Below are 57,671 nucleotides of genomic sequence, written 5' to 3'. Positions count from 1 at the left end.
GACATCGCTCCAAATGATCTGGCGCACCGTTCCGGCCTCACCGCTCGGGCTCTCGGCGGCGTACAGCGACGGCTCGAGCTTCTCGGCAGCATCCACCAGCCGCTTGGCTGCAGCCTTGAACGCCGCGGGCTCGGGGGCATGCGTCATGACCCGCGCCAGCAGGGTCCCAATCTCCGCCAGCTCGTAGACAGTGGCGTTGCGCGCACCCCAGACAGGCTCGAGCCCGCGCTTTGCAGCAAGCTGCACCATCCGATCCGTCGGCCGCTCGCAGAGCAGCGCGGCGATACCGGTCGTGCCGGAGCCGCCGAACACATCGAGGACGCGGTCGCCCGGGTTGGTGTGGCATGCGATAAAAAGAGCCACGCTCTCGGCTGAGATCTTCGTCGGGTACGAGAAGGCGTTGTAGAGCGCACCAGTCCGGTCTGCTGGTAGCGGCTCCGCGTAGAGCGCTTCGAGTCGGTCAGCGCTCATGAGGCCTTCTTCTGCTCATGGTCCGCCCGGGAGCGCCCGGTCGGACGGATGCGAATCTCTGTGCGGTCCGCGGCAAGGGCGAACTGAAGCTCGCTACCCGCGTCAAGCTCCAGCGCGCGTAGTAACTCAATGGGGATGCAGACCTGGCGCACCTTCGTCAGAATGCGCGGCCCGTACCAGACCACCTCGTCCGCAGCCATGCGGCACACCCTATCATAGCTATTAACTCCAATACTTCTATTAGCCGTCACGGCACCTGCTTGTCTCCGGTAGCAGCCCAGGGCCGGTCGCGTCGGCGATGGGCAAGCCGAGTCCGCCGCGTGGTGTCGGCACCGCTGGGGGACGCGCGCTTCGGTGGCCGCACGTTCCCACCGGCGCGCGGCCTCTTGTTCACCGTCACAAGCGCCTCGTCGGTCACGCGCGTGCAACACCACACGATCTGTAGGGCCACGAATTCGCAGGTCCAGCATGACCTGGACCGGTCCAGGCGACCGGTCTTTCTGGCGGTACGGGCCGGTCGAAGAAGCCAACTGGGGCGATCTCGCCATGAGCTGCTTGACCTGGCCCTCAAGTTGTCGCCCAGCAGATGCCGTCGCTACGGAGCGATACGGCCGGGCAGCCCGTTACAAAGGCCGGCGAATTCGTTGATCTACTCACGCGCGCTTGAGCAAACTCCAGAGACAGGCTCATCGCCCAATGGAGCCCGGAGCAGCAGCGAGTTCACCGGGGTGTCGACCTGCCTCAGAGATATTCGTCGGCTAGCGAGCAGAGGTGTAGGACACCCGGATACTTGGTGGCTTGGTCGGTGTGTGCGTGGGCTCGGCGTAGTAGCGATACCAGGGTTGCGAGGGCTGTGGGGTCGTCGTCGGGCTGCTGGTGGGCGACACAGATCTCCAGGGGCACCGGGTTCGACGCTTGGACCGAAAAGTTGGTGTGGATGTCGGGATCGAGCTTCGTGCGGCCGTGTGGAGTCTGCATCTGGTCCGACTTGGGGTTGACGGAGTAGTAGACGCGTTCGCTGGCGCGGAACAGCCCGCTGACCCTGGGGTGGTGCTTGTCGAGGTCGTGGGCGAAGCCGCGGGGGACTTCCATGGTGCTCGAGCGGTCTCGGACGCGGACGATGCGCAGGCCCGGTGTCTTGTCCGGTCCGATGGTCTCGGGGAGGTCGGTGTCGTCTTCGATGTCGACGCCGGGCAGGATCAGCTGGTCGGGGCGCAGGTGCTTGTCCTGCATCCAGTCCCAGCCCCAGTTCCGGAATCCGGCAGCTCTAACCATGACAATGCGGTCGTGGGTTGCCGAGTCGGCGGCGCCGCCGACACCCAGGACGTTGACGAGGAAGGCTGCCAGGATCTGCTTCTGCTGCCTGCCGGGGCCGATGCGTCCTTTGCCGTCGGCGAGGAGGGCGGGTAGGTCGGCGTAGGGCACCGTGTGGGAGGGACTGCCGTCTGCGCCGGGGAGGTAGGCGGTTGCGGTGCCGTCGGGTTGTTGGCGAATGACCATCGGGATGCAGGTAGGGCCGTCGTGGTGGAGCCAGACCCCGACCTGCTCGATGTCGGGCAGTCCGACGGGCATCTGGTGGGGACCGAAACGGCCGAGCTGGCGAAGGCAGTCGGTGATAGCCGACGCCACGCGCAGGATGGTGCCGGCCCCGAACCGGGTGCCGGGGTAGGGCTCGGGCTTCTTCCGTTTGGCGTTCTCGGGCCAGGTCTTCGGCTCGGTGAACAGCTGGGCTGGTCGCAGGCACTGCAGGCGCCGGTTGGTGCGGGCGAAGGCCTTCTTCAGGCCGGGTTTCGGGTCGATGAGCCTGGCTCGTTGGAAGAAGGCAGCGTCCTGCAGTTCGACGATGGCCCCCAGTCGGTCAGCGCTTCCGCCGAGGACCTCCCGTGCAAGCCGGTTAATGTGCAGCTGGAGCAAGGAGTCGTCGGTCTTCTTCTTGTCCGGGTCGGGCTGGACGCCGACGCCGACCTCGGCACCGTTGCGCAGGCGGACGGTGATGTTGAGGTCGCCGGCGAAACGGATCACGCTGTTGTCACTCGGGTCGGACGCGGGCGCGAGGCCGAAATGGTGCTCCAGGGTCGCGAGTACGGCCTCGCGAGTGATGTCGCTCTGCGTCCACAGTTCGATGGTGTACGTGGTGTTCGGGTCGAACGCGGCTTTGATCTTGCGGGTGGCGCGGGAGCCGACACGCTCGAGGTCGAGCAGCGGCCGGATCCCGCGCCGGGCGATGAGACCACGCAGCCTGTCGTGGACGTCGAAATGGTCTCCTGGGACCAGGCCGGTGTTGGCAGCGTGGACGAGCGTCTTGGCTCGTCTGGATTCCTTGCCGTCGACGTCCATGCCGGGTGCGGCGTCGGCATCCGCCGCTTGGCTCTTGGTGCCTTCGCTGTACAGGAAGTAGGCGCGGATGGCCCGTTCGTCGAGCAGGTCGGCGGCTGCCGCCGGATCGGCGAGGGTCTTCTGCGGGTCGGGGAACGAGAGTTGGGTGAGCTTCGCGAGGGCGCGGGCCAGGCCGGGGCTCCACTGCCACTGCCAGCCGCCGCCGGGGATCCGCATCTGCCGTGCCGGCGCGGACAGCAGGGTGTGGGGTTCGTCGTCGCGGCCGAGGAAGCCTTGGGGGCCGTGCAGCCAGATGGTGGCCGAGGTGGGGCCTTTGCCTCGGGATGGCACATAGGCCACGGGCATGAGGGGGAAGCGGCTGATGCTGACGTCGGCGTGGATGCGCGGTACGGGGAAGTTGGGTGCCGTCTCCACGTGAAAGTCGATCTTGGCGGTGACGAGTCCGGGGCCGGCGCGGTCGTCGTCGGTTCGCTGGGGCGGCCAGAGGACGGCGCTGCGCCGGCCGTCGCTTCTGGGTGGCCCGAGGATGAAGTCGCGCCGGGCCTTGCCGAGCAGGTCGAGTTTCTGGTCGACGACCTCTTTGGCGAGGAACGAGGGCAGCATCTGGTAGACGTGCGGGGCCACCGCGGCGGTGCCGTTGGCGCGGACGGCGTATTCGAGGAGATTGAAGCAGCGGCGGTCGAAGACGAGGTCGGCCGGCTTGAGCATCTGGTACCAGTCGACCTGGTCGGTGATCTCGGTGGTGGCCCAGCTGGCGATCGCGTCGGTGACCACGTACGTGTCGATGCCGGGGAACGCGACGATGAAGTCGTCCGACCTCAGGTCCCAGTTGACGTACATGATCGCCGGGTCGATGCCGCAGATGAGCTCTTTGAGGCTGCTGGTGGGCAGCGAGTGCCCAGGACGGCCGAACGGCCTCGCGCGCCATTGCTTGTCGAGTTCGGTGAACCAGGTGGCGGGCATCGCCGCGACGTCGCACTCCACGTCCCAGCGGGCGCCTGGCTCGATGTCGAACGCGAGCAGGCGCAGGTGGTCGCCGGTGGTCCTGCGGGGCGGCTTGGCCGTGTTCTCGCTGGTCTCGGTGTCGGTCACCGGGGGGTCCTCCTCGATCCCAGGGGCTCGTTGGTGCGGACCAGGTGGCCCATCAGGCCCCACACGGCGGTGTTGACGGCGTGCTCTCGCAGGCGGTGCTGGCTCACGCCGTCGGCGGGCGTGGCCAGCAGTTGTCCAAGGTACTGGTCCGTGGCCACGACGATGCTGGTACGCGCCGTGTCCGCGGCTTTCTCCTCGGGGTCGGCGAGTCGTTCAGCGAAGGCCGCGTCGCACAGCAGCACGGTGGTCGGCTGGTTGCCCCGGATGCTGCGTCCGATGGTCTGGCTCATGGGGACGAGGTTGTTGGCGACGAAGACGCGCCGGTCCTGCGGGTCGAGGGCGCGGAACTGGATGGGGCGGCCAATGGCGTCGAACCAGACCTTGCGAGCGGTGGAGCGGAGCTGCTTCACGAGGCTGCCGACTTCGCCAGGCTCTGCGGCCGGCGGCCGTTGAAGGTGGTCCATCGCCAGCTGGCTCACCAGTGACAGGGGGAAGGCCAGGTCGAATGGCGGCGGGTGGGAGCGGGTCAGGTAGATGACGGCGCCGAGGGCGGCGGTGTCGTTGGCGTTGAGGATGTTGTAGCCGCGCTGGATCGACATCTCGGCGGCGACGAGGATGTCCTCCTCGCCCGTGCCGAAGCGCGCGACGAGACGGCGTTGGATGCCGCCGACGCCGGGGTCGGCGGCGTCGGGTACGACGATCCGCGCGCTGAGCTGGGGCACCCGGGCGTTGATATGGTCGCCGACGGTGCGTGCCTCGTCGCCGGAGAGGACCACGAACAGAATCTTGCGCCGGTCTTCGGGAAGCTTCGCCCGCAGCTCGTCGACGAGGCTGCGCGGCCGGCCGTCGACGGGCTGGCACAGCGCGGTGACCAGCAGCCGCAGGGCATCGTGGCGCTGGCTGCCGGTCTTTCCCGACACAAAGATCGGGTCGGCGCCGTTCCGCTGGGCTTTGACCGCCATGTGGGATTGGCGCAGGGCGGTCTCGTCCTCGGGGGGTGGGCGCAGCACGGCCGTGGGCTCGATGGGGATGTGGTAGAACGACGAGCCGGGCGCCCAGCTGGTGGCAGAGGTCAGCACCACGTGGGGGCCCTGCACGCCCTCGCACGCGAGGAGGTCGTGCGCGTGGTGCAGCAGCCACCGGCCGACACCGTGGACCCATAGCAGCTGCAGCGACGCGCCGCCGTTGCGACTGTCGGCCCACCGCAGGGCGAGGATGTTGCCCATCGGAGCCTCGGGCACGAGCGGCCGGTAGTCGCGTGGAGGCTGGTCGGCCCAGAAGGTTTCCTCGTCGGGCAGTTGCAGGTGCTCCCGCACCGATGGGTACATCGTCGTCATCGAGAAGAACGTCGTGGTGATGCGGCCGGCGCAGATCGCCGCCTCGACGACCAGGCGCAGCGGGCCGCGACGCTGGTTGAACCATTCGCGGCGCACGTGCCCTGCCTCGATGTTCGGTTCCAGCCACCGGTCGAGCCAGCCGTCGATGGCCAGCGCCACCGCAGCGTCCGTCCGCGGCTGACGGGTCACCTGGGCGACGACCTCGTCGAGGCTGTGCGGCTGCTCGCTCAGCGGGCTCTCCGCGAACTCCTGCAGCTCCTGGCGGTAGAAGTCGTCGGCGAGGTCCTCGACGCGCTTGTCCCCCTCGCCGCGCGAGGGCAGCCCGAACAGGGTCCGGGCGACGCGGCGCAACAGCGAGTGCGCCGTGAACGGCGCGTCGCCGAGCAACTCCTTCAGCCGCTGTCCGGAAGGCGACAGGGCCAGCCGGTTCAGGACGAAGACCGCGTTCTGGTGGATCTGCAGCTGCGTGTGCCAGCGGTCGACCTCGTCATCGGCCGCCGGCGCCATGCTCTGGTTGTCCAGGGCGGCGTTGGTGTACTGGACCATCCGGTGCGTCCAGCCCTTGCCCGCGGCCACCAAGGGCTCGGTCTGCACGAACCGGGAGTCCAGCACCTGCTGGACCGCGTCCGCCTCGTCGATGACGAGCAGGTCGGTGTGCGGCTGGAAGGCCTCGAACCAGCGCATGGACGCGTCAGCCGGTTCCGCGCGGCTGGCGATGAGGCACTGCGCGGTGGTGACCCAGACCTGCGCGTTGGCGATCTCGCGGTGAGCCTTCTGCGCCGGACAGATCGACAGCAGCGGGCAGTCGTAGGTGGCCGGCTCGTCTGCCTCGGCGTCGCGGAGCTTGCCGTGGCACGGGAACTCGTTCGGCTCCAGCGGCTTCCAGTCGGGGTTGGCCGAGCGCCGGAAGGGTTCGAGCAGGCAGGAGGCGTTGGCGTAGGCGGCAGCCGGGTCGGCAGGGTTGTCGTCGTCGGGCACGAGGACGGGAGATTCCTCGATCGCGGAGCGCCAGTACCGTGCGGCGTGCTCGGCTCGATTACTTCGCCCGATCAAGGGCACGGCGTCGATGCCGATCGACCGGAGAAACGACACCTTGGCGTAGACGTCACCGACCGAGCCCAGGACCATCCCGACCCGGTTGCCGTGCTTCAGCACCCGGTTGACCGCCAACACGTCGGTGAGGGTGGTCTTGCCCGAGTTCATGAGCCCGACGATGTGGGAGACGCCGTCGAGGACGAACGTCTCGGGTCTGTCGACCAGGCCGGGGCCGTTGCGGTCGACGGAGCTGAAGCGCATGTTCTCCGTCAGGCGCTTGTGCCAGTTCCGGTTCGTGATGTGGGGCTTGCCGACGAGCCTGCGGTCGATCTCCTTCGCCGTCTCCAGCAGTTCCTTCTCGAACGACACCGTCCAGGGTTCCCGAGAGCGGCGGGGCACGAGGGGAAGCCGCGCGACGAGCGGGGCCGGCGGCAGCATCGACGGCAGGTGGATCACCTCGACGCCGTCTCCGACGCGGAACTCGTACCGCCGCCCGGCCGGTGCCGGCGGCCGTGGCGGGGTCAGCCTGTACTGCAGCGGGTCAGCCAGCGCCGCTTCGTACGTCGCCACGCGGTCCTGGCACAGCGCCGAGCCCGCGACGGTGAACACCGTGTTGTCGTTGACCTGCCCGTCCGCCACATCCGTGCGGGCGAAGCGCCGCCATTCCTGCGGCACCCGCAGGTAGTGGTTGAGCAGCCTGCGCCAGTAGCCGCGCCGTGCCACGTCACCCATGCGGTGCCGCATCCGCCGGCACGCCGCCACGAGCTCGGGCGGCAGGTCGACGTACCCGGACAGCAGCGGCTGCAGCGCCCCCACCGGCTCGCCCGGGAAGTGCTTCGTCAGGAAGTGCAACCCCAGCTCAACCCGGCAGAACGCGTCCCGAGCCATCACCGCCTCCGGGAACTGCTCCCGGCGCATCTGCTTCATCAAGCTGTCGCGCCACGACGAGGTCTCTCTCACGCGGCCAACTCCTTCACCCGCTCCTTGACCCGAGCCACCAGCTGGTTCTCGTCGATCACGCGCACGCCCGCGATCCGCCCGTCGAGTTCGGCCTCCAGGTCGCTGATGTAGCCCGGCTGCACCGCCCGGTGAGCGGGAAGCGCCAGGTACCGCCGGTCGCACGCCGGTGCCTGCGGCCAGGTGAAGCCCCGGCCCAACAGCCGCGCGCTGACCTGGTCCTTAGCGTCCACGCCCCAGGTCTCGGCAACCTCCGGCACGCCACTCGCGCCTGGGCGCAGGAACTCGATCAGCACGTCCAGCGCGTCTACTCCCGGGTACGGCGTAACCCTGACCGTCTGCGCCAGCGAGTCGGCCGACAGCGCGTCGATGATCCGCGCCTCCACCAGGCCCGGGTCGTGGATGTACTTGCGCGTCGCCCGGTGCTGCTCGTAGACCACTGCCATCGGCACGGCCGTCCACGTCTCCGGTGAACCCCCGGGACAACCTGCGGTCGCGCAGCACGCCGATGGATCGGCCAGCACGTTGCGGCACGAAGGGCACAGGATGTACGCCTGCGGCTCCCGGGCGGGCCTCGAGTGGTAGGCGAGGTTGATCAGCCGGTGGACGTGCGTCTGTCCGCTGTTATCCGTCGCCGGGAAGCGCCGCTCAAGGCCGCGGACCTCCCGGTCGGCGACGACCGCGTGGTCGATGAGGTAGCGCCGCAGCACCGCGTACGCCTCCCCGATCTCATCGTCCGAGGAGCCGTTCGCAGCCGCGGCATCCCGCAGTGCCAGGTGCACCTGGTTCTCAATCCACTCGGCCTCCACGTCGTGCCGCGCGAGCCGAGAACCCTGCACCGCGAACTCGGACAGGTCACCGTCGGCCAACAGACTGTTCTGCAGGTCAGTGATCGACAGGTCAAGCTGCACAGGCCAAGTCGCTAGCGGCTGCGCACAGAGCTCCAACAGGGCGAGGTCGCTGTCGAGCGGCTGCAGACCCTGGTCGGCGAAACGCCACCACAGACGCGAGAAGCCCACCCGCCACGGAGCCGGCAACAACCCCGCCTCCTTCGCCGCCCCGCCCGCCGCCTGTCTCCTCCGCTGAACGATGCCGGCCAGTCCAGCGGACAACATCATCACCGTCAGGTAGTCGTCATCCGGGGTCCGAACCCGTCCGAGATGCCCGCCAACGATTGGTGCCTGAGCATGAACGTTCATTGAAGCCGTTCCTCACAGCTAAAGTCCGACCCGGTTCTCCCCGTGCAAGGGGCGGCTCCAGTAGACACCCCACCCCTGACACTCTCGGGGCCTACACGCCCGCGGCTTCCCGTTCGGCCGCCCGAGACGGCACCGGGGAACCTCAGGCCGTTCGGCGGCTGGCTCCATGTCGGACCCTGCTGATTCACTTGGTCGCGACTAACTGACGAAAGAGACGTGGAGTGACCGATCAGCCGGACGAACCGTGGCGGCAGCACCCGAGCCTGCTGCGGGTTGCCGCGTGGATCCCGGCCGCCGACGAGAATCTGCAGCGGTGGGAGGAACTCGAGCAGATTGCGGTGCAGTGGATCGAGGAGCAGGCTGCCGCCGACGGGGTTACCCCGGTGGTGTTCTACAACGCGGCGAAGGCGCACGGGGGCCCTGGCCCGGTCCCCCGGCTGGCGAACCGCTACCGGTTCAGCCACCCGCTCGACCGAAACCGGCCACGTGGTGCTGTGGTGGCGTTCCACCCAGACGCCCGGTCGCTGCGCCAAGCGGCTGACCTGGCACGCGAATCGGCGCTGGTGGTCCTGGAGAGCGCGATGACGCCGCTGGCCGGATGGGCTGCCGGGACCCGGGCAGAGGACCTGTCTGGGTTGTATCCGCAGGTGCCGGTGCTGGACCCGGAGGCGCAAAAGGCCCTCGACCGGGCCGTGCTCTTCGGCGGGCACAACAACTGGACCGGAAGTCACGAGCGTGAGCACGCCCGCAAGGTTTTGGACGCCGTGCTGCGCGGCGGGCTGATCGACGTCGACACCGCCGTGGGGTATGCGCTGGCACACGCCGGGGTCTCGGAGGTGGGCGCGAAGAAACTCCGCAGCAGCCTGGAACGCAAGAGGCGGTAGTTCCACCCCGGGGAGACAGAGCAGATGAAAGGTACCGAGCCGGCTTCACGCGCCGAGGCCGACGCGCAGCTGCGTGACGGAGCCGAGCGCCTCGTCCGGGCCCAGCTGATGACCCGGGAGGATCAGGACTTCGCGCGCAGCCAGAAGAGCATGATCGGCCAGACGATGCGGGAGTACGGCGGCCGCTTCCTGTTCGAGCTGATCCAGAACGGGTACGACGCGCAGCCGCCGGACGCCGGCAGCGGGCGCATCGCGGTGGTGCTGGCGCGCGGCGAGGGTACACACGGCACTCTCTACGTCGCCAACACCGGGCGCGGGTTCACCGCCAGCAACGCCCGGCGGATCCGCTCACTCGGGCTGAGCGACAAGCCGATCGGCGAGGGTATCGGCAACAAGGGTGTCGGCTTCAAGAGCGTGCTCCAGATATGCGCGACTCCGGAGATTTACAGCACGCTGGACAGCGGAGATCCGGGGTTTTGCTTCCGGTTTGCTACCGAGGACGACGTGCCAGGGCTGGTCGGCGCAGATCCGGTGCTCACTCAGCAGATCATCGACGAGGTTTCGCTCTACAGCATCACGTTGCCAGCCGAGGGAACGCCCGCTCGGGTGGCTACGCTCTGGGCCGACGGCTATGCCACCGTGGTGCGGCTGCCGCTCGACGAGGGCGCCGTCGATGCGGTGGCCGAGCGCCTCGACGAGCTCGAAGCGTCAGAGGTGCCGCTCACGCTGTTCCTGAAGCGGCTGGAAAGTGTCACTGTCCGGAGAGAGGACGGTTCTGCCAGCGAAGAGCGGGTGCTGACCCGGGTACGCGGCAGCGCGCCGGTGGCGGCCGATGACTTCACCTGCGACCTTGTGACGATGGACGAGGACGGCACATATCTGGTGCTGTCTCGGCGGGTCGATCCGGCCGCCTACCGGCGTGCGGTACAGGAAGCGATCGACCGGCGTCAGCTCGACCCCAGGTATGCCGAGTCGACGGCGGCGGTCGAAGTCTCGGTCGCGGTGCCGTACGGGGCTGCGGACGCGCACGTCGGCCGGTGTTACACCTTCCTGCCGATGGGCCGTAAGGCGCCGTCGCCGTTCGCGGGGCACCTCAACGCGCCGTTCTTCACCGACCTGTCCCGCACGGACATCGACGAGACGAACCCGCTGAACCGGCTGCTGCTCACCTCGGCGGCGGAACTCTGCCTCGACGCGGCCGAGGCACTCACCGGCTGGCCGGACGACGCCGCCCCTGCGGCTGTACTCGATCTTTTGTGCTGGGACGACGAACGTCTGGGCCTGCTCACCTCTCGCGCCGAGGAGCAGGGCCGGCCGCTGGGCGAGCGTCCGCTATTGCCCGCGCAGGCAGCCGGCCGCTGGCTCACACCAGCTGCGGCATGGCGCTGGCCCGTACCCGACACAGGGATGCTGACCGCAGCGTTTGCGACAGCAGCCAGCGGCGCCGAGTTCCTGCGGGAAATGCCGATGCGCCGGCAGGCGCGGCTGAGGAGCCTGCTGTCGCGGCTCGGACTTGACGTGACGCCGGAGCCGGAGCGTCTGGCCGGCTGGGTCGAGCAGATGATGGCGGTGATGCAGCGCCACCGCCGGCCGATCAGCGACTGGGACCAGGCCTACGCGGACATCGCGCGCCTCTTCGAGAAGGCGCCCGAGGTGTTGCGGGCGCGGCGCATTCTGCTGACCGACTCGGAAGAGCTCGCGCCGTGCGCCGGCCGGCGGGCCGGCGAGACATCCGCGAGCCGGGAGGCCGCGCCGTTCTTCCCGCCGACGACCCAGCGGATCGCCGACGAGGACGACGTCGACCCCGGCGCCGACCTGTCGCTGCCAGCGAGTCTGTCCAGCCGGCTGTTCTATTTGCACGGCGATCTGACCTGGCACGTCAACCGGCAACAGACCCCGGCGCGCAAGTTCCTGCAGGAGAATCGGCTCGTGCGCGGCTTCGAGACGCGGGGCATCCTCGAACACATCCGTGCCGTGCTCGCCGACAGCCGCGCGCAGCGGGTCGCCCGGGACGCGCTGACGTTCGTCTTTAACCTGAGCCGCAGCGGTGCCCGCATCAAGACCGACCTGGCCGCCTTGGGCCTGCGACTGCCGACTGCGAACGGCGTTTGGATGGCCGCCGGGGACTGTCTGTTCTCGTCCGACTGGCCGGGTACCACCGGCAAGGAGCTGTCCGCGATCGCGGCCATTCCAGAGGACCGATCGGCCGAGCTGTACTCGCTCGCGGGCCGGTTGCTGGCACCTCCGGCGCAGGTCATGCGAGCTGGCGACCCTGTTGCCGACTGGGTTGCCTTCCTGCGGCGCATCGGCGTTGGCGAGGTGGTGCCGCTCAGGTCTGTATCCGACGGGCGCGGGATCTACGGCAGCAACCTGACCCGCGATCGGCTTTCGGCCGTGCCCGGGCTGCCCGATCCGGTCCGCAACCAGTGGGCGAAGGTCCTGCCGACGACGTCCGCTGCATGGTATCCGTCCACCCCCTACGTGGTGAAAAGCCCGCTCTGGTGGATGCCGGGACAGGCCGACTGGGAACGGCTGACCGACCGGGTGCGCTCGCACCTGGCACGGCAGATCCTGCGCGGACTCAAGGGCGCCTGGTCGGCCGACGCCCTGACAACCGTCTGGGAACGCGACCGGCCCGGCGACAAGAACCCGCAACGGCGGTGCACGCCGCTCGGCGCGTTCCTGCGTACGGTGGCCTGGTTGCCGACGCAACGACCCGGCCAGAGCGGCGGGGCTTTCGCGACGCCGGCCGAGTGCTGGACGTTTCCGGTTCGCAGTGACGACGTGCCGCCGCGGTTCGCGACGCTGCTCGCAAAGCCGATGCGGGATCTGCTCGACGACGACCCGGTGGCGCTGCGGCGGCTGACCGAGCTGGGTCTGGGCGTGTGGGGCCGGGACGCCGATGCCCCGCGCCTGGTGCGCCACCTGGGCGCGCTCTTTCACGCCGGCGCGGTTACCGAGATGCACGCGGCGCAGTTCCACAACACGTACCGGGCGGCGTGGGCGGCCTGTGCCGCCCATGGCGCCGAGGTGGAGCCGTTCCCGCCGGACACCCGGGGCTACCTCGTTGTCGACGTCGGCGGCTCGTCGACAGCCCTGCCGCTCGAGCCGGCCAGTGGCGACCAGGAGCCGCCCGACGTGGTAGTCGCGTCGCGGGACGACGAGCAGAGCCTGCTCCGGCTGATGGCCGACTTCGGGTGGCGGGTCCTCGAGGTAGACGCGCATCCGGAGACGGTCACCGCCATCTTGCGCCGCCGCCTCGTCGACCGGGTTTCACGTGCCAGCGGCGTCACGCCGGTCGTGCTGCTGGACGGACACGAGTTCGGCCCGCCGGCCGTCGCCGGCGCCCGACCGATCGTCGGCATCCTGCCGTGGCTGCCGCTGTTCGTGGCGACGCTGCTCGAACACCAGCGCAGCCAGTTCAGCCGCCTCGGTCAGCGGGCGTTCGACGACACACTCGACGCGTTGCGGCGGGTGCGGGTCGCCTTCGCTGGCACGGTCGAGGTGCGCCTCGGCGAGGAAACCCGGCGGCTCCCGGACCGGCTGCACGGGGTGCTGCCGATGCCGCACGCCGCGCATCCCAACCTGATCGTCGAGGGTACCGAGACGGAGCTAGGCTGGGACATGCTGGAGGCGATGGCGGAGCCGCTGGCATACCTCATCGGCCGGCGGGACTACGCCCGCACCTTCCGGTGGGCCGCAGAGCGGACCCGGCGGGTCGGCGTTCCCGTCGCCCAGCTCGCCGACGACGACGTGGCCGAGATATGCGACGTCACGGCCGAGAACGTCCAGACGATGGCGCGCCGTATCCAGTCCTCTTTGCGGCCCCTACTACGTAGGCTCTATCCCGTCGTCGCGCATTACCTGGACGCCGAGTCAGCCGCGCCGTTCGCCCCCGACTCACCGTCGATGGAAAGCGAACAGGAGGCACGAGACCGGCTTACTGCGCTGGCCGACCGACTCGACCACGAGCCGGACGAGCTGTTTGCCGCCGCGCTCGACGCTCCGACGCTCGCGGCGCTCCAGCAGCAGCTGAAGATACCCGTACGCGAACTCAACGCCACCCTGTCCGGCATGGGCGGGCGCTATCCGCTCATCGACTACGGCGCGCAGCACTCCGAGGACTTCGCCGACTACGTACGCCACCATCGCGACTCCCTGCTTGACCGGCTGCGCTGGCATCGGTGGGACCGCTTCGCGGCCGGCGACCCCCAGCCGGACTGGCCCCAGCTCCGGCGGGTTGAGTTGCTCGCCCCGGACCCGGAGTGGGGCACCACCGTCGACGTCCTCGCGACCGATCTCATGGCGGCGCGCGTCGAGGAGGAACTCACGGCGCGGCTGGGCGAACAGCCGCCAGAAAGCGGCCCCCCTCTGCCGCGCCGCAGCGACTGCGCCAAGGCCAACGCCGAGCTGGTCGACACCGCCGCCGGCAGGCTGGCCAAGCTCGTGCGCGCCTGGCTCGAACGGCACAGCCGCCCGGTCCCCGCGCCGTGGACAGACGAGGCGTCGGCAGGCCCGGCGCTGCGCGCAACGCTCGACTCGGCCGGCGCGCTCGACTTCGCCATGCTGACGCTTCCGGACGTGCTCCGCTGGCTGCAAACGCTCGGCGTCTGGCCGACGGACATGCCCGCGACCGACGACGTTGACGCGCTTGGTCTCACCCCCGACGACCTCGACCGCCAGAAAGCCGAGGAGCGGCAGCAACGCGCCGAACGGGAACGGCAGCGGCGGACCGTGAACATCGACGACAAGCCATTCGACCTGGACGACGGCTTCACCCCGCTACGCGCGGCTCTCGACAATTCGCTGGACCGAACACCCGCGTTCCTGGCCACTCCACGCAGGTTCACAGGCCTCAAGGAAACCGACGCCCGGTCCGGCCCCGGCGGCCGGATCGCGGGTGGCGGCTTCGGCGGCGGTGGGTTCGCGTCCGAGCTGTCGAGCCTGCAAAAGCTGGGGGTGGGTTTCGCTGGCGAGTGGTTCGCTTATCGATGGCTGGAGCGGCAGTACGGTGCCGACTTCAGCCCGGAATGCTGGGTGTCGGGATACCGTGAGCGGATCTACCCCGGCACCGGTGACGACAGCCTGGGCTGGGATTTTCAAGTCCCCGGCCGGCGCGGCACCTGGTACTACGAGGTCAAGACCACCCTCGCCGAGGGCGGTCGAATCGAGCTGGGCGAGACTCAGGTCATTGCGGCGCAGGAGAACGCCCGGAACCGGCGGTGGCGGCTCCTAGTGATCACCAACGTCATGAATGAGAACCGCCAAATCCGTATGCTCCCGAACCCGTTCGACCCGGCAAGCCGCGGCCGGTATCGCTTCGTCGGCCAGGGTCTGCGTCTGGAGTACCGCTGGTCGTGACCGCCGGCACGGCAGCGGTGGTCGCCAAGCTGGAGTGGCGAAAGAGACGTTACAGGGTTCGTAGGTCGGCTTGCGGGCCACGCCAACGCCCGCTTATCCAGATCGGAGGGCGACCACCGTCGCTGCCCGCTCAACGCGAGGACAACATCGCGGTCCATGCCGCGCGGGGGTGTTCACCACCAGCGGCGCCTGACCTTGATCTCGCGTACGGGTATCTCAGAGGGGTGCAGGGGGCGTTCGACGACGGGACGGATCGTGTGGGGTGTGACGCGGTCACGCTCGTGCTCCTCGGCGAACCGGGCGGCCTGTTCGTGTTCGCCGAGGTTGTCCAGGGCCTTGAGGAGGTCAGTTATCAGGATGTCGAGGCGGTGGGTTTCGGCTTCGGCGGCGAGGAACCGTTCGTGGTGGGTGACTGCGCGGTGACCGCACCACTGGCGTAGTAGTTCGTGACGGGGTCGGTCGTGGCGGCGGTACCAGTCGTACTCCCATTCCGGTGTCGTCGACCGGCTGTCGCGGCCGACGCGATGCTCATCGCCGAACTTGCATTTGTGGCGGGACTGGGCTTCCTGCTCGATGACGAGGTCGAGGACCTGGATCGGACGGGCACGGCACGCGGCCTCGACCAGTTGGAGGGTGCCGGCCGGCGACAGGATGGTCCGGCCGTCGTGGTCGAACCATTCAGCCGAGGCGAGGATGTCGTCGATCGGGCCGCCGATGATCTCGCTCAGCCGGGCCCTGTCGTGGATGTCGGTGGCGCATGACACCGGGGACCAGAGCAGCTCGGCTACGCCATCGCTGATCAAGAGGCCGAAGACCTCCTCGACGCAGGCCTCCTCTGTACGGTCGAGGCTCAGATCGTCGATGCGTTGCCAGTTCGCCATCAGCGCGTCGAAGGTCCCGACCTCGTTCCACGGCACCCGCAGCCGCGACCCGGGGACCTTCTCCACCCGTTCGTCGGGGTCGTCGAGGAATCTGATCTCGAGCCGGGCGCTGGTCTTCTTCGGCTCGACGGCCAGGATGCGGACACGTTCGGACGATGCGTCATCCGACTGCCGGTACGCCCATTCGTCACCGACGGTGAAGCGGGAGGGGTCGATTCTCATCCAGCCGTCCTTCGGGTAAGCGTCGCTTGTTGGCGTAGTACCGGGTCGTGCTGGCGGTTCGCGCCGCGATGGCGGCAGGTCCCGGCGCAGGCTCGTGCGCATCCGGCCGGTGTGTGGTGGCGGTTGAGGTGCGGACGCACTTCAGGCGCCGCGGTCGAGCAGCCCGTGGTGCCAGGATTCCGCCTGTCGGCGGATGCCGGCGTGGGCCTGCCGGTCGTGATGAGGGCGGTGCTCCTTGCGTGGCCCGTGAGGGCTCCAGTCACCTAGGAACGGGCGCAGGTCGTCGGGTCCGGGTCCGGGTTCGGGTTCGGGGTCGTAGTCGATGTCAGCCAGCACACGGGGACTGCGGATGGGGTCGATCCGGTCGGCGGCGGCCCTGCCCCACGCGACCCAGCTGGCGAGGTACCCGCCGGCGCCGGTCCGCTCCTCGGCCGCTTGTTCAAGGGCGGTGCAGAACGCGCGGATGTCAGCTGCGGTGGTCCACGCCTGGTAGGCGTTGCGGAAGGTTTCCGCGCGGATGTTGTCCGCGGCCCGGACGCGGGCGTCGGCCATCGCGGCGTGCCATTGCGCGAGGGTGGCCTCCTCCTGCCGTCTGCGCTCGGCCGCGGCTTCCTCCTGCCGCCGCCGGTGCTCGGCCGCGGCCTTCTCCCTCGCGACTTCGGCTGCCCGCCGTTGCTGTTCGTCGGCGGTGACGCCAGCCTCGAACCCTTGGACGATCTGTGCGACGCGTTGTTCCAGACGTCCGCGTGCGGTGTCGGTCCAGGTGTCCCGGTTGTCGTGGCCGGCCCGGGCGATCTCCAAGCGGAGCCTGCCGGAGTCGACGACGTCGAACTCCGCGGGTTTCATCCACGGCCGCAGGCGCAGCACCTTCAGCTCCTCGGCGGTGGGTTCGTGCGGGACCTGGTCGCGTTCCTCGGTCAGGGTGACCGTGCGTCGGACCTGCCCGGCCTGGAGGAACACCCGCGGGTGTTTCGCCTTGGTGTTGACCCCGAGCCGGTGCCCACGCCGGGCCGCCTCGCCGGCGAGCTGCCGGATCAGCAGCAACGCCCGGGGCAGTAGGTCCGGGCTGACGGCGAGGCTGGTCGGATCGGCTTCGAGGGCGCTGAACGCCAGATGCGGGTCGGTGGTGACACGTCGGGTGTTGAGCCGGATCCGGTTCCAGTCGGTCTCGTCCGGACCGGCATCGGTGTACAGGCGGATGACGATGTCGCCGGCGTCGCGGCCAGTGTGGCGCAGATGGTGACCCGATGGCACAAGTCCCTGCTGCTTGAACGCGTGAATGGTTCGGCGGTACCGGGCCCGCGTTCCACTGTCAGGACTCTCGATACGGACCATGCCGCCCTCGTGCTGTAAACGGTCGAGCAGTTCGCGAGCCGATCGCAGCAGTTCCGCCGACGAAGCGCCGCCGGCGATGCCGCCGGGTGCCGGCGTCTCGGACCGCGGGAGGAGAGCACGGTGGTCGGGATGATCGGGATGGTGGCCATACTCAAGGTAGAAGCGACCGGCGTCGGTCGAGGACGCCCTCCACACCCCTGCCTTGCGTGTCACCGTCACCAGGTTCCGGTCTTGGAGCGCACGCGCCGACCGGCGGCGCTCGACGCCGTCCGGGCCGCTGAGGTCATCGCCGCCGTGGATACGGCGAAGCAGGTCGAGCTGCCGCTCATTGAGCGAATCCCATCGCTGCATCAGCCGACAGTAAGGGGCACGGCGTACTCGATGGAGCTGGACACGGCCGTATATAGCAGCGCGGTCCAAAGAACGAACCGAACTGTCGGCTCCGCCTGAAACTGACCCTTGGTTTCGGAACCGCCCGAACAGAGGGGCCAAGGTTGAACCCGCATTGACACCGAACAGGATCCGGCTGTCTGCGAACTACGAGCCTGTAGGCGGGTGGCCCCTCGACTCTTTGGCCGGGAGAAGCGGCCGGGCTCGTCGTGCGCGATCAGGCTGTGCGGTGTGATGAGCGGTGCAACGCTGGTTGCGAGTGCAGCGCCGACTTCTGCGGTGGAGGTGGTCCGAAGTGGAGCACGAGCGCCTTGGTGCCGCGGCATCTGGACACCCCGGACAGCCGGTCGAGTTGGGCTGCTGCGTCGCTGCACGACGCCTGCTGCCGCCGGGACCTGGCGACGGAGCCCGCCCGGCCGGCCGGAGCTGCTGTCAATCGTCGGGTCCGAGGAACCCGAACCCGGACGCCAGGTACCGCAGTGTGTGCTCGACGAGGTCGTCGACCTCGGCGACGGTGAGGTCCAACGGCGTGGTCACCGTCGCCGACATCCACGGACTGAGCTGCTCGGGTGGGCTGCCCCAGTCGGCGAGATCAAGCATGTCGAGCAGCCCGACGACCCGTCCGCCAGGCGGCGACGCCCACGGCCGTTCAGTGCCCAGGTGCACTTCGACACGGCTCGGTCCGGCGGGTGTGGCGGCGTCGGGGTGCGGGGTGGCAGCGAGCGGCAGAGACTGGGACGCGGCCAGCCACGCAGCGGTCAGGTAGCGGTGCAGGTCGGCCGGGTTTAGCCGGTGAGGCAGGTCGACCGGCGGGGCGTCCGGGCCGGTGACGTGCTCGGGTAGGGCGGTGAAGTCGATCCGCAGGTCGACGATGCTCACGACGGTGTCACGCAGCCCGTCGGGCAGCTGAAACCGCGCCCACACTCCGAGCGCTGGACGGCCCTCGGTACCAGGGACGAGCCGGCGGTAGCTGGCGAAGCGCCGGTTGTTGTAGCCCTCGGCCTCGGGCGTCCGGTCCCAGTCACCGCCGGCGTCGAGCCCGAACCGGGCGGCGAGCGCGGCGATGACCTCGTTGAGCGGTCCTTCGCGCAGCGCGGCGCGCAGCCGCCGCCGTCCGTCGCCGTCAATCGCGAACGCTGCGTTGTCGGCCCAGCGCATTGTGGCGGCGCACCGGAGCCGCAGGTCCATCATGTCGCCGCCGGCGGTGTGCCAATCGCGGGTCATGCCGACGTCGAAACTGGACGCCGTTTGCGGCTTCCACCGCCAGCCGCCGCCGGGGTCACGGACCAGGCGGCCAGCCTTCCAGTCGCCGCCGTCGAGGAGCACCTCGTCAGCGTCGGTGGATAACAGCGGCGGAGTGTCCGCGGTGACGACCGGGTAGCCGACCGAGGACAGCTGCCCGGCACCGGCAGCGGCGCGGATGGTGTCCCACAGTGCGGCGGTGACCGCGACCGCCGGTCGGCCGCGCCCGGCGCAGATCACCGCCTCGCCGCCGACCGGTACGTCAGATGTCTTGCTGGATGGGGCGGTGAAGTGCTGTACCCAGCCGGGTCCGTCGTCGTACACCTCGCTGCTCGGCTCGCCCAGCACAGCCGCACCACCGGCGGCCCGGTACGCCGCCTCGAACGCCCGACGACAGCCGGGCTCGCCTTGGCCGATCGTGAACCGGCCGCCGGCCAGGGCGGCGTGGACATCATCGAGCGTGTCGATCGCCTTGACCAGCACCTGACCCGGCGAAATGAACTCGGCGAAGCGTGCCGCGACATCGGGATAGGCGTCGAGGAACGCGGAGAGCTTGTTGGCGTCCCACAGGTCCCAGCCCTTCAGGCCGAGCCGGTCGGCGTAGCCGGCCAGCAGGGTCCGGACCCGGTCGATGCCGCCGCGCCGCGCGACGCTGGTCAGCCGCACGTTCGTCGTGACGATCAGGTACTGCGGGACGCGGCCGTCGCTGACCCGTTTGCGGGCGGGATCGGCCCACAGGTCCAGCTCGCGGATGATCGTGCGGCTCAGCCAGTCCGCGTCGTTGCGCCCGACGTCGTGCTGGCGGCACTTGGCCTGCAGTATGCCGTAGCCGTCCCAGCCGCTGCTGCTGGTCGGGTACGGCACCGGGCCGTCGAACGCGGCTTCCCGGCCGCCGTCCGGTCCAGGACCGAAGACCTGCAGGCCAGGCCCAAGCACGTGCACTGCCAACGCCCGGCACAGGTCCTCGAACCGCCGTTCGTCGATCCGGGTCAGGTCGTATGTCACCGCACCATCATCCGGCACAGATGCGGCAGCTCCTGAGGGCGACGCGGGTAGGACCGCGCCGCAGACAAGCGCGCCATTGACAGCCGCCGCACCGGATCGGGTGAACACCGGCCCGGGCCGACGGCGTCCGCACGTTGCTGCCGATGGCCCGAGCGGCGGCGCTCATTCCGGTGCGCTGCGGGAATACCGGTGGCGCCGGCGATGGGTTGGATGCGTCCGAGCCAGAAAGTCAGCGGCGGCACCCGCGGTGAGTGCGGCATGATAGAGCGGCTCCAGGCGGTCCATGGACACGTCCTGTCGAGCGAGGCAATAATCCGGCGAGCTGCGATCGGAACGGCTCTACCGACCCGACAGAGAGCATCAGTTTCGAAAGGTGGACGGCGTCGTGCGCGCACTCAGGGTTCGCTTGCAGCGCTTCCGCGGCTTCGTCGACCTAGAGCTGTTCCCGGCCGAGCACGCCGTGGTGGTAGGGGAACCGAGGGCAGGTCGCACCGATTTGATCACTGCGTTGCGGCGGGTGCTCGACCCACGTAGCACCAACGCCCGTCCCAACCTGCTCGACGTGCACCGACCGGTCCCGACGCCGGACGCGGAGGATGAGCTGACCGAAGTCGAGGTCACGCTGGTCGAGCTCGACGATGCGGTCGCCCAGGAGCTCGACGACCGGCTGGAGCTGATCGATCCGGACACCGGTCTGCCGGCGGAGGAGGCCCGTGCCGACGAGGCGGTCATGGGGCTGCGGTTGTGCTACCGGCTGCGCGTCGACCAGGCCAGCGAGACCGCCGAGCATTGGGTGGAGTATCCGAAGAGCGGCCTGCGGGCGCCTCGCGCCGAGCGTGACCTCGTCGCGGCGATCGTGCTGGACCGGCGTGCTCCGCTGCAGCTGCGCCCGGACGGGATGTTCCGGCGCCTGGTCTCCGACGCCGACGAGCCAGACCTGCTCGCGGCGCTGGCGGCGTTGAACACGAATGTCGCCGATGCGATCGACCGGCTGACCGGCAGCACCAGCATCCGGAAGACGATCGAGGAGGTCCTCGGCGCTGGCGCGGGGCAGTTGCTGCAGATGACCGGCACCGCCCCGGCCGATGACCTCGGCTTCGCCGCCGATGACGGCTCTGTGTCGGCGATTCTGCGGACTCTGCAGCCAACGCTGGCCCTCGACGCCGCCGGCGCGCTGCCGCTCACGGCGCACGGCTCGACCACGGCTGGGGTGTTGGCTGCTGCTGAAGCGGTGGTGTCGGCGTCGGAGCCTGGCGCGATTGTGCTCGCTGACGACTTCGGCGATGACCTCGACGCGGCGTCTGCGGAGTATTTGGCCTGCTTGCTACGGCGCAAGGCCGGGCAGGTGTGGCTGTCTACACGCCGCCCGGACGTCGTTCGGGCGTTTACCCCTGAGGAGATGATCCGGCTCACGCGCAGCCACGGTCACCGTCAGGTCCATCAATTGGCGCCCACCACTGACCGCAAGGAACGTTCAGCCCGTCGCCAACTGCACCTGCTGTTGCTGCCGGCGATGACCTCCCGGACCGTAGCGGTGCTGGAAGGCGCGCACGACTTAGACGGCTACACCGCCGTCGCGGACCGGCGGCTGCGCCGCAGCAGCGTGGCACCGCCGGCTGCGGCCGGTGTGCGGATGGTCGCCCCGGCCAACGGCGACGGCGGCAAGGATGAACTGCCCAAGCTGGCCCGCCTCGCGAGCGACCTCGGCTTCCACGTGCGGGTGGTGCTCGACAACGACAAACCTGGCGCCGATGCCGCTCTTATAGCCGAACTCACCGAGGTGGCCGAGCAGGTGATCCAGCTGCCCGAGCGCACTTCGGTTGAGCGGGCATTGACCCACGGCATCGAACCCGAGCGGCTGCGGGCTGCGCTGCGCCAGCTCGTTGACGACTACGACTTGACTGGCATCGACGTCGACGTGATCGACGACAAGGACCTCGAAGCCAAGATCATCAAGCAGTTGAAGGCGAAGGGTGGGCTGCACCAGCCGTTCGTCGAGGCATTGCCGACAGGGGGTCAGGCACCGCCGCTGGCCAGGAAGGTCCTCAGCACTCTCTGCAAGCCGGTCGGGGCGGTCAACTTGGTGGAGTTGAAGCTGCCGTGACCTATCAGCCTGACCCCGAGCAGCAGCAGGTCGTCGACGCCGACGATCCCGTCCTGCTGGTGTGCGGCGGTGCCGGCACCGGCAAGACCACAACGGCCGCGGCAGCTGTCCGAGCGCACCTGCAACGCGTCGACGAGCACTGCGCCGCCACGGCCGTCCGACGTCGGCGCACCAGCCCACCGGCGGCTCGGGCGCTGTTCCTGTCGTTCTCCCGCTCGTCGGTGGCGCAGATCCTCGACCGCACCGCCGAGGTGCTCGGCCCGTACCAGTCGCGGGTGGAGATCACCACCTTCCACGCCTTCGCCTGGCGGCTGCTCACTCGCTGGGGTGGGGCGATCGGGCTGGCCGAACCCAGGATGTTCAGCGAGACCGAAGCCAAGTTGTTCCGCGTCCGCGACACGGTCCGCTACCGGGACATGCTGCCCCGCGCGCTCGAGCTGTGCGCCGTGCCGGCCGTCCGCGAGCACCTCCAGGCCCGCTGGTCGATTATCGTCTGCGACGAGTTCCAGGACACCGACGACCGGCAGTTCGACCTGCTGAACACCATCCGCGGCGACGCCCGGCTGCTGCTGCTGGGCGACCCCAACCAGTGCATCTACAGCGAACTGCCCGACGCCGTCGGTGTCGGGCCGGAACGGCTTGAAACTACCCTCGCGCTGCCCGGTGCCCGACGCATCGACCTGCCCGATGCGTCCCACCGTGACCCCAGCAACATCCTGCCGGCCGCGGCAGCCGCGATCCGCCGCCGCGAGTTCGACCACGACGCCGTCACCGCCGCCCTGGACACCGTACGACTACAGATCCGCGCGGGCCTGCCGATCGACCAGGAGGCGAAGGTCGTCGCCGACGTCGTCCAGCAGCTGCGGGCCGTAGGACACACCGTTGGGGTATTCAGCCATCACATCGACGCCACCACCGGCCTGTCCGACCAGCTCACCGGACTCGACATCGCCCACGAGGCTATCGGCCTGCCGGAATGCCTGAGCTCGGCCCTCGACGCGCAGCACGCCATGGTCCAGTTCGCAGGCGGTGTCGCCTCCTGGACGCGGGTGCTGCAACGTCTCGCGGTCTTCGTGACCAGCTCGGTACGTGGCAAACAGGTACCGGGCCTGGCTCGGATGCTTCTCGGCCAGCTCACCGTGCCCACCACCCTTGAGCTGCGTCTGAACGATCTCCGCCAACACCTGCACGATGCGGAGCCGTCCGCCGCGGTCACCCTGGCCGCCGAGGCACACGACAGCCTCGGCCTGTCCCGCGGCGGCCGTCACTGGCAACGCGCCGCTCAGCTGCTGCAGCCGCAAGTCGTACGTCACCTACGTCGGCACAGCGACCCAGCCGAGGCGTTGGAAGCCCTCGACACCGCCATCGCCGCATACCGCACCGACCTGCTCACTCACGCCACCGGTGAGCCGGCCGCACCCGTGCAGCTTATGGGGCTGTACCAGACGAAGGGACGCGAAGCCGACGCCACCGTCGTCGTCCTGCGCAGCAACGACTATTACGGACCGGAACGCCACGAGCCCTTCGAAACCGGCTCCCGCCTGCTGTACGTGGTGCTAACCCGCGCCCGCCTCAAGACCATCGTGCTGCTCTTCGGTGACGCCCCAAAGCCGCTCGTGGCACCACTGGTCAAGCTGGCCCGCTGAGCCGCGTCCACGCCCAACCGATCGAGTGATGCCGGTCCGGCTGCCTTGCCGGACCAGACCGGCCCGACGAGTGGGCTGGCCTCGCTCGTAGCGCCCACCCGGACTGCGCCGGATCAGCTAGCCGGCTATGGGGCGTGCCTAGGTATCGACTCGACCTGTCTGGCCGGTTCTTTGTCCCCCGGGCGCCCTGGTATCCCTTGTCCGCGAAGGTCATCACGTCCGCGTTGGTCAGCGCGTCGATGATGCCGTGGATGCGGGCGGCCGTGAGGTCGTGTGCCGAGCCGGGCAGCGCTGCTGAGGCCCACACGAGCCGCCGGCGGCGTCGGTGATGACCTGCACGTAAGACAGCACAGGCGAGGCTCCCGGTCGAGGCATCGGATCTTGGTCGACTGCTGTCTTACCTGGCGCCTCGCCCTCATCGATCTCCGGGCTCGCCGCACCCGCCCTGAGCTGCAAAATCAGCTTGGAAGGCTCCAGCGTTGATCATTCCGGCCTGGTGTTAGTCGGTGGGTGTGCGGTAGCCGCCGATCGGTGGTCGGCTTGCTCCCGTTGCGGCGACGGGGACGCTACGGATCAGATGGTTAGGGGTTCCAGTCCCTTTGGGCCGCGCCACACGATCAAGGCCGTGACGAGCGGAGACGCGGGTGGGTCACTGTCTGCACGTGGGCGATGCCACCCTGGTTCAAGCAGTCAAGCGCCAGGTCGTACACCTGCTGGCAAAAGTCTGTCGACTCCGCGTCTGCTCGTACGGTCACCTCGATGGGCGTGTACTGGGCCAGGGGAATGGTGCTGCCCGAGTACGAGAAGTTCATCCCGTCGGTGGTCCAGATCTGGAGCCGCTCGGTCTTGTTCCACTCGAACCGGACCCTGACCTCGTACTCACCGAGTCCCAGACGGTCGCTGGCCTCACGGATCAGGCCCATAAAGTCTGCGATCGCCACCTCGACGTCTCGCGACTCGACGACATGGTCATCGTTGTACTCGGTGCTCGAACGCCGGTGACCGCCCACCGCTGCCGCGAGGCTCACTGAGCCGTTGTCGTGGATGCTGATCCAGGCTTCCTTCCAGCGTTGGCTGTCGCCGTCGATCATGGGTCTAGCCGTCCATCGGCGGAGCCCGGGACGGGGGTTGTTCCGGTCGACGTTCTCAATCGGGTGCAGGCTGCCTCGTCCGACGTAGACGAGTGCGTTCTTGCTCGCCTCCTCGAACGCCATCCTGGCTGCCGTCTGATCTGGCCGGTTCGTGAGCGCCGACGGCAGTCGCGGGTGCGCTACGGCCACGATCCAGGCGGGGCTGTCGGGTGAGCGCATGGCGGCCGACTCGGCGTAGAGCTTGTCGAGCAACTCGGTGGATCGCCGGCGCTCATCGAAGCGCGCTCGGTACATCGCCTCGATCTGACGCTCTTTCATCCATACGGTGTCTGCGTCGTTGCGGATGGGCGCACCGAAGTACTCTTTCTTGTAGATCAGGTGCGGGCCGTCGACACTCGGTGGGATCGTGACGACTACGCACTGGTCGCCCGGTTCGCCGAGTTGGAGTACCTCGAGCCCGAAGACCGGCGGGCTGATCGCTGTCACGGCGGCGCTGCGCAGGCCGCGCTCGTAGCCCTCAGTCAGCTCGCCGGTGTCCTTGCGTCCGGTGGCTGCCTTCTGTGCTTCGGTGACGCCGAAGACCAACGTGCCGCCACCGCTGTTGGCCATGGCAGCAACGTCCTTGGGGAAGTCGGAGTTCGGGATCGCGCCGAGCGGCGGCAGCTCGGATTTCCAGTCCAGGTCGTCCGTTTCGCGGAGGCCCTGAGCGATGGCGCGGTCGATCATCTCGCCTGTGAGCGGACCGGATGGATCGCCGAGGTAGCGATGGAGCGATGTGAAGGTCATCGAGGTGCACCTACCAATCGCGGCTGGTCAGGTGGTCCGAGCCCGGTGTGGTCACCAGCGACCTCTGCGACGTCTCGAACTTGTCGAGGATCTTCTTCAGCCTCTCGATGGCGTGCTCGGACTTGGACTGTCGGGCGTACGCGAGCACCAGCTCGCGGTCGTAGGCGCCACCTGCTGCGAGATCCTTGAGGAAGCTGAGGGTCACGAGCTCATCGGTGCCCTTGGTCCAGCCGTTGTATCCCTCGGACACGATGCCCTCCAACACCTTGGAGATCTCGGCGCTCAGACCCGCGTCCATGACCTCGCCAGTGACGACGTTGTACGCGCCATGAAGCCTCGCCCAAGCGTCGAACTCGCTAGGGACCCACTCGACGAGCACCACCACGCTCCGATCCAGGCGCTGAATCTTCTCCATAACCTTGTAGGTCGGGCACCAGGCAAGGACCACGCCGCCATCTTGTGGGTGGCCGCTCCGCTCGGTCACGATGTCGAGCTTGGCGAGTTCGGGATGGTGGGTCGCCGATTCCTTGTCGGGCGCTACGACCGTCAGGTGGGCGCTGCGCTCGCGCGCTACAGCAAGGCCGAGCCGCTTGCCAGGCTGGATCGTGTCCGTTTCGGTGCCACGCGGCACGTAGATGTAGCGATGCCTGAGCACCTCTTCCAGCTGGCCCGACACAGCAGCTCCCTCCAGGTCGTTCTGCTCAGGGAGGCTAGACGGCACCTCCGACAGTTCCAGCACAGCCCCGAACAGGCCCGGAAACCGTCACCGACCAGCCGCCTGGCGGCTGACTCGCATCCGCACGCTGACTTCGCCGCCAGGGTTGGCGAGGCCGCCGGCGTCGACACCGCCGTCCGCGCGGTCGCCGACCTGGCACCGCTGATCGGGGCGGCCGGGATCCAGCGGGCCCACCCGATCGCCAAGGCCCGCGCCGACCTGACCGGGCTGCTGTACGTCGACGGCATCCACGACAGCCTCTACCGCTCCGGTGGCTGCACGCTTCTGACCGGACCGGTCGCCGAGGTGGCAGCGATCCGACCCGGCACCGCAGCCGCCGACCGCTACGACGAGGCAGCGAGAACAGCAAGGCAGCGCGCACCCTCATGACGAAGGGTGCGCGTCGCCGGCGCATGTCAGTGCGTGTGAAAGCCGTTCTCCAGGTCGAACATCGTGCCCTCGGCCTTGGCGCACAGCGCGGCGATCACCCGGCGGGCCAGCAGCGCCGACATCCGTTCCCGAATCTGATCCTGATCGCACCACGCCCAGCTGCGCAGCTCGTCCGGCGGCAGCTGGATATCAGCGGTGCCCAGCTCGTCGAGGGCGCCACCGTCGTAGACGAACATGACACCCTCGGTGCGTTCCGGTCGGGGCGGCACCCAGTCGGTCACCAGCAGCCGGCCGGGGACCATCGACTTGCCCAACTCATCCTTGACCTCACGGACCGCCGCCCGCCAGGGCGACTCGTCGGCGTCGACTCACCCACCGACGAGCTCCCAGTAGTCCTTGTAGATGGGCTCAACCAGCAGCGCCCGCCCGCCAGCGTCGGTGAGCAGAACCGCGGCGCCCATGGGCTCGGTGGAAGCGTCGCAGCTCTGGCAGAATCTCGTCACAACTTCGGGACAGTTCCGGCTAGGTTCCGCTGCTGCTCCGTCGGCGGCACGACGAGCGGCATCGACTTGATGATCTTCGCGTTGATGCTCGGTTTGACGCCCGGCAGCGTTCTCGCCACGATCCACTCCCGGACGCCGGGATGGGTGAGGTACCAGGCCAGATACTCTGCTCGAATTCCTTCCTTCGCGCGGACTCGGATGCACGTATTGCCGACCAGCCAGCCGCTGTGCTGGTCATCTGCGACTGCGGTTCTGCTGGTCTTGCCGACTCGTACCAGCAGCACGTCACCCGCATGGATGCGATACCGCCGGTCGAGTCCGGCGGCGGTGGCACTGCTCACGGTGAATTTCGGAGCGGTGGCGATCTCGTCGTTACGGACGTTGGTGGCGGTGACGACTGGGACACCTCCGGCGGCCTTCTTCGAAGGGGGAAGGGTTTCGCCGCTCACTCCCGGTTGCACCTCGCAAAAGTCGCCGAGGGGGCGGTTCTGCCAGTCGTCCGGCACGAGGCCGAGCAACGTGTCCATGGTGCCGTCGGTTCGCGGCAGCGGCCGGGCACGAGGCCGGCCTGCGTCGACCTGTAGGACGTAGTCGTTGTCGCGTAGTTCGGCGATGCTGACGCTGACGGCGTCGACACCCGCCCGCGCCGGCGTGAGCACTTCGCCGTTCTGCCAATTCCGGTAGACGCCGACGATCGTCTCGATACCGTCTCCAGTCAGCGCCCAGTGGGTCTTCTCGGTCCTTCGGGTGGCGGCGCTGGCGTCGATCAGCAGGACGTCACTTTGTGCGTCGTCTGGATGACCCAGCATCCAGATGCTGACTGCTGTCTTCGCCTCCCGGAACATATGCTCCCGGAGCTGGATTACGCATTTGATGACGCCCGCCTCGACCATCGCCGCTCGGACGTTCTGGTCTCTGGTGCTGCTTGCCTCGGTGGCGCTGGCCGGCATGATGACAGCGGCCCGGCCGCCAGGGGCGAGCGACAGGGCGGCGGCTTGCAGCCAGGCAAGGCCGGTGTTGTGGGGGTTCGGCTTGCCGTACGGCCATGACTGCGCGTCGTCCGCCGGCTGCCATTGCTCGCGACTGAACGGCGGATTGAGCAGGATGGTGTCGAACTGTTCGGGTTCGGCGACGACTGTCGATAGCCCGGCCGCGGTGTCGTCGGTGATGGCGGCTCGGTAGCCGTGCACGGCGAGGTTCATGGTGGCGATGTGCCGGGTTCGTTTGGTGGCGGCGCGGCCGCTGACGACCGCCAACTCGGTGCTGGCACGCGACATGTGCTCGGCGGCGGCGACGAGCAGACCGGCGGTGCCGCAGCACGGGTCGTGTACGCGGCTCCCGGGCCGGGGATCGACCAGCCGCACCATCAGCTGCGCGATCTCGGTGGGCACAAGGTACTGGTCGAGCGTCTTGTGTCGCGCTTTGGCGAACCGGTCGAGCAGGTGGTCGAAGATCAGGTGCGGCGGTTGCCGCCGCTCGGACAGTACGGCGTCGATCTCGGTTAGGGCATTCCTCCACCAGGGGTCCTTGAACGTGGTGCGGATGCGTGCCGTGAAGTATGCCGCGGCGGTCGTGGCCCGGGCGTGCTTCGCGTGGACAAGGGTGAGGACCAGCCGCTCGAACAGCCACGCATCGCTGCTGCGAAGCATTAGATTCTCGAGTGGCGCCGACCATTGCGCGTCGATCAGAATCGCCGAATTGGTCCGATGCCGCGTGTCATGGCCGTGGATCGCCTTGCGGAACCGGTCCCCGTAGGTCGTCCCGTGCTGCCGGTCGAACCACTCCGCTACGAGGGCCGTCGGATAGGTGTGCGTTCTTCCGGTGCTGCTCGGGCGGGGAAAGTCGGCGTACCGCCTAATCCAGTTGCTGACGGCCTGCTCCGTGACGCAGACCGCAGCGGCGATCTGCGACCTGGTCACCGTGTCCGGCGGGACAGGCGTCACCGGCCTTGCCCGTCCTTGCCCTGGGGGTTCCGCCAGGCGCCAATCAGCCGCGCCAGGCGACGGGTCCGCTGCTCATCGACAATCACCCAAGCGGCGAACGCCTCCACGGCCATGAAGAAAGCCATGGTCAAGTACAGAATCTCCGGCTCACTCAACACTTCGGCCAGCCTCAGGATCATGCGGTTCCTCCGGTGTGGTCGGTCACTGCATCCGACGATAGGTATCCCGCTCCCCGCGAGCAGCCGCGTACTCCGACCGTTTCTAGATCATTTTTGAGGCAGCGCTGCGATACCTCCCGACGGTCGGCTGATGGCTCCGGGATGCTCACTACATCAATGGCCAGTCGTCAACTGACCTGACCCGATATCGGAGGGATTGGCGCAAATTGTTGTGCTGGTTGAGCACGTAGCGGTCGAGCAATCGGTGGGCGCGACGATGTGGCTCGCTTCGCAGTGGGGAAGGTGGCCAGGGCCTCCACCATTTTGCGCCACCGTGGTTGACGATGGCGAACACCCGGTGGTGCTGGCGAACCGACCCGGAACGGCGACCACATCGGTCCGCAGACCCCATCCGGCAGGCTGGAGCCGATCATTCCGCCCAACGCAGACAGACTGCCCGACAGTTCGACAGCGACCCGGCGGTGGTCACGGTCGCGTCTACCGACGGATCGGGAGGCGGTCGAAGGCGGCGTGCAGCAGCGGGTTGCGATCGGCCGCGCCGCGGAACTGCTGCAACGCGGTGCCCAGCTCCCAGGTCTGGCGTTCATCGCCAGCCCGCACGATCTCCTGCAGGATCGAGGAGGCCGACTGGTGCTGCCCGATGCTGATCAACTGCTCGATGTCGCGCAGCGGCGCCACTACGGTCGGCAGCGCCGGGGTGGGCAGGAATGTCCGGCCGAGACTGTTGGCGACGTACCATGGGTCGAGCGTCGCGACCATGCCAATGAACGGCCGGTCGGTCGGAATCTCCGCGAACTCGGGCGCACCAGCCTGGATCTTGTCGAGGGTCCGGCCGAGTTGGTCGAACGCCTCACCCAAAGTCTTGACGTAGGCCTCTTGCACCGTGGCGTCGGCGGCGCGGGCTGCCAGCGGGGAGCGCGTCGCCTTGGTCTCGACCAGCAGCACCAGGTCGTTGAACACCACGAACCAATCTGTACTCGCTGCCTGCTGTCTGCGCTCCCGATACATGATCTCCGGATACACCCGAGCGTCCGGGAGGGTCGCGAACTGCCGTCCGACGTAGTCCTCATGCAGATAACCCAGCTCACGCGTGAACGACGTCCCCCATCGGGCGATTCCTACGTAGTAGAGCTCCAGTGGCGTCAGGCGCCGCGGAATGAGGTGGCGGACCGGCGCGATGAGCCGGCCGTCCGAGAGCCGCACGAACGGCCGTGAGGTCAGCGGATTGAAGGCGTAGCGGTCGAGGTGCGGCAACGGTGTTCGCTGCTCAGCCGAAGTGTTCTCCTGGCGGAACTCCTCCATGGTCTGCCCGAAGACCGAACGGATGACACCCAGGATCTCGTCCCGCGGCAGCACAGCGAGCAGCTCGGTGAACTGCGGCTGATCGAGCCAGGCCGGATCGAAGAAGCCGCTGTTGCGTTCCGCCGAGGTGGCGAGCATGACCACGATCTCCGTCGCGGTGACCGTCGGGGCACCGAGAAGCTGAGCAATCGCCTCCGGCGGGATCACCTTCAGCCGCCTGCTGCCGGCGTAGTCGTCAAAGAACACCACCGGACGCGCGAGCTCGGCCAGACCGTGCTCCTGGTACGGGAACTGTTCGTAGAGGGTGCGCGCCATGATCGCGAAGGCCGAGTTTAGGTCGGAGTGATCGAGCTCCTCCGGAACGAGGTTCTCATGCATCCAGCATGCCGTCACAATGTCCCGCTCCTGCGGCACGCTCCGCCGGTGCGAGTTGCCATGCAGGATGGACGCCTTCGCGACGGCGGCCAGCGCCCATGGCGGTGTCTCCATAAAAATCCGCGCACCGGGCTCCTCAGGGGACAGCCGCAACGGCACCCGCAGCGATCGCCGCGCGAGTGCCTGCAGCAAGGCCTCTTGATTAAAACGCCGCACGAACGAACTAAACTGCTGGTACGAGAACTCAAGGACAGGACTCTGAGTCACCAGACCAGAATCACATGCCCGACAAGCTGTTTAGCTGGAGGCGCTGTTGCGTTGGTGGATCGGTGGGCACGCCGAGCCGCGCCAGCGGGCACTGGCCAGAAGGGTTCTACCGCTTGGTCGGGGGCTACGAGGCACTGTCTACCGTGGTTCATTGCTCACTGTTGGAGCATAACGAACAACGCTTAGCTGATCTTTCGCAAGCGATCGCAGCAAGGCCTTCCTGCGACCTGTATACACCAGGTAGAAAAAGAAAAGCCGCAGGTCAGCGACCTGCGGACACCGGCGGAGCGTCGGGTTAGGAAACCGATGCTCTATCCCCTGAGCTACGGGGGCGCGAGGGCCCAGTCTAGCGACCCAGGCACTCAACTGGGGTGGCAGGGAGTGGTCCCGGTTCACCCTGCCACCCGGACCCCTATCTTCCCAGCCCAGGACCACAGCTCGGGCAAACGAACCTCGCTCTCGACTGGCGGTCTCATCGGCGACCTGCGCTGGCGCGGGACTCCACAAAGCTTCATCGCCTGCGGACACGTTCCTGCGTTCATCGGTTCGCATTCGCACTCGATGCCACCCGCCCGATTCGCCCAGAGACCACGCGCCGGGCTCCGCGCCCGGGCGAGCATCAACGGCCGCCCCTGACCGGCGCGCTGCCTGGGATCCGCTGAGAGAAGTGGTGCTCCGCGCCGCGAAGGGGGCTCGCGGCGCGGAGAGCGACTCAGGCTGCGTAGATCAGCTTGACGCCATCCAGGCCGAGTGCCGCCGCCCGGGTTCCGCGGACTCCGCTGTTGAGGTTGCGCCAACTGTTGTTGCTGGCGGCCTCGTGCACCCACCCGTCGACGACGTTGTAGATGTGCTTCACCCCGTTGACGTTGAGCGCGGCCAGCGAGGTGCCCTGTGCGCCGTGGATGCCGGTCCACAGGTTTGCCCAGCCGGCGTTGCTGGCGGCCTCGTAGACCCGGCCGCCGTTCAGTGTGTAGAGGATCTTCGTGCTGCCCACTGTGATCGCCGCTACCGCCGAGGCCGGGATGCCCGTGTTCAGGTTCCGCCAGGCGTTGGCGCTGTGCGCCTCGTGGACGTAGCCGCCGACGATGCTGTAGACGTACTTGACGCCGTTCAGCGCGATCACCGAAATCGACGACGAGCTTGCCCCACCGATGCCGGTGTTGAGGTTGCGCCAGCCGTTGTTGCTGGCTGCCTCGTGCACGTACCCGTCGACGACGTTGTAGACCAGCTTCACCCCGTCGAGGTTGATCGCGGCCAGTGCGGTGCCCTGTGCGCCGTGGATGCCCGTCCACAGGTTGGTCCAGCCGGCGTTGCTGGCGGCCTCGTGGATCCGGCCGCCGTTGAGGGTGTAGAGGATCTTCGTGGATCCGATGGTGATCGCTGTCGTCGCCGTGCCGGTCACCGCGCCCGCGCTGCCGGAGACCGGCAGGGCGCGCCAGCCGGCGTTGCTGGCGGCCTCGAACACCTGACGGGGCTGGTCGGCCGGGTTCTGCTGGATGAAGGCGAGCGGGTTGATCCGGGTGCCGGCCGGGTCGATCATGTGCCAGTGCAGGTGCGGGCCCGTCGAGCTGCCCGAGCCGGGCGCGCCGGCAGCGCCGCCGGATCGGCCCACGATCGTGCCCGCGCCCACGCTGGCACCGTTGCCGAGCAGGAACTGCGACAGGTGCAGGTACTGGCTGCGGTACCCGTCCGCGTGCTGGATCGTGACGGTGTGCCCGCCCGTGCCGTTGTTGGGGATGTTCTGGATGGTGCCGGCGCCGCAGGCCGGCAACGCCGTGCCCACCCCCATTCCGAAGTCGATGCCGCCTAGTGATCCGCGGCGGAGGTGACCTTCCCAGGTATCGGTGATCGGGTAGGCGCCGAACGGGTTGTAGATCGACGGTGCGGCCTGTGCGGCCTCGGGAACCAGCAGGCCACCGGTGCTGATGGCACCCGCACCCAGCACCGCCGCGCGCAACATCGTGCGGCGACTCACGGCAGAGGTGGTCGTGTCGTCGCCGCAGCAGTTGCCTTCGTGACCGTCAGTCATTCCCACTCCTTCTACGCCCGCCAAGATATCTACGGAGGCTAATGGGTGGGATGGTCTGGCGGTACCGTGTCCACCAGACGTTGATCAGAGCGACGGGAGCTGTTCGGCTCGGGTGACCACCTGGTCGATGAGGCCGTACTCCCGGGCCTGCTCGGCGGTGAACCAGCGGTCCCGGTCCCAGTCCCGCTGGATCTCGTCGAGGGTTCGTCCACTGTGCTGGGCGATCAGCTCCTGCATCGTCCGCTTCACGTGCAGCATGTTCTCCGCCTGGATGGTGATGTCGGCTGCGGTTCCGCCCATCCCGCCGGACGGCTGGTGCATCATGATCCGCGAGTGCGGCAGCGCGTACCGCTTGCCGGCCGCGCCCGCGCAGAGCAGGAACTGCCCCATCGAGCCGGCGAACCCGAGCGCCAGCGTCGCCACGTCGTTGCGGACGTAACGCATCGTGTCGTAGACAGCCATTCCCGCGCTCACCGAACCGCCCGGCGAGTTGATGTAGAGGTAGATGTCCCGGCCGTCGTCCTCGGCGGCGAGCAGCAGGATCTGCGCGCAGATCTGGTTGGCCGACTCCTCAGTCACCTCGGTGCCGAGGAAGACGATCCGCTCGCGCAGCAGCCGCTCGAACACATGGTCACCGAAGGACGGCTGCCCGCCCTCCACCATTCGCACGTCGTACCCGATCATGTGCCGTCGCCTTCCACCGCGCCGGCGGGCGGTGGGGACCGCCCGGTGGACCGGCCCCTCCAGCGTGCGGGCGACGGCGGTGGCTGGCCCGATGATTCTGCCGCCGGCAGATCCGCCGACAGCAGAACCACGCGGCCTACGCGGCGGTCAGCCGCCGCAGGCCCAGCCGGGTCTGCGTGCGGTCAGCCAGGGCGGCGGTACGCGGGCCGGGGCGCGAGCCACCAGCGGAGGCCATCGCGCCGACGCTGAGGGTCGGCTCGCTCGCCGCCGGTCCTCGGTGCAGGACGAACCCGCCGACACGTGGACCCACCAGCAAAGTGGCGTTGCCGATCTCCCGCCGAGTCGCATCGACCCGCTCCAAATGGGTGAGCGCGGCGCGTGGCGCGGCCGGGAGGCGGGGCTCGACCCGGCGCATGTCGTCGCGGGCCTCGCCGAGCAGGTCGGCGAGGCTGATGCCGAGCGCCCGGCAGATCGCCGCCAGCACCTCCGACGAGGCCTCCTTGCGGCCCCGCTCGACCTCCGAGAGGTAGGGCACGGAAACGTCGGCCGACGCGGCCACCTCGCGCAGCGTGCGGCCCTGACGCTGGCGGTGGCGGCGCAGCACCCCGCCGATCACTCGTCGCAGCAACGACATGCCGGCCTCACTTTCGCGGTCGTCGTCGGGGGAACATCCCCATCATGCCCGCTGCCGGACCTGCCGGCTGCCCGTGCGGGCCCGCGCCGCGCCAGGCGCGGGCCCGACCCCGTCACCGAGCCAGGTGGGTGTGCCAGTTGGCCGGATCGGCCACCAGCGTGACCGCCGGGAACAGCGCCCGGGTGCCGCCGGTGGGAAGCAGAGCGCTGTCGTCGATCGACACATTCACTCCGTGGACGTCGTAGACGGTCAACGACTCGTTGCCGTTCTCTCCGGTGAACCGCGCCGGGTGTCCGTCAAGTGTGGTGTTCGGGTCGACGTACCCCCTGGCCGTGGGATCGGTGATGTTGCGGTAGCGGGAGACGCCGAGGGACAGCGTCCGGGCCCGTTGCCGACCGGGCTCGGTACCCGGCTCCGCTGTCCAGGTCATCCCGAGGTACCAGGTCAGGGGCTCATCCAGGGACTCGGACACGTCGACCGTGATCAGCCCCAGGTTGGCCGGTAAACCTGTCACCGTCGCCGGCATCGGGACGAGGCTCGTGTCGAACCGTAGCGAACGGGCCACCTGCACCGCGGCGTCCCGCGCATCCGGTTGCACTCCGAACACCCGGACCTGCGCCCAGCCCTTCGGGGCGTACTCCCAGCGCAGGATCGCCTCCGGCTTCTCGGCACCGGAATAGCTGGTGAAGACGCTGGGCCCGCCGTTCAGCTCGGGACCGGCCTCGGTGGCACGGGCCAGGGCCAACTCCCCGCTGTCACGCTGCGGTGCCGACGGTTGTACGTCCTTCGGAAGAAGCGAGACGGCCACGAACTGTCGCTGGTCGTCGGTGCGGCCGTTCGACGCACTGAGGTGCACACCCGGGCCGGAGAGGAGCAGTCCGGCCTGGTACTGGAGATCCCGCAGCCCGTCCGGCAGCCAGCCGAACCGAACGTAAACCCGCTGTGGGTCGACAGTGGTGAGCGCGACCGGCAGACCGGTCTCGCCATCGGCGGGCGTCGTGCCGAACGGGGCGGGGGCCGGCGGTCGGTCCGGGGTGAGCAGGTCGGGGACGGTGAGCCCGCCGACGGTCAGTGCCACCGCCAGCAGCGCGGCGCCGGCACCCTGGGCGAGGCGGCGTTGCCGCCGTGCCGTGCTCATCGCCCGTTCCACGTCCAGCACGACGGAGGGCCGCTCAGCCGACTCGATCTCGGTCAGCATCAGGTCGCCGATGTGGCGTTCGTTAAGCATCTTCGCTCCTCTCAGTTCGCGGTCAGGGTGGGGGTGAGCAGGGTGCGCAGGGTGGCCAGGCCCTTGGCGGTCTGGCTCTTCACAGTCCCCGTCGAGCAGCCCATGGCCCGGGCTGTCTCCTCGACGCTGAGGTCCTCGAAGTACCGCAGCACCAGCACCGCTCGTTGGCGCGGCGGCACCTGCCGCAGCGCGCCCACCACTGTGATCCGGTCGGTCGGGTCGGCAAAGGCCCTGGACACGTCGGGCAGCGCGGCGCCGAGGCGGACCCGCGCCCACCGCAACCGCCGCTCGTCGATCAGTCGCCGCACCAACATGGTGCGGACCAGCGCGTCCAGGTGATCGGCCTGTCGGGCCCGCGCCCACGAGCGGTACAGCTCGGTGAGCACCCGTTGCAGGATGTCGTCGCCCCGGTCCCAGTCCCCGCACATCAGGTAGGCGGTGCGCCGCCACTGCACCATCCGGGATCTGACGTACTCGGTGTATTCGTCGTCGGCCTCGGCTCGCCGTCTGCCGCTCGTCGTCACGAGGGTCGCGCCCCCTCCGTCTGCCGGCCTGCACCGGTTCGTCGTTGTCGTCCGGTAGTCGGGTGCGGGCGCGCAGCCGGTTGTCCTCCGTAACCCGGGCGTGCGGTTGGCGGCGTACCCGCTATGTTGTGGGCGTGCAGGCGACGGCGGGCGAGCAGGTTCGACGGTGATCCATTTTCCCGCACAGCGCCGGGGCCCACTGAGCGCGCTGAGCCTTCGGCTCGCCGCCGCCCTGGGCCTGGTCTTCGCCGTGGTCGCCGCTGTCTACCTGGGCAGGGACGGCTACCGCGATGTCAACGAGGACGGCCTCACCCTCCTCGACTGCTTCTACTACGCTGTCGTGTCACTCTCGACCACCGGCTACGGGGACATCACCCCGGCCGCGCCGTCGGCCCGGCTGGTCAACGTCCTCTTCATCACCCCGGCCCGAGTGATCTTCCTTATCATCCTGGTCGGCACCACACTGGAAGTTCTGACCGAGCAGTACCGGACCGGCCGTCGCCTGTCGCGGTGGAGGAGAGCCGTGAAGGACCACGTCATCATCTGCGGCTACGGCACCAAGGGGCGCAGCGCTGTCTCCGCCCTGATGGAGAACGGTCTGGACCGCTCCCGGATCGTGGTGGTGGAGCGCAGTGCCGCCGCCCTGCGGCAGGCCACCTCCGCCGGGCTGGTGGCGATCGAGGGCTCGGCGACCCGTTCGTCGGTGCTGAACGAGGCGCACGTCAAGAACGCGAAGGCCGTGATCATCGCGACCGACAGTGACGACGCGTCGGTGCTGGTCGCGCTGACGGTACGGCAGCTCACCGCTGGACAGGTCCGCATCATCGCGGCGGCGCGGGAGGCGGAGAACGCCCCGCTGCTCAAGCAGAGTGGCGCGCACCACGTGATCGTCTCCTCGGCCACTGCGGGCCGGCTGCTCGGCCTGTCCACCTCGGCGCCGCCGCTGATCGACGTGGTGGAGGACCTGCTCACTCCCGGCCAGGGCATGGCGCTGGCGATGCGTTCCGCCGAGCGGGACGAGGTGGGTCGCTCGCCGCGCGAGCTGGAGTCGTTGGTGATCGCCCTGGTGCGGCGGGGCAAGGTGGTCACCCTGGCCGACCGGGCCGGCGCGGTGATCGAGACCGGCGACATGCTGGTGCACGTACGCGACGACCGCCCCCAGTCGGCCACCACCGCCTGATCGCCCTACCGCTGCCGACCGGTGTGACCGCTGGCATGACGCCACCGCTGTGGTGAGGCGGCGTCAGCAGGTGTCGTCGGCGGCGCAGATCGCCTGGGTGCAGCTGACCGCCGTGCCGGTGGAGGCCCGGCTGAGCAGTTTGTAGAGCGTCTCCCGCTCGGCGGGGTCCAGTGCGCCCAGCACCTCGTCCTCGGCGCCGGCCAGGGCACATTCGGCCTCGCTGAGGCGTTTTGCCCCATCTTCGGTGAGTTCGACGACGTGTCTGCGGCGGTCCTCGGGTGAGCGCCGACGCTCGATCAGGTGCTTCGCCTCCAGGTCGTTGAGCAGCCCGACGATGTTGGTGCTGTCCATTTCCAGGATGGTGGCGAGCGCCTGTTGCCCGGTGCCGCCGCCGGCGCGCAGCACTGTGAGCGCGACCAGATGCCGGGGGCGTAGCCCCAACGGCGCCAGCACCGACTCCGACCGCAGCCGCATCCGCCGGGCCAGGTGGTCCAGGAGTGCGCCCGAGCGGTGCTCGGTGGAGTCGAGCGGCTGCGCGGACATGTGACCCAGTCTACCGACTCAGCGGAACATCGGCCTGCTATAAATAGTTGGTTCTTCACAGACGATTCCTGAAGGAGGAATAATGCATCTGCTGCATATTGACTCGAGCATCCGCGGTGACTGGTCGGTCAGCCGGCGACTCACCTCCCGCGCGGTCGACGCATGGCGTGCGGCCCACCCGGACGGCACCGTGGCCTACCGGGACCTGGGCGCCGAGCCGCTGCCGCACCTGGACGCGGACGGCGGGCTGGCGCGAATGACCCCTCCGGATCAGCACACGCCGGCCCAGCGCGAGTCCTGGCAGCTCAGCGAGCGGCTCGTCGACGAGGTGAAGCAGGCCGACGTGGTGCTGCTCGGCCTGCCGCTCTACAACTTCGGCGCGCCCAGCAGCGTCAAGTCCTGGGTCGACCACCTGATCGTTCCCGGGCTGGCGTACGACCCGACGACCCAGGAGGGCCTGCTCGGCGGGCGCGAGTTCGTGGTGCTGGCCACCCGGGGCGGCGGCTACGGCGAGGGCACTCCTCGCAACGGCTGGGACCACGCCGAGCCGTGGCTCCCGCACGGTCTGTCGATGACCGGCATGCAGCCGCGCTTCATCAGCGCCGAGCTGACCCTGGCGCCGTCGGTGCCGGCGATGGCCGAGCTGATCCCGCTGCACGAGGCGAGTCTCGCGGCGGCCGAGAAGGAGATCGACAACCTCTGGATGCCGGCCACCGCCCAGCGCTGAGAAAGCGCCGGTACGACGAGAGCGGCCGCCCCCGGATCGGGGACGGCCGCTCTCGTCGGTGCGGACGGGTTACATGATCGTCCAGGTGTCGCCGCTGCCCAGCAGGCCGGCGAGCTGCTGCTCGGGGGTCTCGGTGACAGTCGCCTTGGCGGCCGCGAGCTGAGCCTGCACCACGCTGTCGTAGGACGGTCGGTCCACTGAGCGGAACACCCCGATCGGAGTGTTGCGCAGGTCCAGCCCGGGCAGCCGGGACAGCGCGAAGGCGTAAGCAGGGTCGGTGACCGTCGCGTCGTGCACGACGATCTCCTCCGGGCGGACCGAGTTGGTGTCCCGGACCTCCAGGCCGAAGCCGCCCGGCGGGTGCACCACGCAGAACTGCCCGTCGGCCCCGAAGGTGATCGGCTGGCCGTGCTCCAGGCGGATCAGGTAGTCGTCCCGCGTGGACGGGTCCTTGAGCTGCTCGAACGCCCCATCGTTGAAGATGTTGCAGTTCTGGTAGATCTCCACGAAGGCCGAGCCCTCGTGCTCCGCGGCCGCCCGCAGCACCGACTGGAGGTGCTTGCGGTCGGAGTCGATGGTGCGGCCCACGAAGCTGGCCTCCGCGCCGAGGGCGAGCGAGAGCGGGTTGAACGGGGCGTCCGCCGAGCCGGACGGTGTCGACTTGGTGACCTTGCCGACCTCGGACGTCGGCGAATACTGGCCCTTGGTCAGACCGTAGATCCGGTTGTTGAACAGCAGGATCTTGAGGTTGACGTTGCGCCGCAGCGCGTGGATCAGGTGGTTGCCACCGATGGAGAGCGCGTCGCCGTCTCCGGTGACCACCCAGACCGACAGGTCCGGCCGGGACACCGACAGGCCGGTCGCGATCGCTGGGGCCCGACCGTGGATCGAGTGCATCCCGTACGTGTTCATGTAGTACGGGAAGCGGGACGAGCAGCCGATCCCGGAGACGAAGACGGTGCGCTCCCGGGGGATGTTCAGCTCCGGCATGAACTGCTGGATGGCTGCCAGGATCGCGTAGTCACCGCAGCCGGGGCACCAGCGCACCTCCTGGTCGGACTTGAAGTCCTTCGCGGTGAGCTTGACGGCGACGGGCTCAGACATTCTTCAGCACCTCTTCCAGCGTCGTCTCCAGCTCGGAGGCCGTGAACGGAAGGCCGCGGACCTGGTTGTAGCTGATCGCGTCGACCAGGTAGCGGGCCCGGATGACGTGGGCGAGCTGGCCCAGGTTCATCTCCGGGATGACCACCTTGTCGTACGAGCGGAGCACCTCACCGAGGTTGGCCGGCATCGGTGCCAGGTGCCGCAGGTGCGCCTGGGCGATGGAGAGGCCACGCTGGCGGACCCCGCGGCACGCCGCGCCGATCGGCCCGTACGTCGAGCCCCAGCCGAGGACCAGCACCCGGGCGTCGCCGTCCGGGTCCTCCACCTCGATGTCCGGCACCGGGATGGTCTCGATCCGGGCGGCCCGGGTACGAACCATGAAGTCGTGGTTGGCCGGATCGTAGGAGATGTCCCCGGTCTTGTCGGCCTTCTCCAGACCGCCGATCCGGTGCTCCAGGCCCGCGGTGCCGGGGATCGCCCACGGCCGGGCCAGAGTCTCCGGGTCACGCAGGTAGGGCAGGAAGGTGGTGCCGTCCTCGCCGTTGGGCTTGGTGGCGAACTCGACCCGCAGGTCGGGCAGCGACTCCACGTCGGGCAGCAGCCACGGCTCGGAACCGTTGGCGACGTAGTTGTCGGACAGCAGGATCACCGGGGTGCGGTAGGTGAGCGCGATCCGGGCCGCCTCCAGTGCCGCGAAGAAGCAGTCCGACGGTGACCGGGGCGCGATCACCGCGACCGGCGCCTCACCGTGCCGACCGTAGAGCGCCATGTTGAGGTCGGCCTGCTCGGTCTTGGTCGGCATGCCTGTCGACGGGCCGGCGCGCTGCACGTCCACGATCACCAGCGGCAGCTCCAGCGCCACCGCCAGCGAGATGGTCTCGCTCTTGAGCGCCACGCCGGGGCCGCTGGTGGTGGTCACGCCGAGCGACCCGCCGTAGGAGGCGCCCAGCGCGGCGCCGACGGCGGCGATCTCGTCCTCGGCCTGCACGGTCAGAACGCCGAAGCGCTTGTGCTTGCTCAGCTCGTGCAGGATGTCCGACGCGGGCGTGATCGGGTACGCGCCGAGGAAGACCGGAAGCCCGGAGCGGACCCCGGCGGCTACCAACCCCAGCGAGAGCGCCGCGTTGCCGGTGATGTTGCGGTACGTGCCCGGCTTCATCTTGGCCGGCTTGACCTCGTAGCGGACCGCGAAGTCCTCGGTGGTCTCGCCGAAGTTCCAGCCGGCCTTGAAGGCGGCGACGTTCGCGGCGACCAACTCCGGCCGGGCCGCGAACTTGCGCTCCAGGAAGCGCAGCGTCGACTCGTAGGGCCGGGAGTACATCCAGGAGAGCAGGCCGAGCGCGAACATGTTCTTCGAACGCTCGGCGTCCTTCTTGGACACCTGATGGGCGGCGAGCGCGCCGACAGTCATCGAGGTCAGCGCCACCGGGTGCACCACGTAACCGGCCAGCGAGTCGTCGTCCAGCGGGCTGGCCTGGTAACCGACCTTGGCGAGGTTGCGCTTGGTGAACTCGTCGGTGTTGACGATGATGTCCGCGCCACGCGGCAGATCGGCCAGGTTGGCCTTGAGCGCCGCCGGGTTCATCGCCACCAGCACGTTGGGCGCGTCGCCCGGCGTGAGGATGTCGTAGTCGGCGAAGTGCACCTGGAAGCTCGACACGCCGGGCAGGGTGCCGGCGGGAGCCCGGATCTCGGCGGGGAAGTTTGGCAGCGTGGAGATGTCGTTGCCGAGCTGCGCCGTCTCCGAGGTGAACCGGTCGCCGGTCAGCTGCATGCCGTCGCCCGAGTCACCGGCGAACCGGATGACCACGCGGTCGAGTTGACGGATCTGCTTGGTCACTGTGCCACCTTCGTTCGCGACTGCGGGGCTTGCCCGGCCACGGAACCTCCCTGACGCAACGCTTCACCGCACCGCCCCAGGCTGGTCCGGCCGCTGTCGTTCCTCACCTGAGAGCCTACGTCTAAGGGAGCCCTAACCATCCCCGGAGGTCCGCCGACTGGGACCGGATCGGGTTGCAAAATGCCCGCCTTTGCGGGGTTACGCACCGCCCGCCGTAATTCAGATCACCACCGGGTACCGCCGACGACCCCGGCCGCGCACTGCCGGGTCGTCAGTCGATCAGTCGGCGGGGTTGGGCGCGGGCTCGGGCGGCGGGCCGCCGAGCCGGCGGCGCAGCGAGGTGGTGGCCAGCGTGAGGGCCAGCACCACCAGCAGCGTGGAGACCGCGATCAGGATGACCGCGGTGCGCTGCACCGAGGTCAACCCGCCGTCTCCGGTCGCGGCGCCGGCGGGCAGTACGCCCTGCGAGCCGGTCGGCGCGGGCGGGGAGACCACCGGCGTGGCCAGTGCGGCCGCCGCGGTGATCCGGAAGCTCATCTGCACCCGACGGGTCGGGCCGCTGCGCGGATCGAGTTGACCGATCACGGCCCCGGACAGCGGCGCTTCCCGCTGCGCCTGCGGCGTCGCCTCCACCGGCAGCTGCACCTCTGCGGTCGTGCCGGCAAGCACCAGGCCGGCGTCGCAGCGGGTACGCGTCGGGTCGACCGCCACGCAGCCGAGCGGTGGGGTCGGCACTGTCACCCCGGCCGGCAGGACGACCTCGACCTGGCCCGCGGCGTCCACAGCGCCGGTGTTGCCCAGCCGAAGCGTGAGGGTGCTGGGGCCGCCGCTGATGTCGAAGGCCACCTCGTCGGCGGCGAGCGCGATGCCCGGCACCGGCGGGCCCGCTGGGAAGAGCACAGCGAAGCCCTGGTCGTCGGTCGCCTCCCCGGCCGTTCCCGGCGCGTCCGCGATGACCTGGACGGAGCCGCTCAGCGGCATCTGCTTCCACGCCGTGCCAGCGACCCGCAGCCGTAGCACGGTGCTGAACCGGACGCCCGCCCCGGCGGTCCAGGCACCGCAGCGGTACGTCCCACCACCGGCGGCGGCGCAGCCCTTCGTGCCGGCGTCGGTCAGCCCGGCGGGCAGCGTGTACGAGAGTCGGATCTGTTCCGTGGTGGTGCCGGTGTTGTGCACCGTGACCTGGAGGGTGGCGGCCGTGCTCGGTGTGTTCCAGTACGCCTCGGCGAGGGTGACGTCGCCGGTGGTGACCTGCACTCCCAGCGGGCTCTGCGGCGGCGGCGCCGAACCCGGCGCGGGCGGGCGAACCGTCGGCGCTGGCGGTGTCGGCGGGGCGGGAGGCGCCGTCGGTGGCACCGGGGGAGCCGGGCTGGGCGGTCGGGTGGTGCTGCCCGGCGCGGGGGCGCTGATGGTCGGCGCTGGCGGGACCTCCGGGGCGGTGGTCACCGGCGCCGGTGGCGTCGTCTCCGGTGGTGGCGCGGCGGTCTCCGGTGCCGGGTCGGTCGGCTCCGGTTCACCGCCCGGGTCTTCGGTCGGGGCGGGCTCCTCCGCCGGTGTGGTCGGGGGCTCCTCGCCTCCCGGCTCGTTGACCGGCTCGGCCGAGGTGGCGACCGGGTCCGCGTCTGGTGCGGCCGCGCTTGCCCAGGCCGGCCCCACGGCGAGCGCCGTGAGCAGGCCGAGCGCGAGCGCGGTCGCCAGCAGGGGCGTGGAACGCCGCCCCTCCGCCCGGTTACCGGGCGATGCCTTCACGCGGGCCATCTGTCCTCCGGTGACATGGGTGGGTGTCCAATATTCGGTAACAGTTGCCCCGGTGCACTAGTCCCATCTGGAAACAAATCCGTAACGTGTTTGGGACGGGCCGTCCGGGCGGGCGGTAGGCTGCCGACTGTGAACGGATACCTGGGCTCGTACGCGACGCTCGGTCTCCTGCTGCTCGCCAGCGTTCTCTTCTTCGTTACGGCGTTCTCGGCCAACCGGGTGTTACGCCCGGCGCGCCCGGCCGACCCGCCGGGCAAGCGGGCCAGCTACGAGTGCGGGCTCGACCCGGTCGGCGCCGACTGGGCGCAGATGCAGATCCGCTACTACGTGTACGCCTACCTCTACGTGCTGTTCGCGGTCGAGGCGGTGTTCCTCTTCCCCTGGGCGGTGGTCTTCGACCGGCCGGGCTTCGGCCTGGTGACCGTGGTGGAGATGGCGGTGTTCGTGGCCGTGCTGGCGCTCGGCATCCTCTACGCCTGGCGTAGGAACATCCTCCGCTGGACCTGAGCGCCACTGCCTCCGGCGATCGTGTCGCTCCGTCCGACCGTTCGCTGTCGGTTACGGCGACGACCGGTCAGGCGAGTCCTCGGCGGGTGGCAGTTGGCGGGCGGTCGCCTCGGATCGAGGCCACCATGTCCAGCACCCGGCGGGTCGGGCCGACCTGGTGGGCCCGGAAGACCCGGGCACCCAACCAGGCCGAGACGGCCGTCGCGGCGAGCGTCCCCTCCAGCCGTTCGGCCACCGGCAGGCCCAACGTCTCACCGATGAAGTCCTTGTTGGAGAGCGCCACCAGCACCGGCCAGCCGGTCGCGGTCAACTCGTCCAGTCGGCGGGTGATCTCCAGCGAGTGCCGGGTGTTCTTGCCGAAGTCGTGCGCCGGGTCGATGAGGATGCCGTCGGGGCGTACCCCTGCCGCCACCGCGCGCTCGGCGAGCCCGGTCACCGTCGCGACCACGTCGGCGACCACGTCGGTGAAGGCGGCCCGGTGCGGCCTGGTCCGCGGCGTCAGCCCGCCGGCGTGCGAACACACCAGACCGGCGCCCGTCCGCGCGGCCACGCGGACCAACGCCGGGTCCACGCCCGACCAGGTGTCGTTGAGGAGGTCGGCCCCGGCCGCCACGGCCTCCGTCGCCACCTCGGCCCGCCAGGTGTCGATGGAGATCACCACATCCGGAAACGCGGCTCGGACGGCGGCGATGGTGTCCACCGTCCGCCGGATCTCCTCGGCGACGTCCACGTCCGCGCCGGGACCGGCCTTGACGCCGCCGATGTCGATGATGGCCGCGCCCTCGTCCACGGCCCGCTCCACAGCGCGAAGAGCGCTGTCGGCGGCGTAGGTGGCCCCGCGGTCGAAGAACGAGTCCGGCGTGCGGTTGATGATCGCCATCACCACCAACTCGCCGGGGGCGAACGTGTGCCCACCCAGCCGAAGCGCCCCGGCCATGCCCGCCTCCTGGAAGTTCACGCCGTCGCCGCCGCGTCGGCCGGTCCCGACGCTAGTCGGTCGCCCGTCCACGATTCCGGGCGGGCGTCGGCACCGATCGTGATCGAGGCGGGTGGCGGGGTCGCTCCCGGCCGGCTGCCATGCCACGATCAGTACATGGGTCAGCTTCTGCTCCTCCTGGTCGTGGCGTTGACCGTCGCGGCGGTGATATTCGGCGTGACGGTGCTGGTCAGCGGGCGTGATCCCGGTCTGGTTCCGGCCGAGCCGGATTCGCAGGCCGTGGCGTTGCCGGGCACCCGCCCGTTGCGCGAATCCGACGTGGGGGCGGTCCGTTTCGACACCGGGTTGCGCGGGTACCGGATGGACCAGGTCGATAAGGCGCTACGCCGTGCCGCCTACGACATCGGTTACAAGTCCGAGCTCATCGGCGTACTGGAGTCGGAGGTCATCGCCTTGCGTGAGGGGCGCACCGACGATGCGGACGTGCTGCGGCAGGCCCGCGAGCAGTCCGCCAGCAAGGTGACTCCAGTGGACGCGGCCGAGGTCGGCGAGGCGGCCGAGCCGGGCGAGGCAGTGGAGCCGGGTAAAGACGTGCCGCTGACCGGCGAGGCGGCTTCGGCCCCGGTCGGCTCGACGACTCCCGGTCCGTTGCCCGCCGCCAGCTCGTCCCCGGCGGATTCCGACGGGGTGGCGCCTGCCGCCGCGCCAGCCGACGACGAGTCGGCCGATCGTGAGCAGACCGCCGGCACCGAGCAGCGCGACGCGGTGGTTCGGTCGGAGTCGGCGTGACGGAGCCGGAGGGCGCCGACGATCTTCGCGAGGCGGCCCGACCCGGCGCCGGAGAGGTGACCGCCACGGTGATCGTGGAGGCCCCGGCGGAGCGGGTGTTCGCCGCTCTGCTCGCCTGGGAACGTCAGTCCGACTGGATCCCGTTCACCCGCGTGCGGGTGGTCGAGGGCGACGGGCGCGAGGGCAGCCGGATCGAGGCGGTGACCGCGCTCGGCCGGGCGACGCTGCGCGACGAGATGTTGGTGGTCCGGGTCGACGAGCCGTACGAGATCGGCGTCGTGCACCACGGCCAGTTGCTGCGCGGCCCAGGGGTGCTGCGCTGCACCCAGCTGGGCCGGGATCGCACCCAGGTCGTCTGGCACGAGTGGTTCCATCTGCCGGGCGGTCGGGCCGGTCGACTGGCGTGGCCGGTGCTCTGGCCCGGGTCCAAGCTCGGCCTCACCCAGGCGCTGAAGAGGTTCGCCCGTCTGGTCGAGCAGGGCCGGCTGCCCTGACCGGGGAGCCCGGCGCCGGCTGCCAGCCCGGTGCGCGGAAGAGATGCCCGACCCGGTGCCGCCAGGTCACCGCGGCGCGCAGGTCCCGGGCGATCGAGGCGTACTCGTGGAAGGCCACCCGGACCGGGTTGTAGCTGCCGACGTTCTTCGTCAGGCCGTACACGCAACGCTCCCGTTCCGGCGCGAACGACCTGAAGAGCCGGTCCCAGACGATCAGGATGCCGCCGAAGTTGCGGTCCAGGTAGCTGCCCTGCGACGCGTGGTGCACCCGGTGGTGCGACGGGGTGTTGAACACCGCCTCGTACCAGCGCGGCATCTTCTCGATCCGCTCGGTGTGGATCCAGAACTGGTAGAGCAGGTTGACCGAGCCGCAGAACGCGACCACGGCCGGGTGGACGCCGGCCACGATCAGCGGGATGTAGAACACCCAACTGGTCAGGCCGGTCCAGGGCTGGCGCAGCGCGGTGGAGAGGTTGAACCGCTGCGACGAGTGGTGCACCACGTGCGAGGCCCAGAGGATGCGGATCACGTGGTGGCCGCGGTGCGACCAGTAGTAGCAGAAGTCCTGCGCGAGCAGGATCAGCGGCCAGGTCCACCAGAGCTCGGCGACCCGCAGCGGGGTGAGCGCGTAGAGCAGCGCGTACGCGGCGGCGATCGGCACCTTCCAGAGCAGGTCGGCGAAGATGCTGCCCAGCCCCATCGTCAGGCTTGTCGCGGTGTCGGCGCCGCCGTAGCCGACCTCGTCGTCGCCGCGGTGCAGCAGGTAGGAAATCCGCTCCAGCACGATGAGCAGCACGAAGGCCGGGATCGACCAGGCGATGACGTCCGGGAACTCCTTCACCGCGTGGCCTCCGCTCGCCGTCACCGGTCGAGGCGCACCGTCGGGTGACCTCGACCTACCGGTCGGTAACAAGCACCATAGGCAGCCGGGCGGCCGGTGGCAATGGGGTGTCGGACGGATGCCCTAGCGTGTACGGGGTGACTGACCTGGTGATCGGCGCCGATGGGCTGCCTCGCTGCGCCTGGGGGTCGAGCACCCCCGACTACGCCATCTACCACGACACCGAGTGGGGGCGGCCGCTGCGCGGCGACGACGCGCTCTACGAGCGGATGACGCTGGAGGCGTTCCAGTCCGGGTTGTCCTGGCTGACCATCCTGCGCAAGCGTCCGGCGTTCCGACTGGCCTTCGACGAGTTCCACATCCCGACCGTCGCCCGCTACGACGACGCCGACGTGACCCGGCTGCTCGCCGACGCCGGCATCGTCCGCAACCGGGCCAAGATCGAGGCGGCGATCGCCAACGCCCGCGCCGCACTGGAGCTGCCGGAGGGCCTGTCCGCGCTGCTCTGGTCCTTCGCGCCGGAGCCCCGGCCAACTCGCCCCGCCTCGTTCGCCGAGCTGGCACCGATCACCCCGGAGTCGACGGCGATGGCCAAGGCACTCAAGAAGCGCGGCTTCCGGTTCGTCGGCCCGACCACCGCGTACGCGCTGATGCAGGCGACCGGGATGGTCGACGATCACATCGTCGGCTGTCACGTCACCCTTGCATCGGCGGCGTGATGAGATGGCAGGCATGACGACCGAGACCGCGCACCGGGCCGGTGCGGCCGGCAACGCCGACGGGGTGGGCACCTGGGCGGTGCTGCTGCCCGCCGAACGGTACGAGGCCGAGCGGCTCGTGCACCACGACACGCTGGAGCTGACCGGGCTGACCGACGTCGCCCGGCCAGGGCTGGGCGACCAGGTGGCCGTGCTGGTGGACGCGCCGCCACGGCTGGTGGCCCTCGGCCGGGTCGCCGCGCCGGGTCGACGCCACCGCGAGGACCCGGACGACCCGCAGTCCCCTGTCGAGCCGGGCACGCTCGTCGTCGCGTACACCCGGCGGGCCTTCGACGAGCCGGTACCGGCCGACCTGCTGACGCTCGACGAGCCGGTCACCGCTGTGGAGCCGGCGGCCTTCCGGGCGTTGGTCGACCAGCTCGGCCCGCCCCCGGCGCGGCGCACCTGGCTGGTCAGCCTCGACCTGCCGATCGAGGCCGGCACGCCGGCTGAGGCGGTTCGGCTGTTCTGGTCCTACGTGCAGGAGCTGGGCCCGCGTGAGCTGCCCGCCTTCGTCTCGCCGGCCGGCGACGAGCTGGCCATGCAGGCGTTCGTGCTGGGCGAGCAGGCCAACCAGGACCCGGAAGAGGACGACTAGAAGAGCTTGTCCACTCGTCCCCGCCAGTCGGCGAGGACCGGGCCCGGGTCGGTGTCCAGCACCCGCTCCAGCAGCGTGGCGTAGACATCCCGGAAGTCGGTGGTGTATTTCAGGTCGCCGTCGTCGAGGTCGGTGAGGCTCGGTGGTGCGCCGTGCCAGCCGCCCCGGACGCCCGCGCCGAGCAGCAGCACGTCCGAGGCGGTGCCGTGGTCGGTGCCGTCCGAGGCGTTGGCCCGTACCCGACGGCCGAACTCGGAGTAGACAGCCACCACCACCTTCCGGCCCGCCTCGGTGCGACTCATCCGGTCGGCGAACCCGGTCAACGCCCGGTCCAGCTGACCCAGCAGCACTGCCTGCAACTGCTTCTCGTCGGCATGCGTGTCGAAGCCGCCCAACGACACCGAGAAGACCCGGGTGGACACTCCGGCCTCGACGCACTGCGCGACAAGGTCGAGCTGCGCGTCCAGTGGGGTGCGGGCCCCGCCGGTGGCCGTCGCGGGGGCCTGCTCGCCGTCCGGGTCCGCCGTGTCCGGGTCGGCGGAGTCGCGTACCTGGCGGATCATCTCGTCCACCGACCGCAGGTCGGCGAAGCAGGCGGCGGCCCGACCCCGGGCCGCCGACTCGCCCGCCTCGGCGGCGGCGAACGCGGTAAGTGTCGCAGCGGGCAGCCCCTTTGCGGCCTTCCGGTCGGTCACCGGCACTGCCGCACCGGCGCTCTGGGCTCCGGCCAGCAGCGGCGGCAGCGCCGGCTCGAAGGAGACCGCCAGCCGCGGGTCGCCACCGGCGCGGTCCAGCCACCGCCCGAGCCAGCCGGTGTTGCCGGGCCGGTCCGGTTGCGCGGTGTGCCAGATGTCCATCGAACGGAAGTGGCTGCGGTCCGGCTTCGGGTAGCCGACTCCGCGCACGATCGCCAACCCACCGCCGGACCAGCGCTGGTGCAGGCCGGCCAGCGCCGGGTTGAGGCCGAAGTCGTCGTCCAACCGCCGCACCTCCCCGTCCGGGTACGCCAGCTCCGGGCGGGCCGCCCGGTAGGCCGGGTCGCCGTACGGGATGACCGTGTTGAGGCCGTCATTGCCCCCGTAGAGCGTCACCAGCACCAGCGTTCGGGACTGCGGGTCCCGGTCCCCGCTGGTGTCCAGCAGGTCTCGCAGGCTGTACGCGCCGGCCCCGGCGGCCAACGCGCCCGCGCCGACCACCCCGCTGGTCAGCAGGAACCTGCGTCGGGTCACTGTGTCCATGTCGACTCCTCCGCTCAGCTGACTGTGTATTCGGGGCTGACCAGGCCGGCGGCCAGCAGCTTGCGGGGCTCACCGGCCAGCGGGGTGAGAGCGGCGCGGGTGCGCGCACCCCAGCCGTCGACGACCAGCAGTCGGGCCAGCGCGTCCGGTCGGCCGGCGGTGGGCGCGGCGGTCAGGCGGGCCAGCACCGCTGGTGCCGTGGCGGCGGCGAGCACCCCGGCCGTGCGCAGCCGGGCCTGCAACGACGAGGTGGTCAGCCAGGCGGACCCGGCCGGCCAACCGCCCACGCTCGGTGGGCGCAACGGCACCTGGTCGAGCGCGTTCAGCCCGGCGAGCAGTTGTCTGCGTTGCTGCTCGGGCAGCGCGGACGGTCGGATGCCGAGCTGCCGCAGCGCACCGACCAACCACTCCACCGGCTGCTTCACCAGCGTGCCCCGGGTCTGCGCGAAGGTCGGCGCGGAGAAGAGCGCGCGCAGTGTCGCGATGGTGTCCGCGCCGGCCAGGCCATCCGGCGCCGGGGTCTCGGTGCCGGCGTAGCGGAACCAGAGCCGACCGGCCACGAAGGTCGCCGCCGCCGGTTGGGCCGCCAGCAGGCCGGCGTACGCCTCGGCGTCGAACCGGCCGCTCTGCCCGAGGATGCTCTTCTCGCCAGGGTCGTGCCGGCGGGCCTCGAAGCGGGTCGCACCGGTACGCCGGTCGACCACCCAGCCGGTCAGGGCCCGCGCGCCGGCCTTCACGTCGGCCTCGCTGTAGGCGCCGATGCCGAGGGTGAACAGCTCCATCAGCTCACGGGCCAGGTTCTCGTTCGGCGCCTTGCGGGTGTTCTTCTGCCCGTCCAACCACATGATCAGGGCGGGGTCGCGCACCATCGCGGCGACCAGCGGGCCGAACGGCCCCCGTCCGTGCCGGCGCAGCGTCTCCAACTGGCCCACCATCAGCCGCGCCGACTTGACCTTCTGCGCGCTGGTGGCCCAGTGCCCGTGCCAGAAGAACAGCAGCTTCTCGGTCAGCCCGTCCTCGGCGGCCACCATCCGGCCCAGCCACCACTCGGTGACCTGCTGGAGTTGCTTGCGGCGCTCCGCGTTGGCCTGCTGCCGTTGCTCGCGGGTGGAGTCCTTTGTCAGCCCGGCGTACGGGTCCGGGGGCAGCGTCGGGACCGGTGTGGCCGCCGCACCCCGGTCCGTCGTGGGCGGGGTGAGCAGCCGGTCCAGTGTCGCCGCCGGCCCGGCCCGCTCGGCCGCGTCCACCTCGTCGGCGGTCGGCCCGAAGGTGGCCCGGCGCAACAGGTGCGCCACCGATTCACGATCGCTCATACCGGCCGACGCTAGGCGTCCCGTGTTCGAGGACGGTAAGGGTGGCGTCCGGATCGCGTTCAGCGTCCCTCGAAGACCGGTTTCTGCTTGCCGACGAAGGCGAGGGTGGCCGCCCGGTGGTCGGCGGTGGCGCCGCAGATCGACTGGGCCTGCGCCTCGGCGGCGAGGGCGTCGGCGAGGGTGCCGGCGTCGGCGATGGAGAGCTGGCGCTTGATCGCCCCGTACGCGACGGTCGGGCCGGCGGCGAGGCGGGCGGCCAACTCCTGGGCGACGGGCAACACCTGCTCGTCGTCGTCCGTCAGCCGATTGAGCAGGCCCAATCGGCAGGCCTCCTCGGCGCGGACCGGCTCGGCCAGCAGCAGCAGCTCCACCGCCTTGGCGTGGCCGACCAGTCGGGGCAACGTCCAGGAGGCGCCGGTGTCGGCGGCGAGACCGACCTTGGCGAAGGCCATCAGGAAACTGGTGGTCGGACCGCCGATGCGGATGTCGGCCAGGAACGCCAGCGACGCGCCCGCCCCGGCAGCCATCCCACGGACCGCGGCGATCACCGGCTTGGGCAGGTTGGCGAGCCGGGCGGCGATCGGGTTGTAGTGCGCCCGTACGGTGCCCAGCGGGTCACTGGCGGAGTTTTCCAGGGTGGCCACGTGCTCGCGCAGGTCCTGACCGGCGCTGAACGCCCCGCCGGCCCCGGCCAGGACGACAGCGCGGCAGGACCGGTCGGTCTCCAGCTCCGCGAGGGCGTCCCGCAGCGCCTCCTTGAGCGCCACGTCGAGCGCGTTCATCGCGTTCGGCCGGTTCAGCGTGAGGGTGACGACGGCATCGGTCCGGTCGACCAGCAGCGGCTCGGTCACGTGTCTAACGACCCTTCTGTCGGACGATGCGGTTGCCGGCGTCGAGGCACTGTTCGACGTACCGGTCGGCGGCCGGACGCAGGCGTGCTGCGTGCCGGTCGAAGAAACTGGCCGCGGCGGTGCCGGGCCACCGCTCGGGCAGCAGCGCCGGGGGTAGCTGCGGGTCCTGGAAGAGGAACGTACGCCACGCGTGCACGAGGCGGAACCGCGTCGCGTACGCCTCCTCGTCGCTGCTGCGCACTGTGACCGCGGCAAGCAGCGGGCGCTGGTCCGCGACGAATCGCTCGTAGGCGCGGCCGATCTCGGCCAGGTTCCAGGCGCGCCGGACCACGCCCATCGCGCCGGGGGTGCCGGAGAAGTGCGAGGCGGTGAACCGCTCGAACCGGATGCCGGTTTCGGCGAGCAGCAGGTCGACATCCTCGGCGGGTCGGGTGGCGACCCAGGTCTGCTCGTCGAGCGTCCCGTAGCCGAGGAAGCTCAGGTTGGCGGCGAGCCGCTGACGGTCCCGCCGGGAGCCCGGGGCCTCCAACACCAGCAGATCGAACCGGCCGTCCCAGGTGACCCGGCCGGTCCGGTAGATCCGGGCCGCCGCCTCGTCGAGTCGGCGGGCAGCTTTCGGTGTGATCGAATATCCCGGTCCGGAGACCAACCGGAGGGGCTCGAGCCAGCCTTGACGCACCATCCGGGAGACGGCGGTGCGAACTGCTGGCGGTGCGATTCCCAGCGGCGCCAGTAGCTTGACCAGGGCAGCAACCGGTGCCCGGCCACCCCTCGGACGGAGGTGGTCGCCGTACAGGTCGAAGAGTGCCGACCGTGCCTGCATGACCGCACATTGTGACAGGCCTTCTCAAGATAAGCTAGATGCTGTTACATCAATGCTGCTCCGGTTTGGGTCCGGCGGTGTTCATCAGGGAAAATCGTTTGTCGACACCCCCGTGACCGTTGCGGGTGGTCGTGACGAAGTGGCTGTGGGGCAACCCACCGACCCTGGTGTAGGTCTGAGGGGAGACAACATGGCGGCGATGAAGCCGCGGACGGGCGACGGTCCGCTGGAAGTCACCAAGGAGGGGCGGGGCATCGTCATGCGGGTCCCGCTGGAGGGCGGTGGCCGGCTCGTCGTCGAGATGACTCCCGACGAGGCCAACGCGCTCGGTGACGCACTGAAGGCAGCGGCCGGCTGAGTAAGGAGTGCTCCGGGCGGCTCACGCCGCCCGGAACGTTCTTCAGGCCCTGAGCCACCGGAACCACCGGTGGCTCAGGGTCTTCAACGCTGCGGGCAGGTGGGTTCGCCGCCGGCGCGCGACTCTTTCCTGGAGGTACGGTTCCGCGTGCTCGCCATCCGTCTGATCGCCGAGCCCGAGCGGCTCGACGTCCTCGTCCTGCCCGTCCGCTCCGCCGATTCGACGGCGGAAGGTGACACCTCGGCCGAGCCAGTGTCGACCGCCGTGGCGGGCCCGGACGGCACTGCCGACGAGGCGGCCGCGCTGGCGTCAGCGGCCCGGCTGAAGGGCCGAGCCGGCGAGATCCACACTCAGCTGCGCCCCGGGCGTACCCCCGGCCGGCTGCTGCTGCTCGGCATCGGCGACGGCGGCGAGGCGGCCTGGCGGACGGCCGGCGCGGCCCTGGCCCGCTCAGCTTCAGCTGAGACGCATATCACCATCGCGCTGCCGGTCGATGTGACAGTGGCCGCGGTTCGCGGATTGACCGAGGGGCTGCTGCTCGCCCCGTACCGGTTCCGACTCACCGAGGCCGGCGACCGACCGGCGCTCACCGGCGTCGACCTGCTGCTCGACGACCCCACCGGGTACGAGGACACCGTCGCCACGGCCCGCACCACGGCCGCGATGACCCACCTCGCCCGGGACCTGACCAACACCCCCTCGTCGGTGAAGACCCCGCAGTGGTTCGCCGACCAGGTGGCCTCCGCCGCAGCCGACCTTCCGGACCTGCGGCTGCGGGTCCGTGGCCCGGCCGAGCTGACCACCGAGGGCTTCGGCGGGATCCTCGCCGTGGGCGGTGGCTCCGCCAGCGGACCCCGGCTGGTCGAACTGGACTGGCACCCCGCCAACGCGCGCACCCACGTCGTGCTGATCGGCAAGGGCATCACCTTCGACACCGGCGGCATCTCGATCAAGCCGGTGGCGTCGATGAAGCTGATGCGCAAGGACATGGCCGGCGCGGCCGCTGTCGTCGCCGCCACCCTGGGTGCCGCCGCGCTGCGGTTGCCGGTCCGGATCACCACGTTGACCCCGCTGGCCGAGAACATGGTCAGCGGCTCGGCGTTCCGCCCCGGCGACGTCATCCGGCACTACGGCGGTACGACCAGCGAGACGACCAATTCCGACGCCGAGGGTCGGTTGGTCCTCGCCGACGCGCTGGCGTACGCGGTGCAGCAGCTCAAACCGGACCTGCTGCTCGACCTGGCGACGCTCACCGGCGCGAACTCGGTGGCGCTGGGCAAGCGCACCGCCGCCCTCTACAGCGAGAACGACGAGTTGGCCGCCAGCGTGCTGGCGGCGGCCGAGGCGGCCGGCGAGTCGGCGTGGCGGATGCCGCTGCACACCGACTACGTCGAGTACCTCGGCAGCGAGATCGCCGACCTCTACAGCGCGCCCGCCCAGGGTGCCGGGTCGGTGCTGGCCGCGCTCTACCTGCGCGAGTTCACCGGCGACCTACGAGACCGCTGGCTGCACCTGGACATGTCCGCCCCGTCCTGGGCCGACAGCGACCAGGCCGAGGTCAGCCGAGGCGCCACCGGTTGGGGCGTCCGCTCGTTGCTGCGCTGGCTCGCCGACGTCAACTAGCGCGTGGGTCAGAGCCCCGGCTCGACCGAGGCTCTGACCCGTCCTGGGCTCGGATCAGCACTTCACCGCGGCGAGCAGCCCGTGCCCGACCGGAAGCAGCGCGGGGATCCAGTGCTCCGACTCCCGGACCGCCTTGATCGTTTCGCGAACCGTCACCGTCTCCGCGTCCCGGGCGGACGGGTCGCCGATCCGGTCGCTGGCCAGCACACCGTTGAGAGCCAGCACGCCCCCCGGGCGCAACAGCCGCAGCGCCGCCTCCACACAGGCATGGAAGCCGGTCGCCTCCGCGTCCACGAAGACCAGGTCGTACGCACCGTCCGCGAGCCGGGGCAGCACGTCGAGCGCCCGGCCGGTGATGATCCGGGTACGCCCGGCCGCGAAACCCGCCTCGGCGAAGATCCGCCGGGCGATCCGCTGATGCTCCACCTCCACGTCGATGGTGGTGAGCACGCCGTCGACGCGCATGCCGCGCAGCAACCAGACGCCGCTGACTCCGGTGCCGGTGCCGATCTCCACCACCGCACGGGCGTTGCCGGCGGCGGCCAGCAGCCGCAGCGCCGCCCCCGCGCCGGGGGTGACCGCTTCGAGGCCGACCTCGCGGGCCAGGCTGCGGGCGGTACGCAGAACGAGATCCTCGGTGACGTACGACTCGGCGAAATGCTGGGCCTGTGTCGTCGAACTGCCGGAACCGGCGACCGTGGCGATGGGGCACCTCCGGGGGCGGTGCGTGGTGCGGGGGCGGGTTGGCACTGTGAGCGTAGAGGCGACCGTCGTGGGGCGCAGCCGCGCCTCCGCCGGAAGCGATCACCGGGGCAACCGCTGACTGCACCGCGTCCATCCGTGCAATCCTGGAGGCGGTATCCCGTCAACCGCGACCAGACCGGCCCGTGGCCGGGCGACGCGGCGCGGGATCCGGGGACGGACTGGGAGGCACCGACGTGACCGACGGCTGGGACTGGCGCCGGGGCGGTGAGACTCCGGCTCCGGCGCGACCGCCCGGGGCAGGAGCCCCGTCGGTGGGGCCGCCGACCATGCCGGGGGCTGACCGCACGCCCCCGGCCTCGCCGGGCAGCGGACCGGCACCTGGCTGGCCGGTGCCTTCCGGCGGGCCGACGCCGGGTTGGCCGGTGCCTTCCGGCGGGCCGACGCCGGGTTGGCCGGTGCCTTCCGGCGGGCCGACGCCGGGTTGGCCGGCGCCTCCCGGCGGGCCGACACCGGGTTGGCCGGCGTCGACTGCGGGCGGGCCCAACTCTGCCGACACGTCGGCCTGGTGGTCGGACGCGCTCGCCGACCCCTGGCGCGACCCGGCGGCCCCTACCGCGGTGGTGGTGCCCGGGGTGGTGGCCCCCGGCACCGAGCCCGAGCCGGTGACCGACCCCGACGCGCCGGGCCGGCCGACACTGCGCCACCTGTTGCTCATTCCCGTGATCACCGCGCTGCTGGCCGGCACCCTCGGCGGTGCGTTGGGTTACGCGTTCGCTGTGCGTGGCGGCGCTGGCACGGCGGTCCTCGGCGGTGCGCCCGCGGAGGTGCCGGCGCTTGCGCAGCGCAAACCGGAGTCGCTGGCCGGGGTCGCCGAACGGGTCCTGCCCAGCGTGGTCACCGTACGGGTGAGCAGCCTCGGCGGGACCAGTGAGGGCTCCGGCTTCATCGCCACAGCCGACGGCCATGTGATCACCAATGACCATGTGGTGGCCGGCGGCACCGGCAAGGCCTCGGTGGTCTTCAACGACGGCAGCACCGCGCCGGCGACCATCGTCGGCCAGGACGCGGAGTCGGACATCGCAGTGATCAAGGTGAGTCGTCCCGGGCTGCGACCTGTGGAGTTCGGCGACTCCGACGCGCTGGCGGTCGGCGACCCCGTGCTCGCCATCGGCTCGCCGTTGTCGCTTGCCAACACGGTCACCGCCGGCATCGTGAGCGCGCTGGACCGGACGATGCAGGCCGGCGAGCCGGGCGGCCCGGTGCGTTACTACGCCGCCATCCAGACCGACGCCGCGGTCAACCACGGCAACTCGGGCGGCCCACTTGTCGACGGCGCCGGCCGGGTGGTCGGAGTGAACTCCACGATCAAGTCACTTGTCGCCGAGGGACACGAGGCGGGCAACATCGGGCTCGCCTTCGCCATCCCGATCAACCAGGCCAAGAGGGTGACCCAGGACATCATCGGCACCGGCAAGGCCCGGCGTACGGTGATCGGCGCCCGGGCGGACGGCCCGACCGGGGTCGTCGGGGGCGGCCTGCGGCTGGCCGAGGTGGAGCCGTCCGGCCCCGCGGACGGTGCCGGACTGAAGGTCGGCGACGTGATCCTCAAGATCAACGGTCGGCCGATGACCGAGCCGACGGATCTGACCGCGTTGGTCCGCAAGTACGCGCCGGGCTCGGTCGTGACCGTCGAGTACCGGCGTGGCTCCGCTCGGCAGAACACCTCGGTAACTCTCGCCGCGGACGCGAAGTGACTCACCACGGAAGCGAAGTGAACAGCGGCGCACCCCTTGCCCGAAAGCCGTCCGCCGTGCGTAGTCTTGCTGCTGACGCCGAGAGGAGGCCCGCGGGATGCTCGACAACCTGAACTGGTGGGAGATCGGTGCGCTGCTGCTCCTGGCGCTGCTGATCTTCGGCGACCGGCTCCCCGCCGTGATCACCGACGGCCTGCGGTTGGTGCGCAACCTGCGCAACATGGCCCGCAACGCCACCGGCGACCTGAGCCGTGAGCTGGGCACCGACATCCAGCTGGAAGACCTGCACCCGAAGGCGTTCATCCGCAAGCACCTCCTCAGCGAGGAGGACGAGGCGGCGATCCGCAAGCCGTTGCAGGGCGTCTACGACAACCTGCGCGCGGACGTCAGCGGCGTGCACAACGACCTGAAGGACGTGGCCAACGCCGCCGACCTGCGGTCGAACGAGGCCCGGTCCGGCACTGCCACCAGCAGCCCCTCGGCTCCGGCCCCCCGCGCCAGCTACGACGACGCCACCTGACCGACCCGTACCCCGACCGGCTGGTGCCCCTGACCGTCTAGCCCCGTCGTGCCCGAACTCGGCCGGATCATGCCCGCCCGGTGCCGGGGCCGGTGCCGGCTTGATCGACTCGGGTTCCCGGAAGTTGCGGTATCCCACGCCGGCGGTTTCAAGCGGCTGTTGCGACTAGGTGTTTGTGGAGTACCTCGGCTGGATTCTGCCAGTCGAGGGTTTGGCGTGGTCGTCCGTTGAGTTCGCGGGCGACGGCGTCGAGGTCGTCCTG

45 protein-coding genes and 3 pseudogenes (1 of these 48 running past the window's edge) are annotated in these 57,671 nt (G+C 69.9%); 16 read left to right on the top strand and 32 right to left on the bottom strand.

Annotated elements, in window-relative coordinates:
* The 5 genes from AB0C19_RS17555 to AB0C19_RS17535 all read right to left on the bottom strand — a co-directional run.
* On the bottom strand, window positions 1-471 hold the 5' end (the start) of the coding sequence (locus AB0C19_RS17555; protein WP_357186089.1) for a DNA methyltransferase. It extends 1,317 nt beyond the left edge of the window; only the first 471 of its 1,788 coding nucleotides appear in the window; it begins with the start codon at window positions 469-471; its stop codon lies beyond the left edge, outside the window.
* Window positions 468-671, bottom strand: a complete 204-nt coding sequence (locus AB0C19_RS17550) for a hypothetical protein (RefSeq protein ID WP_357186086.1) — start codon at window positions 669-671, stop codon at window positions 468-470. The genes AB0C19_RS17555 and AB0C19_RS17550 overlap by 4 nt, the downstream gene beginning before the upstream one ends.
* A gap of 541 nt (window positions 672-1,212) precedes the next feature.
* On the bottom strand, window positions 1,213-3,900 hold the full coding sequence (locus AB0C19_RS17545; RefSeq protein ID WP_357186083.1) for an RNaseH domain-containing protein: 2,688 nt from the start codon (window positions 3,898-3,900) through the stop codon (window positions 1,213-1,215).
* The gene (locus tag AB0C19_RS17540; RefSeq protein WP_357186080.1) at window positions 3,897-7,232 is read right to left on the bottom strand and encodes a hypothetical protein; all 3,336 of its coding nucleotides are present in this window, start codon (window positions 7,230-7,232) and stop codon (window positions 3,897-3,899) included. Before AB0C19_RS17540 ends, AB0C19_RS17545 begins: the two co-directional genes overlap by 4 nt.
* On the bottom strand, window positions 7,229-8,140 hold the full coding sequence (locus AB0C19_RS17535) for a hypothetical protein (RefSeq protein WP_357186077.1): 912 nt from the start codon (window positions 8,138-8,140) through the stop codon (window positions 7,229-7,231). Before AB0C19_RS17535 ends, AB0C19_RS17540 begins: the two co-directional genes overlap by 4 nt.
* Before the next feature lie 509 nt (window positions 8,141-8,649).
* Between AB0C19_RS17535 and AB0C19_RS17530 the strand changes: the two genes are divergently transcribed.
* Both AB0C19_RS17530 and AB0C19_RS17525 read left to right on the top strand, forming a co-directional pair.
* Window positions 8,650-9,312, top strand: a complete 663-nt coding sequence (locus AB0C19_RS17530) for a hypothetical protein (RefSeq protein ID WP_357186074.1) — start codon at window positions 8,650-8,652, stop codon at window positions 9,310-9,312.
* A 24-nt stretch (window positions 9,313-9,336) separates the two neighbouring features.
* Complete coding sequence (locus tag AB0C19_RS17525) at window positions 9,337-14,673, top strand: ATP-binding protein (RefSeq protein WP_357186071.1); 5,337 nt, start codon at window positions 9,337-9,339, stop codon at window positions 14,671-14,673.
* Between the two features lie 173 nt (window positions 14,674-14,846).
* Here the strand turns inward: AB0C19_RS17525 and AB0C19_RS17520 are convergent, their stop codons facing one another.
* From AB0C19_RS17520 to AB0C19_RS17510, 3 genes are all read right to left on the bottom strand, one after another.
* Window positions 14,847-15,776: a hypothetical protein gene (locus tag AB0C19_RS17520; protein WP_357186069.1), complete on the bottom strand. Its 930-nt coding sequence runs from the start codon at window positions 15,774-15,776 to the stop codon at window positions 14,847-14,849.
* A gap of 141 nt (window positions 15,777-15,917) precedes the next feature.
* Window positions 15,918-17,603, bottom strand: coding sequence for a hypothetical protein (locus tag AB0C19_RS17515; RefSeq protein WP_357186066.1), 1,686 nt, complete (start codon window positions 17,601-17,603; stop codon window positions 15,918-15,920).
* 330 nt (window positions 17,604-17,933) lie between these two features.
* Entirely contained in the window at window positions 17,934-19,748 is a 1,815-nt protein-coding gene (locus AB0C19_RS17510) for a hypothetical protein (protein ID WP_357186063.1), read from the bottom strand.
* A gap of 373 nt (window positions 19,749-20,121) precedes the next feature.
* On the opposite strand from AB0C19_RS17510, the gene AB0C19_RS17505 reads away from it, so the two are divergent.
* Both AB0C19_RS17505 and AB0C19_RS17500 read left to right on the top strand, forming a co-directional pair.
* Entirely contained in the window at window positions 20,122-21,852 is a 1,731-nt protein-coding gene (locus AB0C19_RS17505; RefSeq protein WP_357186060.1) for a hypothetical protein, read from the top strand.
* The gene (locus AB0C19_RS17500) at window positions 21,849-23,498 is read left to right on the top strand and encodes a UvrD-helicase domain-containing protein (RefSeq protein WP_357186057.1); all 1,650 of its coding nucleotides are present in this window, start codon (window positions 21,849-21,851) and stop codon (window positions 23,496-23,498) included. Before AB0C19_RS17505 ends, AB0C19_RS17500 begins: the two co-directional genes overlap by 4 nt.
* 172 nt (window positions 23,499-23,670) lie before the next feature.
* On the opposite strand, the pseudogene AB0C19_RS17495 reads toward AB0C19_RS17500, so the two are convergent.
* From AB0C19_RS17495 to AB0C19_RS17485, 3 genes and pseudogenes are all read right to left on the bottom strand, one after another.
* A pseudogene (locus AB0C19_RS17495) lies at window positions 23,671-23,837 on the bottom strand (transposase family protein); the annotation flags it as partial.
* Window positions 23,838-24,115: 278 nt separating this feature from the next.
* The gene (locus tag AB0C19_RS17490; RefSeq protein WP_357186053.1) at window positions 24,116-25,315 is read right to left on the bottom strand and encodes an ATP-binding protein; all 1,200 of its coding nucleotides are present in this window, start codon (window positions 25,313-25,315) and stop codon (window positions 24,116-24,118) included.
* A gap of 70 nt (window positions 25,316-25,385) precedes the next feature.
* The gene (locus AB0C19_RS17485) at window positions 25,386-26,051 is read right to left on the bottom strand and encodes a hypothetical protein (protein WP_357186050.1); all 666 of its coding nucleotides are present in this window, start codon (window positions 26,049-26,051) and stop codon (window positions 25,386-25,388) included.
* On the opposite strand from AB0C19_RS17485, the gene AB0C19_RS17480 reads away from it, so the two are divergent.
* Complete coding sequence (locus AB0C19_RS17480) at window positions 26,019-26,480, top strand: hypothetical protein (RefSeq protein ID WP_357186047.1); 462 nt, start codon at window positions 26,019-26,021, stop codon at window positions 26,478-26,480. The two genes, AB0C19_RS17485 and AB0C19_RS17480, sit on opposite strands and share 33 nt — an antisense overlap.
* Before the next feature lie 26 nt (window positions 26,481-26,506).
* Here the strand turns inward: AB0C19_RS17480 and AB0C19_RS17475 are convergent.
* The 9 genes and pseudogenes from AB0C19_RS17475 to AB0C19_RS17435 all read right to left on the bottom strand — a co-directional run.
* Window positions 26,507-26,836: pseudogene (locus AB0C19_RS17475) on the bottom strand (NUDIX hydrolase); the annotation flags it as partial.
* A 143-nt stretch (window positions 26,837-26,979) separates the two neighbouring features.
* On the bottom strand, window positions 26,980-28,926 hold the full coding sequence (locus AB0C19_RS17470; protein WP_357186043.1) for an N-6 DNA methylase: 1,947 nt from the start codon (window positions 28,924-28,926) through the stop codon (window positions 26,980-26,982).
* The gene (locus AB0C19_RS17465; protein WP_357186040.1) at window positions 28,923-29,105 is read right to left on the bottom strand and encodes a hypothetical protein; all 183 of its coding nucleotides are present in this window, start codon (window positions 29,103-29,105) and stop codon (window positions 28,923-28,925) included. The genes AB0C19_RS17470 and AB0C19_RS17465 overlap by 4 nt, the downstream gene beginning before the upstream one ends.
* Before the next feature lie 477 nt (window positions 29,106-29,582).
* On the bottom strand, window positions 29,583-31,049 hold the full coding sequence (locus AB0C19_RS17460; protein ID WP_357186037.1) for a hypothetical protein: 1,467 nt from the start codon (window positions 31,047-31,049) through the stop codon (window positions 29,583-29,585).
* 712 nt (window positions 31,050-31,761) lie between these two features.
* Window positions 31,762-33,078, bottom strand: coding sequence for a M23 family metallopeptidase (locus tag AB0C19_RS17455; RefSeq protein ID WP_357186034.1), 1,317 nt, complete (start codon window positions 33,076-33,078; stop codon window positions 31,762-31,764).
* Window positions 33,079-33,162: 84 nt separating this feature from the next.
* Window positions 33,163-33,762: an ATP-dependent Clp protease proteolytic subunit gene (locus AB0C19_RS17450; protein WP_357186031.1), complete on the bottom strand. Its 600-nt coding sequence runs from the start codon at window positions 33,760-33,762 to the stop codon at window positions 33,163-33,165.
* Window positions 33,763-33,898: 136 nt separating this feature from the next.
* A complete protein-coding gene (locus AB0C19_RS17445; RefSeq protein ID WP_357186029.1) occupies window positions 33,899-34,396 on the bottom strand; it encodes a helix-turn-helix transcriptional regulator in 498 nt (165 codons plus the stop codon).
* A gap of 112 nt (window positions 34,397-34,508) precedes the next feature.
* Window positions 34,509-35,624, bottom strand: coding sequence for a hypothetical protein (locus AB0C19_RS17440; RefSeq protein WP_357186026.1), 1,116 nt, complete (start codon window positions 35,622-35,624; stop codon window positions 34,509-34,511).
* A gap of 11 nt (window positions 35,625-35,635) precedes the next feature.
* On the bottom strand, window positions 35,636-36,148 hold the full coding sequence (locus AB0C19_RS17435; RefSeq protein ID WP_357186023.1) for a SigE family RNA polymerase sigma factor: 513 nt from the start codon (window positions 36,146-36,148) through the stop codon (window positions 35,636-35,638).
* Window positions 36,149-36,314: 166 nt separating this feature from the next.
* On the opposite strand from AB0C19_RS17435, the gene AB0C19_RS17430 reads away from it, so the two are divergent.
* The gene (locus tag AB0C19_RS17430; protein ID WP_112603739.1) at window positions 36,315-37,328 is read left to right on the top strand and encodes a potassium channel family protein; all 1,014 of its coding nucleotides are present in this window, start codon (window positions 36,315-36,317) and stop codon (window positions 37,326-37,328) included.
* 63 nt (window positions 37,329-37,391) lie between these two features.
* On the opposite strand, the gene AB0C19_RS17425 is transcribed toward AB0C19_RS17430, so the two are convergent.
* Window positions 37,392-37,871, bottom strand: a complete 480-nt coding sequence (locus AB0C19_RS17425; protein ID WP_357186020.1) for a MarR family winged helix-turn-helix transcriptional regulator — start codon at window positions 37,869-37,871, stop codon at window positions 37,392-37,394.
* An 82-nt stretch (window positions 37,872-37,953) separates the two neighbouring features.
* Here AB0C19_RS17425 and AB0C19_RS17420 point away from each other — a divergent pair, with 82 nt between their 5' ends.
* Window positions 37,954-38,598, top strand: a complete 645-nt coding sequence (locus AB0C19_RS17420; RefSeq protein ID WP_357186017.1) for an NAD(P)H-dependent oxidoreductase — start codon at window positions 37,954-37,956, stop codon at window positions 38,596-38,598.
* A gap of 69 nt (window positions 38,599-38,667) precedes the next feature.
* Here the strand turns inward: AB0C19_RS17420 and AB0C19_RS17415 are convergent, their stop codons facing one another.
* The 3 genes from AB0C19_RS17415 to AB0C19_RS17405 all read right to left on the bottom strand — a co-directional run bounded on the left by AB0C19_RS17415 (window position 38,668) and on the right by AB0C19_RS17405 (window position 43,300).
* Window positions 38,668-39,702 carry a 2-oxoacid:ferredoxin oxidoreductase subunit beta gene (locus tag AB0C19_RS17415; RefSeq protein WP_357186014.1) on the bottom strand — a complete coding sequence of 345 codons (1,035 nt, stop codon included), beginning with the start codon at window positions 39,700-39,702 and terminating at the stop codon, window positions 38,668-38,670.
* A complete protein-coding gene (locus tag AB0C19_RS17410) occupies window positions 39,695-41,542 on the bottom strand; it encodes a 2-oxoacid:acceptor oxidoreductase subunit alpha (RefSeq protein WP_357186011.1) in 1,848 nt (615 codons plus the stop codon). The genes AB0C19_RS17415 and AB0C19_RS17410 overlap by 8 nt, the downstream gene beginning before the upstream one ends.
* 279 nt (window positions 41,543-41,821) lie before the next feature.
* Complete coding sequence (locus tag AB0C19_RS17405) at window positions 41,822-43,300, bottom strand: hypothetical protein (protein ID WP_357186008.1); 1,479 nt, start codon at window positions 43,298-43,300, stop codon at window positions 41,822-41,824.
* Window positions 43,301-43,429: 129 nt separating this feature from the next.
* Here AB0C19_RS17405 and ndhC point away from each other — a divergent pair, with 129 nt between their 5' ends.
* Entirely contained in the window at window positions 43,430-43,807 is a 378-nt protein-coding gene (gene ndhC, locus AB0C19_RS17400; RefSeq protein ID WP_091394827.1) for an NADH-quinone oxidoreductase subunit A, read from the top strand.
* Between the two features lie 67 nt (window positions 43,808-43,874).
* On the opposite strand, the gene folP is transcribed toward ndhC, so the two are convergent.
* A complete protein-coding gene (gene folP, locus AB0C19_RS17395; protein ID WP_357186004.1) occupies window positions 43,875-44,744 on the bottom strand; it encodes a dihydropteroate synthase in 870 nt (289 codons plus the stop codon).
* A gap of 156 nt (window positions 44,745-44,900) precedes the next feature.
* Here folP and AB0C19_RS17390 point away from each other — a divergent pair, with 156 nt between their 5' ends.
* Window positions 44,901-45,533 carry a DivIVA domain-containing protein gene (locus AB0C19_RS17390; protein WP_357186001.1) on the top strand — a complete coding sequence of 211 codons (633 nt, stop codon included), beginning with the start codon at window positions 44,901-44,903 and terminating at the stop codon, window positions 45,531-45,533.
* Complete coding sequence (locus tag AB0C19_RS17385) at window positions 45,530-46,027, top strand: SRPBCC family protein (protein WP_357185997.1); 498 nt, start codon at window positions 45,530-45,532, stop codon at window positions 46,025-46,027. Before AB0C19_RS17390 ends, AB0C19_RS17385 begins: the two co-directional genes overlap by 4 nt.
* On the opposite strand, the gene AB0C19_RS17380 is transcribed toward AB0C19_RS17385, so the two are convergent.
* Window positions 45,972-46,892: a sterol desaturase family protein gene (locus tag AB0C19_RS17380; RefSeq protein WP_357185994.1), complete on the bottom strand. Its 921-nt coding sequence runs from the start codon at window positions 46,890-46,892 to the stop codon at window positions 45,972-45,974. The genes AB0C19_RS17385 and AB0C19_RS17380 overlap by 56 nt on opposite strands.
* Window positions 46,893-47,005: 113 nt before the next feature.
* Here AB0C19_RS17380 and AB0C19_RS17375 point away from each other — a divergent pair, with 113 nt between their 5' ends.
* Both AB0C19_RS17375 and AB0C19_RS17370 read left to right on the top strand, forming a co-directional pair.
* Window positions 47,006-47,587, top strand: a complete 582-nt coding sequence (locus AB0C19_RS17375) for a DNA-3-methyladenine glycosylase I (RefSeq protein WP_323181883.1) — start codon at window positions 47,006-47,008, stop codon at window positions 47,585-47,587.
* Window positions 47,588-47,600: 13 nt separating this feature from the next.
* Window positions 47,601-48,224 (top strand): hypothetical protein, encoded by a 624-nt coding sequence (locus AB0C19_RS17370; protein ID WP_357185990.1) that lies wholly within the window; start codon window positions 47,601-47,603, stop codon window positions 48,222-48,224.
* Here AB0C19_RS17370 and AB0C19_RS17365 read toward each other — a convergent pair.
* The 4 genes from AB0C19_RS17365 to AB0C19_RS17350 are packed head-to-tail and all read right to left on the bottom strand — an operon-like array spanning window position 48,221 to window position 52,449.
* Entirely contained in the window at window positions 48,221-49,462 is a 1,242-nt protein-coding gene (locus tag AB0C19_RS17365) for a DUF1501 domain-containing protein (RefSeq protein WP_112620111.1), read from the bottom strand. The two genes, AB0C19_RS17370 and AB0C19_RS17365, sit on opposite strands and share 4 nt — an antisense overlap.
* 14 nt (window positions 49,463-49,476) lie before the next feature.
* Window positions 49,477-50,775 (bottom strand): DUF1800 domain-containing protein, encoded by a 1,299-nt coding sequence (locus AB0C19_RS17360; RefSeq protein ID WP_357185986.1) that lies wholly within the window; start codon window positions 50,773-50,775, stop codon window positions 49,477-49,479.
* A 59-nt stretch (window positions 50,776-50,834) separates the two neighbouring features.
* Window positions 50,835-51,626 (bottom strand): enoyl-CoA hydratase-related protein, encoded by a 792-nt coding sequence (locus AB0C19_RS17355; RefSeq protein ID WP_357185983.1) that lies wholly within the window; start codon window positions 51,624-51,626, stop codon window positions 50,835-50,837.
* A gap of 4 nt (window positions 51,627-51,630) precedes the next feature.
* Window positions 51,631-52,449, bottom strand: a complete 819-nt coding sequence (locus AB0C19_RS17350) for a PaaX family transcriptional regulator C-terminal domain-containing protein (protein ID WP_091394799.1) — start codon at window positions 52,447-52,449, stop codon at window positions 51,631-51,633.
* 190 nt (window positions 52,450-52,639) lie between these two features.
* Here AB0C19_RS17350 and AB0C19_RS17345 point away from each other — a divergent pair, with 190 nt between their 5' ends.
* Window positions 52,640-52,807 (top strand): DUF3117 domain-containing protein, encoded by a 168-nt coding sequence (locus AB0C19_RS17345; RefSeq protein WP_007455245.1) that lies wholly within the window; start codon window positions 52,640-52,642, stop codon window positions 52,805-52,807.
* A 147-nt stretch (window positions 52,808-52,954) separates the two neighbouring features.
* Window positions 52,955-54,430 carry a leucyl aminopeptidase family protein gene (locus tag AB0C19_RS17340; protein ID WP_357185979.1) on the top strand — a complete coding sequence of 492 codons (1,476 nt, stop codon included), beginning with the start codon at window positions 52,955-52,957 and terminating at the stop codon, window positions 54,428-54,430.
* A 54-nt stretch (window positions 54,431-54,484) separates the two neighbouring features.
* Here AB0C19_RS17340 and AB0C19_RS17335 read toward each other — a convergent pair whose 3' ends face one another.
* Window positions 54,485-55,180 carry an O-methyltransferase gene (locus tag AB0C19_RS17335; RefSeq protein WP_357185977.1) on the bottom strand — a complete coding sequence of 232 codons (696 nt, stop codon included), beginning with the start codon at window positions 55,178-55,180 and terminating at the stop codon, window positions 54,485-54,487.
* 410 nt (window positions 55,181-55,590) lie between these two features.
* Between AB0C19_RS17335 and AB0C19_RS17330 the strand changes: the two genes are divergently transcribed.
* Complete coding sequence (locus AB0C19_RS17330) at window positions 55,591-56,889, top strand: trypsin-like peptidase domain-containing protein (RefSeq protein WP_357185974.1); 1,299 nt, start codon at window positions 55,591-55,593, stop codon at window positions 56,887-56,889.
* 97 nt (window positions 56,890-56,986) lie between these two features.
* Window positions 56,987-57,409: a preprotein translocase subunit TatB gene (locus AB0C19_RS17325; protein ID WP_091394791.1), complete on the top strand. Its 423-nt coding sequence runs from the start codon at window positions 56,987-56,989 to the stop codon at window positions 57,407-57,409.
* Window positions 57,410-57,557: 148 nt separating this feature from the next.
* On the opposite strand, the pseudogene AB0C19_RS17320 reads toward AB0C19_RS17325, so the two are convergent.
* Window positions 57,558-57,671: pseudogene (locus AB0C19_RS17320) on the bottom strand (IS30 family transposase); the annotation flags it as partial.

Origin of the sequence: Micromonospora sp. NPDC048842 (assembly GCF_040649935.1) — a bacterium.
Classification (GTDB): Bacteria; Actinomycetota; Actinomycetes; order Mycobacteriales; family Micromonosporaceae; genus Micromonospora; species Micromonospora hortensis.
Note: the sequence above shows the minus strand (reverse complement) of the source record. Positions and strands in the feature narration are given on the sequence as shown.

What these genes read in the sequence shown, in the direction of transcription:
- AB0C19_RS17550 (WP_357186086.1), bottom strand. Translation starts at nt 671, where the DNA reads ATGGCTGCGGACGAGGTGGTCTGGTACGGGCCGCGCATTCTGACGAAG.
- AB0C19_RS17525 (WP_357186071.1), top strand. Translation starts at nt 9,337, where the DNA reads ATGAAAGGTACCGAGCCGGCTTCACGCGCCGAGGCCGACGCGCAGCTG.
- AB0C19_RS17520 (WP_357186069.1), bottom strand. Translation starts at nt 15,776, where the DNA reads ATGAGAATCGACCCCTCCCGCTTCACCGTCGGTGACGAATGGGCGTAC.
- AB0C19_RS17490 (WP_357186053.1), bottom strand. Translation starts at nt 25,315, where the DNA reads ATGATCGACCGCGCCATCGCTCAGGGCCTCCGCGAAACGGACGACCTG.
- AB0C19_RS17480 (WP_357186047.1), top strand. Translation starts at nt 26,019, where the DNA reads ATGCCTGAGCACCTCTTCCAGCTGGCCCGACACAGCAGCTCCCTCCAG.
- AB0C19_RS17465 (WP_357186040.1), bottom strand. Translation starts at nt 29,105, where the DNA reads ATGATCCTGAGGCTGGCCGAAGTGTTGAGTGAGCCGGAGATTCTGTAC.
- AB0C19_RS17455 (WP_357186034.1), bottom strand. Translation starts at nt 33,078, where the DNA reads ATGACTGACGGTCACGAAGGCAACTGCTGCGGCGACGACACGACCACC.
- AB0C19_RS17450 (WP_357186031.1), bottom strand. Translation starts at nt 33,762, where the DNA reads ATGATCGGGTACGACGTGCGAATGGTGGAGGGCGGGCAGCCGTCCTTC.
- AB0C19_RS17445 (WP_357186029.1), bottom strand. Translation starts at nt 34,396, where the DNA reads ATGTCGTTGCTGCGACGAGTGATCGGCGGGGTGCTGCGCCGCCACCGC.
- AB0C19_RS17440 (WP_357186026.1), bottom strand. Translation starts at nt 35,624, where the DNA reads ATGCTTAACGAACGCCACATCGGCGACCTGATGCTGACCGAGATCGAG.
- AB0C19_RS17425 (WP_357186020.1), bottom strand. Translation starts at nt 37,871, where the DNA reads ATGTCCGCGCAGCCGCTCGACTCCACCGAGCACCGCTCGGGCGCACTC.
- AB0C19_RS17420 (WP_357186017.1), top strand. Translation starts at nt 37,954, where the DNA reads ATGCATCTGCTGCATATTGACTCGAGCATCCGCGGTGACTGGTCGGTC.
- AB0C19_RS17415 (WP_357186014.1), bottom strand. Translation starts at nt 39,702, where the DNA reads ATGTCTGAGCCCGTCGCCGTCAAGCTCACCGCGAAGGACTTCAAGTCC.
- AB0C19_RS17405 (WP_357186008.1), bottom strand. Translation starts at nt 43,300, where the DNA reads ATGGCCCGCGTGAAGGCATCGCCCGGTAACCGGGCGGAGGGGCGGCGT.
- folP (WP_357186004.1), bottom strand. Translation starts at nt 44,744, where the DNA reads ATGGCCGGGGCGCTTCGGCTGGGTGGGCACACGTTCGCCCCCGGCGAG.
- AB0C19_RS17390 (WP_357186001.1), top strand. Translation starts at nt 44,901, where the DNA reads ATGGGTCAGCTTCTGCTCCTCCTGGTCGTGGCGTTGACCGTCGCGGCG.
- AB0C19_RS17370 (WP_357185990.1), top strand. Translation starts at nt 47,601, where the DNA reads ATGACGACCGAGACCGCGCACCGGGCCGGTGCGGCCGGCAACGCCGAC.
- AB0C19_RS17365 (WP_112620111.1), bottom strand. Translation starts at nt 49,462, where the DNA reads ATGGACACAGTGACCCGACGCAGGTTCCTGCTGACCAGCGGGGTGGTC.
- AB0C19_RS17360 (WP_357185986.1), bottom strand. Translation starts at nt 50,775, where the DNA reads ATGAGCGATCGTGAATCGGTGGCGCACCTGTTGCGCCGGGCCACCTTC.
- AB0C19_RS17350 (WP_091394799.1), bottom strand. Translation starts at nt 52,449, where the DNA reads ATGCAGGCACGGTCGGCACTCTTCGACCTGTACGGCGACCACCTCCGT.
- AB0C19_RS17345 (WP_007455245.1), top strand. Translation starts at nt 52,640, where the DNA reads ATGGCGGCGATGAAGCCGCGGACGGGCGACGGTCCGCTGGAAGTCACC.
- AB0C19_RS17325 (WP_091394791.1), top strand. Translation starts at nt 56,987, where the DNA reads ATGCTCGACAACCTGAACTGGTGGGAGATCGGTGCGCTGCTGCTCCTG.